Consider the following 57,671-nt stretch of genomic DNA (forward strand, 5'->3'; position numbering starts at 1 on the left):
TTAATAAGAAATCTCTACGATACGCATAGATACCAATATGTTTTAATGGAGTTCGCACAAAATCATGGCGAGGATAGGGAATTAAAGATCTTGAAAAATACATCGCATCATTGCGATTATTTAAAATGACCTTTACCGCGGACGGTTCATCGTATTCCTCCTCTAATAAAGGAGTGGCTACGGTAGCCATTTGTAAGTTTGGATCCTCTTCAAATAGATGGGCCAAGTCATCAATAAGGTTTGGCTCAATCATAGGCTCATCACCTTGGACATTGATAACTACATCTAAGTCAGTATAATGACTAGCAACCTCTGCTAATCGATCAGTCCCTGTCGGATGATTAGGGTCTGTCATCATAACAGTTCCCCCAAATTGTTGAACTGCAGAATAAACGCGGTCATCATCAGTAGCAACAATAGTACATGCCGTTGTTGTTGCTTGAGACACCCTATCGTAAACACGTTCAATCATCGGCTTTCCTGCAATATCAGCTAATGGTTTACCAGGTAATCTAGTAGAACCATAACGGGCAGGAATGACACATCCAAACTTCACAATAAAACCCCATTTCTGTTATTCATGTATCTTATTATTATACACTAAATCTCTAAATTTTCTATGAATTCTTGTTTTCCAGAAATAAACTCAATCCCTATGGATAGCACTAGAATCGGTATTTTTAAGTCTTCGATTGCATGCAATTGACTTAACTTCACCGCATCCTTTTCTGTAATGCAAATTGCATCAGCTTGATGAGCAAACGCTTCTTTCCAAATATCTACTACATCATCATTAGTGAAGTCGTGGTGATCACCAAACGGTAAAGTATGAACCACATTATAGCCTACATCAGTCAAAGTTTGCGTAAAGGAGTGTGGATTACCTATACCACTAACTGCCATAATACGCTGTTCCTTATAGGAGTCTACAGGAGCACCAGCAGTACCATTAGCCCACTCATCCAAGGTATACATAAATTGAGGCTTATGTGTAGTTTCATAGACAGGTATATTGGAAACCAGCTGAGATAAGCGCTTACGAATACCCGACACAATACCTGGTGCCACTTGATCTACCTTCGTAAGGACAATGATATGAGCCCGTTGTAAACCACTAAGTGGTTCACGCAATAAACCACGTGGTAATACATGGTCATAGCCAAACGGATTAGACGCATCGATAAGCACGATGTCAATATCTCTAGCTAATGCGCGATGTTGAAATCCATCATCCATTACAAGACAATCAGCTCCAAGTTCATTAATAGCAATCTCTGCTGATTTTGACCGTTCACGTCCGATAATAACATTAGATTTTTGCAAAACCTTTGCAAGTAGCCAAGCTTCATCACCACTAATAGTTGGTTCTACAAGCATTGTGCCATCTTTAGAAATAATGATATTCTTCTTGTTATCTTCTGCTCGATAACCACGACTAAGCACCGTAGGATGAAGGCCCTTTTGGGTGAGTACATCACAGATAAATCGTACCATCGGTGTTTTACCAGTACCACCAGCCGTAATATTACCAACACTGATAACAGGTACTGTAACTTTTGTAACTCCTTTGCCTTCATCAAACTTAGCATTGCGCATGGATACAGCCTTCTCATAACCTTTACTTAAAAAGCCTAAGCTAGAACGAGCTATATCACCTAATATGGATTGATTTTCACCACTAACTATGGATTTGAATAATGCTTCCCCACTCATAGGTGACCCCTCCGATTATGTAATATGATAGAGTAATGAAACGAATTATATAGTCTTACGGAATAATTCGATGTTTTTCAAATAGCAAACGTAATTCTTGTGTATTACGTTGTGTAGCACCACGGTTTTCTTGAATGATCTCAAGACAATGGCGGCCCATTTCTTCCGCTAGTGCCTTATCTTTACATAGGCGTAAGACCATAGTTGTTAAGGCCTTACCATTTTTCACTTGTTCACAAGCTCCGCGGGAATTTAACAGTGTGAAGATTTCTTTAAAGTTAAACATATGTGGGCCAACTAAAATTGGCTTACCATGTGCAGCAGGTTCCAAAATATTATGGCCCCCAGTCTTCACAAGAGACCCCCCTACAAAGATGATATCCCCTAGACTATAAAGACGACCGAGCTCACCAATGGTATCCAAGATAACAACAGGAATCCCTTCATGCACAGGTTCTTTCATATCACTACGACAAATTGCACTCAGTTCATAACGTTTGGCAAGATTTTGTATGTCATGGCCGCGATAGATTTCACGAGGTGCAATTAATAATCGAGCTTGTGGATATTCTTTTAAAACTTGTATGAAAGTTTCAAAAATAGTCTCTTCTTCCCCCTTATGTGTACTGCCTGCAATGATGATTGGATGATTGTTACCAAAGCCAAATTCATCAAGAAGAGCTTGTTTCTCTACATCTGATACAGTGGCATAAGTTTGATCGTACTTCATATTGCCTGTTACTGTAATATCTGGTGTATGAGCACCTAAACATTCAATATGAGCCGCATCAAATTTAGACTGCATGCAAAAACGCTCGATGGAACGCAACATTTCGCGAGTGAAAGCGCTAATATACTTGTAGCGTTTCATACTGCGGTCAGAAATACGACCGTTAACCATCATAACCGGAATATTTTCCGATTGAGCAATACGCAAGAAGTTAGGCCAGATTTCAGTTTCTACAAGCAAAATAGTAATTGGCTTGATAATGTGCAAAATTTTACGAGTTAAATATGGCAAATCTAAAGGGAAGAAAATAATCCCTTCTGCCTCAGGAATGATACGATGTGCCATAGCATGACCTGTTGCAGTAACAACAGACACAACTACGACAGCTTCAGGAAATTCCTTTTTAACCTCTTTTACCAATGGACTAGTAGCCACAATTTCCCCTACAGAAGCAGCGTGAATCCAAATGGCACGGCGTCCTTCAATTTTCTTTAATAGTGAGGCTGGCATATAGCCTGCACTCTGTTTAATACGCTCATAGAAACCTTCTTCAAAGGCGAGTCGGTATAAAATAACCGGTATCAAGCCAATCCAATAGATTATGAGCAATACATTATATATCCAGTACATGGTTATCCTTTGTGGGAGAATTGAACGGAGTAGAGATGGTTGTACAATCCGCCGTCAACAGCTAATAGCTCTTGGTGAGTCCCCTGCTCTACCAAGCGACCTTGATTAAGTACAACAATTTGATGAGCATTTTGAACAGTGCTCAATCGATGGGCAATAACAAATGCTGTACGCCCTTTCATGAGGCGATCGAGTGCCTCTTGTACAAGTTTTTCACTCTCTGTATCTAATGCAGATGTAGCTTCATCTAAAATTAGAATACGAGGATCTTTTAAAATAGCCCGTGCAATAGCAACGCGTTGACGCTGACCACCAGATAAGGAGCTGCCTCGTTCGCCTACGATAGTATCGAGGCCTTCAGGCATCTTTTCAACGAATTCAAGCACATTAGCAGCCTTAGCCGCCTCATATACCTCTTCATCAGTAGCGTCCAAACGACCATACAAGATATTCTCTTTAATAGTAGCGTTGAACAATACAGTTTCTTGTGGTACAAGGCCGATTTGCTCGCGCAAGGACTTAAAAGTAACATCCTTAATATCGTAACCATCAATAGTAATTGAGCCACCTGTAACATCATAGAAACGAGGTAATAAGTTTGCCAAAGTAGTCTTGCCTGCACCAGAAGGACCTACAAGAGCAACACTTTCACCAGCCTTAACAGACAAGGTAAAGTTTTCTAGCGCCATTTTTTCCCCGTCATAGGAGAAGGACACATCTTTGAACTCCACATCACCTTTAATATGAGGCAATGTAATAGCATCAGCTTTTTCTACCACATCCGTCTTAGTATCTAAAATTTCAAAAACACGGTCCGCAGCAGCCAAGGCCTTTTGAATATTACCATATACTTGACTCAATCGTTTTACAGGATTAGACAAGTTAATAGCATAAATCAAGAATGCAATTAAAGAACCAGCCGTAATTGTGCCAGTTACTACGGAATAACCACCGTACCAAAGAATGACTGCTACAGCAATAGCTGCAGAGAACTCAACCATTGGGCTTAGTAAGCTAGTCAATTTGGTAGCCTTAATAACAGCTCTAAAGTTACGATCGTTTTCATCTTCGAAACGCTTTCGCTCAAAATCTTCACGAGCAAAGGATTTCACAACTCGAACTGCACTAATAACCTCTTGTAAAAGGGCTGTAATATCAGCCACACGACCTTGTACGTCATGACCTGCTACGCGAAGCTTTTTACCAAACACATTAATAATCACCAATACCACTGGTACTGTAATAAAGGTAACGAGGGTCAATTTCCAGTCGATGAGAAGCATAGACACCAAGGAACCGATAAGTGTGACAGACTCAGTAATAAAGGAAATCAAATTATCAACTACAGCAGTTTGTAATGCTGCCACGTCATTCGTAAGATTACTCATGATAACGCCAGTCTTACGGCGGTCAAAATAAGATAAACTTAATTTTTGCAAGTGATTAAAAATAGCCTCACGGACATCGATGATGACACGTTGTCCAATGTAGGACATATTATAGGTTTGACCATAGGTAGCAAAGCCACGAATTAAGAATATAAGAATGATAGCCCCTACAATGAGGTTCAACATAAACATATTTTTATCATCTAATACTTGGTCTACTACATTTTTAATTAGCCAAGGAACTACCAAGTAGGCCGCAGCCGCAACAATCATGCAAAATACTGCAAAGATCATGCGTTTATAATAAGGCTTTACAAAATATAAGAGCCTAGAGTAACTATTCATTACATTTCTCCTTACCGAGATTATATACTAATTCCGCTACACGCTTTACGGCGCCTGGTTTACCTAATTTATGATGTACTTCACGCAATTCACTGCGCATAGCTTTATTTTTCTCAACATCAGTTAGAAGAGGTTCCACTAAGGATACAATAGCCTGTGGTGTAACAGAATCTTGTAATAATTCAGGAATTACCTCTTTACCGGCCACAATATTAGGCAATCCTACATGTGATACATTTACTACCATTTTCCCAATACCATAAGTAATTGGGGATACACGATACAGTAACACTGTCGGTAATTCCATCATTGCCGTTTCCAACGTAGCAGTTCCTGATGCGGCAAGACATACATCACAAATCTGCATCAAGTCATATGTATGGTCTTCTGTAATCGTAACAGGCACATTATGAGCATCGATAAAGGTTTCCAGTTCACTACGATCGATTGTATGTGCCCGAGGCAAGAAGAATTGAATATCCTCATGGTTAGACATCAATTGTTCACCACTTTTTAACATCGTGTCAAGTAAAGATAAAACCTCTTGCTTGCGACTACCAGGCATGAGCAATACCTTTTTTGCGTCTTTACGAGCCCCAAAGTATTCTTCTGCCTCCTCTCTAGTCATCGTAGGATGTACGATATCTAATAAGGGATGGCCCACGAACTCTACATCGCATTTATATTTGCGATACGCTTCAGCTTCAAAGGGAAATATGGATGCAACCTTTGTTACATACTTGCGAATCGTATTACCACGACTGCTGTGCCAGGCCCAAATTGTGGGAGCAATATAATAAAGAACGGGAATACCCAATTCATGTGCTACAGCAGCAAGTTTCATATTAAACCCAGGATAATCTACACAAACGAGGATATCCGGTTTTTCCTTCATCATGACGCGTTTTAAGTACGTCCGTAACTTAAAAAATTTTGGTAGGGATTTTACAATTTCAACAATACCAATGACGCCAAGGTTTTTAATGTCATATACAATGCGAACACCAGCGCGTTCCATCAAGGTGCCGCCCATACCAAACATGTCTACAGAAGGATCAATTTCTCTCAATGCATTGGCAACACTTGCCGCATGAGTATCGCCGGATGCTTCACCGGCAGAAAACATGACTTTCATTATGCATCCTTTCTGGAATTTACAAATTCTTGGTCTACAGCACAAATAACAATACCGTGACGGTTGGCCATATCAAGAACATCTTGTTGTTGTACAAAAATAGTCTTTTCAGCTTCAACAGCGAGCACTTTACAGCCGCTATCAATCATAGACATCAATGTCTTTATACCCACTGCAGGCACATCAAAGCGCACATCTTGATTTGGTTTTTCTGTTTTTACTACAACAGCTTCACCACGGCCAAGCTCACCACCGCGCAAAATACACTTATCAGTACCTTCGATGGCTTCAATGGCCATCGCCGCTTTGTGTTTAACAACAACAGTTTGCCCAATATCAAGGCCGCCCATTTGTTTCGCTAATTCAAAGCCAAAGCATATATCAGCCCATTGTTCTTCTGTTGGCTGTGCTTTTGAAAATACACCGACCTTAGGCATAAATGGTTTTAAGTATACTGTCTGATCTAATACTTTAAAGCCTTCTCTTTCAATTTCATCAACGATGGCAAGCATGATCGTATCATCCTTGCGATTTTTTAACCGTTTAAGAACACCTAGTGTTTTCAAATCGGGGAAGCTAAGTCCCTTAAAGAGTATTTCCTTAGTTACTTTGCCTAACATAGTTAACTCAACAACACCTTCATTTTTTAAGGTCTTGAAGATTTTACCTAGTTTAGCAACACTAATATCATAGAAAGCATCGGCCTCAGCTTTCAAAGCTGGGTCAATATCAGGTACCACACCGATAACAACCACTTCGTGGCCTAATACATGAGCGGCGCGCATGAATTCTACAGGCAAAGCACCAATGCCCGCAATTAATCCTACCTTTGCCAAGACTTTACCTCCTAGATGGCTCTATGGCCTATATATCAATTAGTAATCTCAAATTTATAATGATTTGACTAGAAAAAGACATAATCATATACAATATATTGTACTATAAATAGCCACTTTTTACCATTAAAACACCACGTTTTATGCCCTTTTCTTCATCATTTTATCAGATATTTTTAGCCCACAAAAAAGACCTCGTACATAATACGAGGTCCTTAAATTTAGTCGCGACGTGTACGCATAATACCACGATCGGCATTGCGCAAGAAGCGTAATAAGTTTTCAATTTCTACGGAAGAATCAAGTTGCATTTCCATTTCTTCAATAGCTTTGGACAAACTAAATCCAGAGCGATAAATAATACGGAAAGCTTGTTTCAAATCTCGGCGTACGTCTTCAGAAATACCTGCACGAGACAAACCAACAGAATTAAGACCGATAACACGTGCTGGTTGACCATCAGCGATAACATAAGGTGGAATATCTTGTACTACCTTAGCCATCCCGCCAACCATTGCATTGCGACCGATTTTAACAAATTGATGAATGCCAGCAAGACCACCAATTACCACGCGATCTTCAACGATAGCGTGACCAGCAAGACCTGCACAGTTACTCATAATGACATTATTGCCAACGATACAGTTATGAGCCACATGTGTACATGCTTGAAGCAAGCAGTTATTGCCTACTCGCGTCTCTTCACCTTCTCCAGTAGCGCGGCTAATAGTTACAAATTCACGAATAACCGTTTCATCACCAATATTACAATAGCTTTTTTCGCCTTTAAATTTTAAATCTTGAGGTTCCAATCCAATAGATGCGTTTGGATAAATTTCACAACGCTTGCCAATGGTTGTCCAACCACCAATTACAACATTTGCACCAATTTTTGTGCCGTCGCCAATTTCGACATTCTCGCCGATTACAGCTCCGGGGCCTACGATTACATCTTTGCCCAATTTAGCATTTGGATGGACTATGGCTGTACTATGGATGTTGGATTCTGCATTTTCCATGCCTACAACTATCACTACAATCACTCCTCATTCTATTATACAAGGGCAAACATGTATTCACCACTAGCGCACAATTTATCGCCTACATAGGCACGGCCTTCAACCTTGCCCATCTTACCTTTAATTTTTACGATTTCAACTTCCATGCGCACTTGGTCACCAGGTTTTACTGGATGACGGAAACGTACTTTATCAATACCTGTAAACATCGGAGTAAGACCACGGTTTTCTTCTGGGTACAATAAAGCAATACCGCCAACTTGAGCAATTGCTTCTGTAAGCAATACACCTGGCATTACTGGGTTACCTGGGAAGTGACCTTGGAAGAACAATTCATTGAATGTAGCATTCTTAATGCCCACAGCACGTTTCATAGGTTCTAACTCAACAATTCGATCTACCAAAAGCATTGGGTAACGATGAGGTAAAATTTCTAAAATATCTTCGTGATTAAGAATCATGGCTGTGTCTCCCTTATTTCTTCCATTATACTGCGAGCCAATCTAGAATTTAATTCATGGCTCGATTTCAAAGCAATTACATGACCTTCTATTGGTCCTAATAAGAATAAGTCACCTATAACGTCTAGCGCCTTATGACGAACTAATTCATCATCAAAGCGTGGTACAGATAAACATTTCTCATCATCATAAACTAATGCATTATCAAGGCTGCCGCCTTTAGCAAGGCCCATGGCCTGTAATTGTTCTAACTCTTTCATAAATCCGATAGTCCTAGCAGATCCAATATGCTCTTTAAAATATTCAGGGGATACTTCAAAGTCACATTGTTGTGTGCCAAGTAACGGATGACTATTAATAGATGTGAATGTCATACGATAGCCATCATACGGCAAAATCAAAACAAAACGGTCTCCATCATAAATAGCATGGGATCGAGTCACTTTATATGTATGACGCGGCGCTGCTTGTTCTACAATTCCCGCCTCTTCAATAAGATTGATAAAAACAGCACTACTGCCATCACCTACCGCAGGCTCTGGAGAGTCCATTTCTATATAACAATTATCAATATTCATAGCACTGAACGCTGCCATCAAATGCTCTACAGTGAATACCTTTGCCTCACCATTTTCCAATGTGGTAGCGCGCATAGTGTTCGTCACATTATCAATGTGTGCTCGCACAGAAGGCTGACCTTCAATGTCCGTGCGGACAAACACAATTCCTGTATCTTCAGGTGCAGGTCTGAAAACCATATGTACTGGTTCACCGCTATGAAGGCCAATCCCTTGATATGAAACAGCCTTTTCTATTGTTTGTTGGGGCTTACTCATAAGAATGTCCTTTCATAATCTGAATTCACGTTTACTATACACCACTATGTATTATACCCTATTTGCATAGGTGTTACAAGAAATTTACCACATATTACACTATTTTGAAAGCCTATTCTTATTCTTTAAAATTATAATAGCTTATTTTTAAATACTGCGTAATAATTCCCAAAATAAAAAGAGATTTCATCTATGTAGTAGGAATCAGTTCTATCTAGAATATTCCTACTTTTACATAAATAAAATCTCTTTATAATTATTTATTATTGGTATACATCTGGTGGCGTTTCTATTTGTTCACCGTAGAAACGACGAGTCCACTTCCAACGGTTGTGTAGCCAGAACCAATCTTCAGGATAACGTCTAATATAGTCTTCTATAAACTCATTAAGTAGAGTTGTAGTAACAGCTATATCGCGTTTTTTATCATCTGTACGTTCCACATAAATCGGTGGATGAGCTTCAAGCTCATGTTTTCCAGAGTATGGACTATAATGTATGGTCACAAAGATAATAGGTACATCTTGCATACGAGCCAACACAGCGGGCCCAGCAGCTGTTAATGTTTCATAACCAAAGAATGGCACAAGAACACCATCATCACCTGGATCTTGATCCATGATAAGCCCTAAAAAAGCACCCTTTTTAAGTTCATTAATCATTTCACGTACACCAGTTTTATACGTTACATGTTGGTTCATAATACGACGATATTCATTGATAAACTTGTCTGCATCACCATTTTGTTTCATGGCTACAGAAATCAATGGATAGCCTTCAGACGCCAGTACACCTCCCAGCAATTCCCAGTTACCACTATGAACAGCTGCTAAGATAGCTCCTCGTCCGTTTTCCAAAGCATCATCTAAGTACTCACGATTAATAAACTCTACCATATCTTTGTATGCGCCATCCTTAATTTCAGGATATCGCAATACATCAATAATCATACGGCCAAAGCGAGTTGTACTAGCTTTAGCAATACGACGAGCTTCTTTAGGATCATCCGTAATATTACAGAATAGAATTTGGCCTATTGCCAGACGCTTGCGTTTTGGCGGTACCGCTAGCCACGCAATTTCACCAAGCAATGTGCCAATAGCATATTGCAAACCTTTAGGTAATAAGCAAATAAAGGCACTAAAGATTTTCATAAACCTATACATGGATTATTAGCTCTCCTTAAGCTGCGCTTTCAAAGCATCAATTTCTTTTTGTAATTGTTTTACAGTTTTCACCATATCTGGCAAACGATTTTCATAGGCCGCCAATTTTAACCACTCTTTATGCGGTCTCATTGGATAACCAGCCATGATGGAATTAGATGGTACATTACCAGTGATACCGGTTTTACCAGCAAATTGTACATTATCACCAATTGTAATATGACCGGTACAACCTGTTTGACCTGCAAAGATTACATGATTACCACATTTTGTACTACCAGCAATACCAACTTGAGCAATCAAGAAGCAATCTTCACCGATTTCAACATTATGTCCAAGATGCACAAGATTGTCAATTTTTGTTCCACGACGAACTAATGTAGATCCCATTGTAGCATTATCAATAGTAGTACAGGAGCCAATTTCTACGTCATCCTCAAGAATAACATTGCCTACTTGAGGAATGTGAGTATGAACACCATTTTCCGTAGCAAAACCAAAACCTTCGCCACCAATAACTGCTTTAGCGCGCAATACAACGCGTTTACCTAAAATACAGTTTTCATGAACAATAGCACCGGCATAAATATCGGCATCTTCACCGATACGCACATTATGACCAATATATACATAAGGGCGAATCGTTACATTATCACCGATAACAGCATTATCATTAATAACACAATAGGCACCAATAGATACATTGTTACCAAGAGTTACATTATCGCCAATAATTGCCGTACTATGTACTTCACGTGGCACTACAACAGGTGGATGGAAGAGCTCTAACACTTGTGCAAATGCTGCTTTTGCATTATCAACTACGATTTGTGCCATCGGTGCATCTTTAACTTCAGATTCAACGATAACAGCACCCGCTTGGCATAATGCGATATGTTCAACATATTCACCAATAGCAAAAGTGATGGATTGTTTAACAGCTTGTTCAAAGCCACGTGTCTCAGTAATGACAATAGACTCATCGCCTACAACGCGACCGCCTACCAATGTTGCGAGTTCCTGTAAAGTTTTTTCCAAGGTAAACTCCTCCCCCTGTGATAATCCTTAATTATTGTGCGCTTTCAGTAGTAGCTGCTGCTGCAGCTTGACCTGCTTGTTGAGCGTTTTGTTGAGCTTCTTGTTGCTCTTCAGCTTTCGCAGCTTCTTCAGCTTCTTTAATTTGAGCTTCAGATGCTTTACCCATTTTGGTGATCAAGTCTTCAGTCACATCAGCGCCACCGCCTACAACAGCACCTTTTTCAATAATAACATCAAGTTTTTTCTCTTTTACAAGCTCATTGATTTTTTGCTCTTGGTATTGACGGTATTCTTGTGCTTTTGCATTTGTAAAAGCAGTTAACTCTTGAGATGCTTGGTTATATACGTTTTGTTTGGAAGCATCATCAGCAGCTTCAATTTTCTTATTCAACTCAGCTTTTTTAGCGTTAATTTCTTTAGTAATCTCGATACCTTTTTCAGTGCTGTTAGCTACTTTCATTGTATCAACATAACCGATATTATTGGAACCACAGCCACCTAAAATCGCCATAGAAGCCACTAAAGTTGCACTCAATACTAAAGATTTAATACGTTTATTCATTATATAACTCCTTATTGAACTCGATAAGATGCCTTTACTGCATCTGTAATATCAAGCCCTTTAATATTACCACCGTCATCAATGATGACTAAATCTAAATGTTGTTCTTTTGCAATTACAGCTACGCGCATGCGTACATCTTCCAAAATAGCTTCATGAATAGCGCTCACTTCTGCCTCTTTATCAGAAAGCTTTTTCGCCCATGTATCATTCCACTCTTGCGCTACAGGAAGGTTGTTATTAGCAATGATAGCTTGTGCTTGTTGTTGCACCATAGAATCTCGTTTTTCTGCTAACTCCTTCTGTAGAGATGCTGCATATTGGTTGAGTTCCTCTTGTCCTTTTTGTTGCATTGGGGCAAGCTCAGCCTGTACCTTTGCTTTTATAGAATCCACATCGAGATTCGATGGTTTTCGTTTAGCTAATAATTCTTTTAATCGCTCTTCTTTCTTGGCTTTTTCATCCATAGCGGCTGCCTTTTGTGCATCGTCAATATATACACGAGCATCATAGGCATATAAATCTAATTGAAGGTTTACGATTTCTAGATCATATTCATTAGTACTTACTTTTAACTCAGCTAAATATTTTTGAGTCAATTCGTTACGCTTAGCATTTAATTGCTGATTTAGTTCATTTTCTTTTGTTGCAATACGAGTTTGCAATTCCACCGTAAGAGCATCTGACAAGGTTGAATCCAGTGCAAGTGTTTTCAACTGTTCATCTTGTGTCTCCGACTTGGCATTTAAGGCTTGTTGCTCAAGTTCATATTGACGTTGTAAAAGATCTAGCTCATTTTTAGCTTGCTTATAATCCTCATAAGATGGATTAAACTCTAATACATCATCAATACGCACAACACCTATGGATACCCCATTTGGCCCCTGTTGGCGATTTGTTACAAACCCATAGGCCCAAACCATAGCACTTATTGCAGCAACGAGAAATATGACTAATCCTATATATCGTTTTTTCCCGTCCATTGTCGTTCTCCCTTACATAGAACTACAGCTTATTTTTTTGCATCGCTAGCTAATTTTTTCAACACTTGATCTGTAATATCTACGCCACCGTATAATACAGTATCTTTAGACATAACAACGCTTAAACCTTTACCATCACCAACAGCTTTTGCTGCTTCCATAGCTTTATCTTGAATAGATTTAGCAATTTCTTGGTCTTTTTTAGCCAAGTTTTGACGCATTTCTTCTACCAACTTTTGTTTCGTCGCATCATCTTGTGCTGCATCAATTTTAGCTTGAGTTTCTTGTTGTAATTGACTTTGATAACTCATGAACTCTTGTGCGGCAGACACAAATAATGGATTATCTTGAGACATCATACGAGATGTATCGATAACACCAATTGTACTAGCCCCACCATTACCACTAGGCGTAGCCATTTGAGTGTATGCTAACGCACCAATACCGATAATAAATACGGTAGCAATGACGATGGAAAAAATCTTCACATTCGCCTTATTATTCATCATTCGCATCATAATAGAGTGCCCTCATTTCTATAAATCTTTCTGTAAATTATTGCATCAAAGGATGCCATATAGAGATATTGGTGAAAGCCTCTTCGAAAAGAGGCCTCCACCATATACTTTTACTATATTAGAATTGTGTACCGAAGCTGAAGTGGAATTTATTTTTGTGTTTACCCACGCCATAGTCAAGTTTAACAGGACCGATAGGTGTTGTAACACGAACACCAGCACCAACGCCATAGTTAAAGGTTTTCTTGCTGTTGTACCATGTAACATTTGGAGCATCCCATGCATCGCCGATATCAGTGAACAATACGCCACTAACCTTTTTAACGATTGGGAAGCGGAATTCCAATGTAGCATTATACATATACTTACCACGGAATTGATCATCTTCATAACCACGTAAGGAGTCAGCACCACCCAATGTGAATAATTGGCTATAAGGTGCATCACCTTGGATAAAGCCACCACGTGCGCGGAATGCCAATACATTCTTAGCACCTAGTTTTTTATACATACGTGCTTCAGCTGTGAATTTGTAGAAGTCGAAGTCACCGCCTAAGCCATGACCAGCCCATTGTGCTGTATAGGAAATACGACGACCACGTGTTGGATCATAGATATTGTCACGGGAATCGTATACTTTTTGCCATGTAATGGAGTTAATGCGTCCAAAGTTATTTTTCACATAGTTATTAGACGCAAAGTTCCAACTTTGGTTCGTGCCAGGTTTTCTATTATCCCAATCATTGCCACTACCGGTTGTATTGGAAATAGCATCAGTATCATAACGATAACCAGAGCTATCATCACTATCCCATTTATAGGAATCTTTACGGGATTCTAATGTCAAGTAATCACGTGTATATTCCCCAGTTTGACGACCGAAGGAAATATTGAAACCACGAGATTTCTTATTGTATTCTGCTACTTCATTACCATCTTCATTGTAGTCTGTGTATTCATCTTCACGGTTGAAGAAGGAGAAGCCAAGGGATGTACCTTTGCTATCGATCCAAGGTTTTAAGTAAGAAATTTGGTAGTTTTTGTATTTTTTCTTACCACCGATTTCCCAGTGAACTTTAAATTTATCACCAGTACCGCGGAAGTTTTCTTCACCAAACTCAATGATACCCATCAAACCGTCAGATTCGGAGTAGCCAGCACCTAATGTAATAGTACCAGTTTTATGTTCCAATACATCGATTTCAATGATTACATTGTTAGGATCTTGTTCGCCAGGTAACATACGAACGTTTACATCGTCAAAGAAGCCTAAGTTGTATACGCGCTCTACAGAACGACGTACCAAGAATTTGTTGAAAGGTTTACCTTTCTTTTGAACAAATTCACGAGTAATAACTTTATCGCGAGTCTTCTTATTACCAGCAGGAATGATATCCTCTACAATGCCTTCTACGATATGTACATGAAGCATGCCTTGGTCATCTACACGGATGCCATCAACGTGAGCTAACATGTAGCCATCACGAGCGTATGCAGCGTTGATACCTTGAATTTTTTGACCAACGTATACAGAGTTAAGAACTTGACCCGGTTGGATATCCATGAACTTAGTCAATACTTCGGATGTGTAAACAGTATTACCTTCGAAGGATACGCCTGTAGTAATTGGATTTACTGTAACAGCAAAGTCCAATTTAACGCCTTCAGGTACTGTTGTGAACACAGGGTTAACTTCAGAGAAATAACCTGTATTGCCAAGGTTAGTTACGTCTCTAAATACGCCATCAACGGATACAGCATCGCCCACTCGTTCAGTCAAAATAGGCAATAAATCCGCTTGTTGCTGAGCCGTAACACCAGAGATCGATAAACCAGTAATCAACTTACCTACATATGGATTCACAGTTTCTGCACTAGCAGAAGAAACATATTGTGCCTCTACTGTTGTAACAGCTTGAGTTTGGCCATTTTCGGCAGCCTTATCAAGGTCAGTACCACCAGTAGTTTTAGATACCATTTTTACTTGTTTATCATCAGTTTTTAAAGCTGCATTATTGACTGTAACAGTGCCGTCAGAACCTTTTACTACAGTACCATCGCTAGATACAGTTGTATCACCACGAGCAGCTAAAATCGCCGCATCAGTTTCATCTTGCGTAGTTGTAGTAGTTGCATCAGCATTGTAAACAGCTTGAGTAGTAGCTGCATCATTAGCAGTGGCAGCACTAGTTGTTGTTGTGCTATTTAAATCTGGAGTATAGCCAGCTTGTACCTCAGCAGCAAATACACTGCCTGTCCCCATGACAGCCGTCAACACGGACGCTGCAAGCATACTTTTATAGGCTTTTGGTTTAAACATAAATTCCTCCTAGAACTTATCCCCATAAAGAGTTTACATCTTGTTTTATAAAGACTAATAAATCTTTATTATTATAGCATAAATTACGTGGAATGAGTACTACTATAAACAAATTTTATGAAATTAATATGACTAGAATGTGCATACCTATAGGGTTTACACATTCTAGCCACACACTTAGAAGCTTCGTGTCCAACGACCACCTATATAATTGTTTCCTTCAGATGTACGCCATGCAGTAAACTTGAGGTTTCGTTTAACAGAATACTCTATACCATATTTTTTTTGCTTGTTATTTATACCTTGTGAATAGGTCAACATAACTTTCGGTAATACATACTTACCAATTTCAATATTATAGTTACCCGCGGTTTCCTTATTCGTCGGCTCATCAGGATCAATGGAACCTGTAGTAATATTAATACGATCCAAGCCTAATGTATTTTGTAATGCATCTTGTACATAACCAAAGGCAAACATTTGTAACCCTGCTGTAGCAACAGCATTTACATCATCATTTGTCAATGTACTGCTATTTGAATCTGCCCCACGGCCAAAGGTTAACATAGAGATAATTTGCTTTTGAGACAAATTAGGGTTTGATGACAGTGTTAAGTCCATATGATCAACAGTCCCTTTTACACTGAGCATGATATTATAATTGCTTACATTAGTTTCAGCCTCTAATTGTAAGTTAGGCAAATAAGAACCACCTACAAAATGAGCTTTCCCTTTTGTAATGTTAAATACATGGCTCAAGTATTTGAACGTACCATTTCTTACATCGAATTGACCACTAGCTGTTGGATTTTGCAAGGTGCCACCAAAGTGAACATCTCCACTGATAAACATGTTATACAACGTACGATCATACAAGCGTACACCTTTACCTGCATGAACAGTGACATCGACGCCCATATTTCTAGTACTTTCACTAGATTCCATGGAAAGAGGGATTTTGAATTGAACCTTTTCAAGATTCAAATTACCTATCAATGTAGGCAAGCCATCTCTATCCGCGATATAAAGTTCACCATTTAATGGTCCTCGTACATATTCACTACGCACCTCTAAGCCATCCAGCTGAACCGCAGCTTTGTAATTAGTAAGGCTATGACCAGACCAATTTACTTTAGCAGCTAAACCTGCAGAACCTTTACCCATATTAATACGAGATTGGAAATCACCTTGTTGACCAGAGAAAATCAAATCTCCATCAATGCCTGTGATTTCATTTTCCACACTAGTTAGCTTCATCGTACCATTTCGAACTGAAACTGTACCATATGCTTCAGGTTGATCGATAGTACCAGTAAGTCTAATAACACCTTTTAACGGACCAGTCGCATTTTTAACACTCGTCGTTACAAGAGGAATAACCGCCATATCAGCTTCGTTAAAGTCAATTGTTACATCCATAGACTTACTGTCATTTGCTGGAATATAGCCAGACGTGTAGATAGCCGCTAACGGAACCTTACCGTAGATGCTTAGCTTGTAACCACTTTTAGCACCTTGAATTCGTTGAATTTGGATGACATGATCTTGCATAGTAGCCAATACAAAGCCTTCATCAATGCCAATACCATTAAACGAACCTGACTCTACAGAACTAGATAACTCAACCTTAGGATTTTTAGTTTCGCCTGTAACATTTATAACACCAGTTATCCAACCTGTAGCTTGAATATCCTTACCTACTAACGGCAAGAACGGTACAATATCAACATCCTTTAATGCAACCTGTAAATCTGCTTGTCCATCAAGATCTAATGTCCCACCCATCGCAATGAGCCCTTCATCAACAGGCAATTTTAAGGTTGTAATTTTGAACTTACGGTTCGCAAGACTAGCATTGAGAGTTGCGTCACCTACAACCTTGTCATCAATACTTACATCGCTAATCTTACCTACTACATTGACACTCGGATTATCCTTTGTGCCTCCAATTTCTACAGAGCCATTTAACTTGCCATCAAGATGTTCATTAGGGCGATCTAGTAAGGTTAATAAATTCTTTACGCTACCATTAGTAACATCTAATACGCCAAATAATTGTTTACTATCGTCAAGCTTCATGCCGCCTTTAGCAACATATCGGCCTCCATCTTTTTCAGCAAAGGTAAGGTCTTGTACATTCACTACCGTTTTATCTGCATACACATGACCATGAATATCATTTAATAATTCCCCATTAATCGATAGTGCATCAGATAATATGTATCCATTAAATTGAGGGTTATCCATAGAACCTGTGATAATCCCGCGCCCCGATAATAAACCGTCAACTTTGTAGTCTGTATTGATGAGCAATCTGCCCATATCAATTTTCTTACCTTCAAAGTCAACATTAATGGCGTCTTTAGAGATTGTACCTCCTCCAGTGATAGTTGCACCATAACCTTCGATATCAAAGCGATACAGCTCTAAAATATCATTTTTATAGTTGTATTTTGCAAAGGCATTAGTTACGAGCTTGCCATACGCAGAACCATCCCATAAATGAGCACGACCTTCTATAATAGGATTCGCCGCAGTACCTGTTATATGGTTATCTGTTTCAAACCAGCCTGTAATTGGAATATCTGTAACTGTACGGATTAGATTTTCAATACGTACTGCACGAGCTCGAGCATTTAAGTCTAATGCATCAGTATTAATGTTATACCAGCCCGTTACATCATATCCACCACTTGCATCTCCAACATGTCCATTTGTGATGGTGAGAACATGATTATCCAACTGAATATCCCCATGGATATTATCAAATCGAGCCCCTTTATAGTGAACCTCTTGCCCCCATACAGTGCCGGTCACATTTGGATTATCCAGAACACCTTTTATTGTAATAGACGTATTCAACGTACCATCTACATCTTGTCCGATAATAGGGCTTAATGACGTCAATGGTAAGGCATTACCAGAAATAGTAGCATCTACATTGCCATTTTGGATATAGCCATATCCGCTAAACGCACCATCCCCCATATTGCCTACTAGGGTTAGATTAGTTCGATTATCACTATGGGTAAAATTAGCTTTCGCCGCATCAGCTACTACACCACGAATCCCAATTTGACGCCCTTCAACTGCGCCCACTACATCCGTAACTTGATTATTTTTACCTAAGATACGAACCTCACCATCTACATTACCTGTAATAGGGGTGGACATATCTTTTGTAAAAGTATCCAAAGGTAAATTTTGAGCCTTTACTGTAGCATCAAAGTCGCCTGTATCAACTACATATTGACCATTAACCTTTGCATTACCTTCCCCAATTGACAAGCGAGTATTTTCAAGGCGAACTAATCCATCATCATAGACAATATCACCTTGTACACGATCAACATAATATCCTTTATAAGAAATACCATCACTGCTAATCGTAGCATCTACACGAGGAGCTACCGTTGTACCACCGATATGTGCACGGCCACCTACAACACCAGTTATGCCTACATCGGTAAGCGCTTCTAAAGCAACCTTATCGGCCACAACATTGAGGTTTAGATACTCTTCCTCTTTACCTAACGTAACAAGACCATTAACCTTGGCTACTTGATCATTAACACGCCAAGAGCTGCGACTAATAACGATTTGGTCATGATTTAGCATAATGCGACCTATACCATCGGTAATATTATATATAGTATTACCACGCTTATAAGTGCCTGTTAAGCCCTTAAAACCGACATTACCACTCATAATGTAATTGCCATCTTCACTTTTAACATTGAGATGTAAATCTTGTAATTTCCCACCCGTTACAGATAAATCTTGACGAAGTGGTACAAAACTCATGAAACCTGCCGTATCAATTTCATCTGCTTGTACAAAAAGATCGAAATTAGATACATGGTCCATATCAATGGTGCCATTTAATACAACAGAAGAGCCATCAACATCAGCAGTAAATGCCCCTTTAGACATACCACCCATATTAAGTGCCATAGTCCCATCGAGACTTTCTACATTTCTCTTTAGTCCATCTTTGGTTCGTACAGCTACGCGACCATCATGAATTGTAATAGAACCATCAAAGCTACCCGACTTATTAGGGTCAGATGGTTTTACTAACTTTTCTACACTCCACGATTCATCAGCTAGCTGCCAGATATGAAGATCCGGCGCCTCTACAATCACACTTGAAATAGCCGTTGCCCCTGATGTATTACTTGTAATAATACTAGGCAAAGCAGATAGCTTAACCCCTACTGCTACCTCTCGTGCAGTCCCTACTAAATGATCATCTCTATCTTTAATAGTAACGTCCGTTAGAACTACATCACCATTCCAGTTAATACGTAGAGAATCATAGTTTACAGATCCGTTTATGGCATTATTTACTTGTTCTTTAACCATTGGTGCTACATACGTTTGAGCGATAGGATTGATACTGGCACTAATACCAGATAAACCTAAAATCGCTGCACCTATAAGACACCACTTTTTACGGGTCATAATGATACTCCCATACACATTATGAATAATATAAATATATATACTATATCTTACCACAGACACAGTAATAACTATAGTGTTTTAGGGGTAAATTTTATAAAACTAATATAATTTCACACTAATCAATTTCTGCTATAAGTACACTGCTAATACAATTGCTCTAATATAAGTACATTGAGTTATACGACTATACATATATGGGAAATTAATTGCTTTTTTACGATAACATACTTAATCTAAACCAATATGAAATATACATATAAAATACGAAAGTAAATACTGAAGTAGAAAAAAAGACGACCGTAGTCGTCTTTTTAGGTTACATATTATATTATTGATTGCTACCAAGTTTTGCTAATTGTTCAAGGGCACCACTATTTGTAATAACCTCAGCACCTTGGCCAATTGGAGTATTCAATGGAACACCTGTTAATTGCTCAAGCGCTGCAATGCTAATATTGTAGTTATAAAGAGCTTGTACATAATTGTTACGAGCTGTTGTCAATTTAGTTTCTGCATCAAGAACGTCAAGGTTAGTACCAACGCCTGCACGATAACGAAGTGTAGCGATACGGAAGCTTTCTTGACCTTGAGCTACTGCAGTTTGTGTACTTTGAATCGTTTGTTCCGCAGAACGCAAATTCAAATATGCTTTTTGTACTGCTAATAAAACAGCATCTACAGTTGCTAAGTTAGCTTCTTTAGCTTGTTCAAGTTGTGCATTTGCTTTTTTAATCGCATTTTGTGTAGCACCGCCATCCCATAAACTCCAAGATGCACTAGCACCTACGCTCCAGGATTTTGTGCTTGTCCCAAAGTAACCATCTGGATCAATATAACCACGACCCGCTTTTACCGCTACAGTCGGTAAGTAGCCAGCTTTAGCAGATCTTACAGCTTCTTCAGCAGATTTCACATCAAGGGCAGATTTTACAAGCGCGGAACGATGAAGCATAGCATACGCTTTAGCTTGCTCTAATGTTACATTGTATGGCTTGTATTGTAAATCATGTTCTGCCGTAGTAATAGATGTTTGTACAGGATATGCAATGACTTGATTTAAGCTTGCTTCTGCCAAATTTGCAGTGTTTTGCGCTTTTACAAGAGATGTTTCAGAATCAGCAAGATTTGTTTTAGCTGCCAATACATCAGAGCTTGCTACTAAGCCTACATTATATTGTGCTTCTACATTTGTTACATGACCTTGATAGTCTTTAACAGCTTGTTGAGCTACATCAACGAGATTACGATTCATAATCAATGTATAGTAGCCGCTAATAGCGTCGTATTTTGCTTGTTGAAGTGCTTCTTCATAACTAGCACCAGTACCTTCACGAGTATAGCGTGCAGAATCAATGCTTGCATCAAGTTGAGGATAGAATACAGGCGCACTAATAGAGAAATTATGGCTACCAGACTTGCCACTACCAGTATCGCCTCCGGTTCTCTGTGCATTCCAAGCATAACTTACACTTGGATTTTTCCCAGCAGCTACTTGACTCACAGCAGATTTTGCGGCCTCATACCCCCACTTAGTTTGTTTTGCAGTACGGTTATTCGCCAATGCTAAATCAATAGTACGAGTCTCATTAAGAGCAAGTGCATGCTCATAAGTCTTGCTATCTTGAACTGCTTTATTAGCCAATAGCTTTTGTGTTAACTGAATAGCCTCTTTCTGATATTTAGTGAGTTGATCACCATTATTAACAGATGTAGTTACACTATCGGCAGCCATTACACCAGTAGTAGCTAAGGAGAGCATTACGCCTAAGGATAATACCTTTTTATTCATAATATGTACCTCCATACTCATAAAGAGTAAATGTATTAGTCATTAGAATACTTGTTTAATACCGAAATAGGTACCTCCATTCGTAGAGCTGAATGGTCTGGTCATTTGAATAACGCCATAGGTATCTTTATGTAAACGTATATCACTGCGAATACGATATTTACGATGATTAAGATCATACATAGCAGCAGACAAGGATACAGGGCCACGTAAATTATAATCTACGCCCACGCCCAATTCACTTTCAAAAATACCACCACGCACTAACCATTTAGAACTGATAAATTTACCTGCATTTAAATCAAATTTTGAATCATCCCCAATATTGGATAAGCCAATTTCAGCCATTCCTTTATCGTTAAATGCACGAAGTCGACCATTGATGCGGAATTCATTATCTGTTGTGTTATACAACATATCTACAGATGGTTCAACCTTAGAGGAGGACTTTTTTTCAGTAGTACCAACCTCTACAACATTTCCATTTGCATCAGTTCGATATGCTTTACCACCCATCAATTTATTGATACGAGCAGAGATTTGCGCCGTATTATGTAACGTCTCCTGAATATTTGCTTGCGCTTTAGGATCTGTTACAGTAGATTCCATGGAACGAGCCATATTATCTACACGATCCGTAGTTTGTTTTAAATTAGTTAAAATAGCACGCATATCATTGCCTGCATTACCATCAGCGTTAAATTGCTGAGCAGCTTGATTTAACTGGGCAGTTACATTTGCCATATTTTCAGTAATGGCTACTGCATTATCAGCCATCACCGCTGTAGATTGCAAGGAATGCTTGAGAGCATTTTGAGTTGCTGGATCACCAATGATATTATTGATAGACTGCAACATTTTTTCGGTGCCATCCATTAATTTCTGAGCACTTTGCATGGCTTTTTCCATAGCATCAACGCCTTCCCCTTTAACAGAGTCACCATCTTGTAAATATACTTTAGATTGGCCCGGTGAAATTTGAATATATTTATCCCCTAAGAAACCATCAGAGCCTAATGTGAAAATAGAATCACTTGGAATCTGAGTTTTTTCATCAAGCTTCATCTTAACTACAACGCCACGCGGTGTAATTTCAATATCAGAAACTGACCCGATGGCTACGCCAGAAAACTTAACTTGGTTGCCATTTTTCAAACCATTTACTTGGGCAAAATCACCAGTAATTGTCATTTGTGGTTTAGCCCATATATCAATGCGTCCTACAAACAGTATGCCCGCAATAAATAAAGCTATACCTATTATTGTGAAAGCCCCTACCTTGGCCTCCGTCGTCCACTTCATTATATATCTCCCATCGCAGATACGTTAATCGGTTCTGCTTCGCCATTAATAAACTGTTGTACCTTTTTATTTGTAGAATTCTTAAATTCTATTGTATCAGAAATCTCTACAAAACGCCCCTTATCAAGTAAAGCTATGCGATCGGCTACATAAAATGCAGATTGCATATCATGTGTTACTACGATAGAGGTACAACCAAGCCGATTTTGCATCCCTTTTATCAGCATACTAATTGTACCTGATGTAATTGGATCCAAACCAGACGATGGCTCATCATAAAGAATTAAACTCGGATCTAGTGCAATAGCACGAGCCAAGCTAACACGCTTCTTCATACCACCAGATAATTCATTTGGCATATAGGATTCATATCCTTTAAGACCAACCCAGTCGAGTCGCTCTGCCACAATGCGTTTAATCTCGTCTTCCCCTAACTTCGTATGTTGACGTAGACCAAAGGCTACGTTTTCCCCCACCGACATAGAGTCAAAAAGAGCAGAGTATTGGAACACCATGCCCATTTTTCTTCGTACTGTATTAAATTCATCTTCAGATAATGTTGTAATATCTGTGCCATCTACGATAATCTGCCCCGATGTAGGACGTTGTAAGCCAATCAGCAAGCGAAGTAATGTACTTTTACCACTACCACTACCACCTAATATAACTAATGTTTCCCCATCATTAATAGTGAGATTAACGGAGTCTAAAATCACACGCGACTCATAGGCAACTACAACATTGCGTAGTTCTATCATAAATCCCTCTAAAACTTCTACTAATATAACAAAGTAGATAAAAAGTAATTTAATACAAATACTAAAATGATACTAGTTACTACAGAACTAGTTGTGGAGAAGCCTACTGCTTCTGCGCCCATTTTAGTTTCCATCCCCTTATATGCACCTACCAACGCAATGACCGCGCCGAATACACTAGATTTAATTAAACCTAATGTAAAATCAGAAATAGTAGAGAACATTTGAATGGAATCTAAATATGTACTTGGAGCCAACCCTTTAATAGCAGTAGCTACAAAGTAACCACCGGCAATACCAATTACCACACCGTAAAAGGCCAAGATTGGAACCATTACCATACAAGCCACAACACGAGGAACTACGAGGTAACCTACTGGATCAACAGCCATAACTCGAAGAGCATCAATTTGCTCTGTTACCTTCATAGTACCAATTTCTGCAGTAATGGCAGCACCTACGCGGCCAGCTAGCACGACACCTACTAAAATAGGACCTAATTCACGTCCCATAGCTACCGCCATAAGACCACCAACTGTGCTTTGTGCGCCATATGTAATTAATACATCTGTGATCTGCAAAGTCATAACCGCACCTGCGAAGAGCAACGTCAAACTTATAATCGGCAATGAGTCCACCCCTAGGTGAGCCATCTGCTGAAATACATGCCACAGATTAATCATTTTTAGTTGTTTTATAGTGTGCCACACTAATAATGTAGCACTACCCATCTGCGATAGGCCGTTTATTACGGTTCTACCTATCGATTCAAGCCAATTCAACAGATTCACCCATTCCCCTTACAGTCTTAACTTACTCAGCTGAATTAGTACCATCAACCTTAGACTCGCCTTTTTTATCAGCCTCTTTGGACTCCTTTTTAGGGGAATCTTTTACATCCTTTTTATCGGATTTTTTAGCTTCTTTTTTATCAGCTTTGTCTTTCTTTGCTTGGTCTTCCAACTCTAATTTATGTTCCATCTTGATCTGATTTTTAACTTCTTTCACGCGTTTAGCTAATTCTTTATCACGATCAGCTGGCTTCATAACATGAATCGTAAATTGACCATCGCCTTGTACGATGTACTCAGTATCAACTGCAGTCTTTTCGATTTTTTTATCATCATCTTTGCCAGAGCTCAAGTCTTCTTGACCTGTTTTCTTTTGTACATCCCCTGGCATAGGTTTTGATTCAACATCTTTGATTTTAGCTTTTTTAACAGATTTAGAACCATCTTCATCAACTAGACTAATGCCATCTTCCAAAAATTCTACGACGATTTGATTATTTGTATCTGTTTTTTGAATTTCATCGTAAAGCTCATTAAAGTCTTTATGAATTTTTAAACGACGCAAAATTTCATCTGTTAAATTATATTTTTGTTTTTCTAAAACATATGGCAATGGAATTTCCCCACCACCACGTACTTCTAAGGTATATTTGCCAATTGCTTGATCTTCAGGAACCTTAAAGAAGATTTGTTTAACAACCTTTTCGCCGCGGAACGGTTCTAAAGTAACATCTACAACAATTGTATCCCCAGGAGAAACAACAGTAGATGATGCAGACGCATCAATGAGCTTCGCTGTTTTCTTATCTTGAGTTACTTCCGTCTCAACTGTAATGTCCGCAATTTCATAGTTTATGAATCGATTATTCATTAGAACATCGATGACATTATAGAACTCATCAACGGCTTTCTCAGAAATAGAATCAGCGCTATAGAACATATTTGTCCGCGTTAACGGCTTGTGCTCTTTTCCTTTAGGCGTAATAGTATAGGAAATTGTCGCTGTACCAGAGCCACTACGATCCAATGTTTTATTCAACATATTATACAAAGATGTAGCTGCTAAGGTTGGTGTCATTTCACTATCTTCTACTACCTTAACAGAGCTAGTTTTATCACGGCCCATATCGCGATCTTTTAGATGGAATCGCAATGGAATGCCATGAGCAATTAAACCAGATACACCAGCGATGCCGGCCCCTCTATCCTCCGTAACAGAACCTACTTCTTGTCCCATAGAGCCAAGTTTAAATGCTGCATTATAACTTTTAACTACGGTAAAAATACTCGCATTATGCATGAAGTAGTTTGAAGATCCATGCTTCAAGAACGGATGTCCAAAGGCTACGATTTTTTCACCATCTACATAAGTAACAGTACCGATAGCCCCTAATTTAAGATCTCCATCAACTAATAATGCTGCTACAGATCCACCAGCCTCTAATGGTTTTGCAATTTCATCACCACTAGCACTAGCAGTATCATAAGTTTCATATTTATATTGTGGCAGCTTGGATTTAAAGTAATCCATGGACGCCGCGTCAAAGCCATAAGCCATCAGTGGAGTTCCTAGAGGAATCAACTGCGTGTCATCCCAAGGTTTAGATAAATTCTTCTCATATGGAATATTCCATAGTTTTACCATATCCTCGATAGGAGTAATCATCCCAATTGTGCCGTCTGCAAACCCCCATCCATAGGCAACAGCGCCAACGAGCTTACCATTTATATATACAGGGCTACCACTCATACCATGAGCAATACCACCGGTTTGTTCCATAACGGAACCGGAGAATTTTGCCAAAATAAGATGACCAGATGGTCCCTTATCCTTCATGACACCAAGCACCTTTACATCAAAGGTGGAGATAGTATCCCCTACGATTACAGTTTTTGCAATACCTTCCATACCTGTAGTTACATCATTGACAGGCATGAAATCGACAGCCTGTGTAGCTGTAAGTGAAGTACAGAAGAAAAGCGCCAGTATCGCTTTTCTATACCGACGCCAAGAATGAGAAAACTTCATTCCTTCTCTCCTTTATTTACTTTCTACGGTGACAACGATTTGATCACGAGAAACGTCTGAACCCACTGTAACATTAACCGCCGATACAGTACCAGTTACAGTAGATTTAGCAGCAGCCATAGGGCCAGCTAATGTTTCGACAGTCACCAATGTTTGACCTTCTGTTACAGAAGCGCCAACAGAAACTGTAGAGGCAACTTTACCTGTTAATACACTTTGGTATGATACAGGGGCCGCCATTACAGAGCTAACACTTAAAATGCCTAGTGCAGCTAAAGCCAACACTACTCTTTTCATAACGATCCCTCCTTTTACAAAATTAGTTATGTACCTATAGTATACTAAATTATTAGCAATTTTTCAAACAAATTTGTATGCAACGAATTCATTTTATGATTATTATATCCTCATAGCTTGTAGGTGAAGAAGTTGACTTATGCACATACTCATCTTTCACAACTAAGTCAACACTACCTTGGTTAGATAACTCAGCGCCATCTACTACGCCAAGCTTAGATAATAACTTTGCCCCTTCTTTTTGAGTGACCCCCACAGATTGAAGTCCTACTTTATCAACAGCTAATACTACCAAATTATTGTCCTTTGTAGTACCTATAAAGCTACGCGCTTTATTATTAGATGAATCGGCCCCTACATAGCGACCATTTTTCATCACCATCGTCCCCGCTTGTAGACTAGCACCCCCTGTTGTGCTCACTTGAGCAAGCTCCGGTCTATTTTGTATCGAAATAGGTGTACCTACCTTTAACTTACGTAAAGCCTCGCGAGCCTCACCGTGACCTGATAATACATATTGGTTTTCCCCTAACTTAGAGTTACCATTTTGTCCACTAATAACCTTACCATTGGCTACAGTCACTTCATAGCCATAGTCATTGGTCTTCGTGGAGGGACCATAAGCATTCGTATACAATGTTAAAGCATTCTCTTTGCGCGGTGCATTTACAGCAGTAATCATAAAGCTTTCTTTTTGTGTTTTAGCTTGTAATAAGGGCTTTTTCTCTTCTATGAAATAACCGCGATTCGGAGTATACCGCAAAGTACCACGATTAGAGATACGCTCTAAATCAATAGTGCCATCGCTAGCTACAGAATAAGGACGTTCAAAACTACCACCTTTTACCTTCGCTCCAATCAAAGCAGTATGGGCCTGACTGACAGCCGCCAAGGTTTTGCCTTCCGGAACATGAGCTACTACCATAGGCGAATCATTATCTACAGTTAAAGCATAGGCTTGAATTTTACCTTCAGGCACGGTGTTATTAATCTTACTGTACGCCACAGATTTATTTACATCTTTTGTAGTCTGTTGGGCATAGCTTGAAAATAGATCTACAACGATACGTGCCGGCTTTTCCAAGGTGAACTCATGATGTTGTACATCTTTATTTGCCGTTAAAGTTACTTGTAAACTTCCATTTACTGGCTGTAAACCAATACCTTTTAGAACACCTGTCTTTGTATCATTTTGACTAATAGGCCCTGTCAGACCATTTGTAGTCCCTCCTAAGTTGAGTGTCAGAGCATGAGTTGCTTCATTATAGGATCGAGCCCACGACACAGGCATTTCAGATACATCCAAAACTATGCGGCTAGTGCCTTCATGATTAGATACGCGCACCCCAGTTAAATTACCTGCTTCAGCATAAGGAACAGTGCTGCCTAAGAAACCTAAAACAGCAAAAGTCATGTATAGATATCGTTTCATATATAATTCCTCTACAACGATAAACCATATCAATGGTCATATATTTTATATCAATTTTATACAATATACTTTTACTATAGTATACATCATAAAGATGAAAAATTCAAAAATATAAACTAAAAAACGAAGTTACTAGCTATAGAAAAATCATTAGATAATAATCAATTCATAGTTAGTAACTTCGTTACTTTTAACTTATATTAAAGTCGTATATCATTGTAACTCATCTAGTGTGTCACGGAGTTGTGACATTTCATCAAGAGCCTTCGCAACGCCCTTAATAACCGCATATCGCGGAGATTCTACTAAATATGCCGCAATACCAACAGAACGGGTAATAACGCGATCCAAACCATCGATAAGAGCACCCCCACCCGTTAGGATGATACCGTGATCATTAATGGCAGCCACAAGTTCAGGCGGTGTTTTTTCTAAAATAGATTTAATGCCCTCTAAAATATTCATGACTTGTGCCTCTAAAGCACGCTGAATTTCTAAAGAGTTCACCGCTACCATCTTTGGTAAACCAGAGCTCGCATCACGTCCACGTACCTCTATAGTACGTTCCTTAGCACGGCGATCCACGGTGCCTACAGAAATTTTAATCTTTTCTGCTGTTAATGGCCCAATGACAAGACGCTTCTTTCGGCGAATATAACGAATAATAGATTCGTTAAAAGAATCTCCACCTATACGGAGAGATTCACTTACAACGACACCTGTATCGCAAAGAACGGCAATATCCGTGGTACCACCACCAACATCAACAACCATAGCACCTACTTGCTTAGCATCGTTGAGACCAGTCCCCATAGCAGCAGCCAGTGGCTCTTCAATGAGAACAGTCTTTTTAGCACCGGTTCTAAGCAAAGCCTCTAAAATGGCGCGCTTCTCCACAGGTGTAATACCTGATGGAACACATACGATAATCCGTGTTTTCATCAATCGAGAAGCAGGTACAACGGAGCGAATAAAGTACTTTAACATGAATTCTGTCATATCATAGTCTGCAATAACACCAGCTTGAACAGGTCGGATGACAGATATTCCCTTTGGCGTACGACCTACCATGGAACGGGCCGCCTCGCCTAAAGCAAGAATATCCCCCGTTTTATCATCTCGAGCGATATAAGACGGTTCATCAAGCACCAAGCCCTTTCCCTTAGCAAAAATGAGAATGCTGGCAGTCCCTAAATCGATACCTAAATCAAAGTTCAAGGATCGATTCAAGCGTCCCATCAAATCTCCAACTTGCTCAGGACGAACTAAGCGCTTTAATGTCATGGCAGGCGTAGTTTTAGCAATGGCTACGGTTTCACGACTACGGCGCTCTGCACGGCGCATTTTTGTGACCTTAACCATGGCCTCGCGCATATTAGAGGCTAAGTGATTCGCTTGTTTTGCAACACCTTCTGAAAGTTTCGTAGACTTGCGCTTTGTTCTACGCAAGGGCTTACGAGTCGCGCTCGCCTTAGAGTTTTCAACCTTTGCAGCACCTAGGTTTTGTTGCTCGTTGTATAAAGCCGGCCCTTTAGAGCGCCGGCTTCTTTTCTTATTATTCTGTTTTGGCTCTGTACTCTTATTCGTCAACCCGAACAATATCAGCACCTAACCTTTGCAATTTACCTACAAAATCATCATAGCCACGGTCGATATGATGTAGACGACCTACCTCAGTTCTACCTTCTGCAGTCAACGCAGCACAAACAAGAGCTGCACCAGCACGCAAGTCAGTAGCATTTACTACGGCACCGTGCAAGCGAGGCATACCTTCTACAATCGCTTGGCGATTATCGATATCGATATGAGCACCCATCTTACGAAGTTCAGCTACGTGCATGAAGCGGTTCTCAAATACCGTTTCTGTTACTGTACTTGTACCTTCTGCAATCGTAGTGAGCGCCATAAATTGAGCTTGCATATCTGTTGGGAAGCCAGGATATGGTAATGTTTTAATATCAACAGCTTTAATGCCTTTACCAGTGCTGATAACGCGAATACCGTCGATTTCTTCCTCTACAGTAACGCCAGCTTCTTTTAATTTAGCTACTACAGGCTTCAAATGTTCTGGTAACGCATTTTCTACGAATACATCACCGCCAGCCATAGCCGCTGCAATCAAGTATGTACCAGCTTCAATACGGTCAGGAATAACCGTATGAATAGCACCATGCAATTGAGGTACACCTTCAATACGGATTACGTTTGTACCAGCACCGCGGATATTGGCGCCCATAGCGTTCAAGAATGTTGCTAAATCAACGATTTCAGGCTCTTCTGCAGCATTTTCAATAACAGTTTTACCTTCTGCCATAGAAGCGGCCATAATTACGTTTTCTGTAGCCCCTACACTTGGGAAGTCCAAGTAAATTTGAGTACCTTTAAGGCCTTCAGGAGCATGAGCATATACATAATCTTCAGTAATTTCAATTTTAGCACCTAAAGCTTCAAAAGCTTTTAAGTGAAGATCGATAGGACGCGCGCCGATAGCACAGCCACCAGGCATGGAGATTTTAGCCTCCCCTTTACGCGCCAAAAGAGGCCCCATTACAAGGAAGGATGCACGCATTTTACGTACAAGTTCATAAGGAGCTTCAGTAGCAGTCAATGTAGACGCATCAAAAATGATTTCATCATCTGCTTCATTACGAGTAATTTTAACCCCCAAAGACTCGATAACTTGGCAAATCGTACCTACATCTTCCAAATTTGGAATTTCAAGTAATTTACTAGGCGTTGATGCTAGCAAAGTACCGGCAATAATAGGGAGTACCGCATTTTTAGCACTACTAACACGTACACGGCCTTCCAAGCGATTGCCACCTTGAATGATTAGCTTTTCCAACAGAATTCCTCCTACACTTTATATCGATCATCTTGTATAAACTACAAGACGTTGTATTTATAACGTCATATACTAAATGTTATTATACTATTTTTCGATATATCTCATCAAGAGAATGTGAGAAAATACTGAGAAAAAAGCCCCTCTTTTTTTGAATCGTTTCACCCAAAAATATTGTTAAATTTTTAGGTCCCATTCATGTAGAGGGGCTTCTTATTATTTTGCTTTTAAGGATTTCAATTTGTCATCCATGTGTACAGTATCAAGGAAGCGTACAGTACCAGTTTTAGAGCGCATTACGATAGTATGTGTACGCGCACCACCTGGGAAGTATTGAATTGGGTTCAATAGATTACCACGTGTAATGGCTGTAGCCGCAAAGATAACATCATCAGTGCGAACTAGATCATCCAAAGTAAGAACTTGGTTTACATCGGTAATACCCATTTCATGGCAACGACGAATTTCTTCATCAGTTTCTGGTTTTAAGCGAGCTTGCATATCACCGCCTACACATTTTAATGCAGCAGCAGCCAATACACCTTCTGGTGCACCACCAGTACCAACAACCATGTGTACACCAGAACCTTCGATACAACATTCCATAGCTGGGTTAACATCACCGTCGGAGATGAGCATAATACGAGCACCTACTTCGCGCGCTTCTTTCATCAAACCTTGATGACGCTCACGATCGAGCATAACCAACGTAATTTCCTCTACAGTACGTTCCATTTTAGCAGCTACATTTTTAATGTTTTCAGTCAAAGATTTTGTAATATCGATAGCACCTGCACCGCGAGGACCAACACAAAGTTTCTCCATGTACATATCTGGTGCATGTAATAAACCACCTTTTTCAGCAATTGCCATAACTGCAATAGCACCGTTTTGACCTTTCGCAATTAAGTTTGTACCTTCAATAGGGTCAACTGCGATATCTACTTCTGGACCACCTGCACCTACATGTTCACCAATGTAAAGCATAGGAGCTTCGTCAATTTCACCTTCACCGATAACTACAGTACCAGAAATACGAACAGAGTCAAAAGCTTGACGCATAGCGTCTACAGCTAGACCATCAGCTGCGTCTTTTTGACCGCGACCAAGCAAACGACCACTGCGCAAAGCGGCTGCTTCAACGACACGAGCAAATTCCAAAGATAATGTACGATCCATAATGGGCCTCCTTATAAGTCCTCTATGTTTTGATATGACTCCTACCCAGAGTCTTTACTTAACTTATTGATTAGCTTGTTTCCAATCTTCCATAAACTTCGCAAGGCCTGCATCAGTCAACGGATGTTTCATAGCTTGCATAAGCACTTTAAATGGAACGGTTGCAATATGAGCACCCGCTTTAGCACATTGAATGATGTGCAACGGCGTTCTCACACTAGCAGCAATGATTTCAGTTTCAATTTCATGAATAGCAAAGATGTCTGCAATATCTTGAATCAATGTAAGGCCATCCATGCTGATGTCATCAATGCGACCAACAAAGGGACTAACATAAGTAGCACCTGCACGAGCCGCCAACAACGCTTGGTTAGCAGAGAAGATTAAAGTTACATTTGTTTTAATGCCTTCTTTGCTTAAAACTGCAACGGCTTTAAGACCTTCAGGAGTCATAGGTACTTTAATAACTACATTAGAGCCTAATTTTACAAGATCATGTGCTTCTCTTACCATTCCTTCAGCATCAGTGGAAATAACCTCTGCACTAACAGGACCTTCTACAAGACTTGCAATTTCAGAAATAACTTGCTTTAAGTCCCGTTTGGCTTTCACGATAAGAGATGGATTTGTCGTAACACCATCAATAAAACCAAAGGCATAGGCCTCTTTAATCTCATCAAATTCTGCTGTATCAATAAAGAATTTCATAGAATTCCCCCTCTTATTTCGCAGGTGTAATGACTTCAACGCCACCCATATAAGGTACCAAAACCTTTGGAATCACTACGGAACCATCAGCTTGTTGGCAATTTTCTAAAATAGCTGCCACTGTACGGCCCACCGCAAGACCAGAACCATTTAATGTATGAACAAATTCAGGTTTGCCTTTAGGACCACGACGGAATTTAATATTAGCACGACGAGCTTGGAAGTCTGTCATATTGGAGCAAGAAGAAATTTCTCTGTACTTGCCTTGAGCTGGCATCCATACCTCTACGTCATATGTTTTAGCAGAACCAAAGCCCATATCACCTGTACAAAGAGTGATAACACGGAATGGTAATTCTAATAAACGTAATACTTCTTCTGCATTATCTGTCAAAGTTTCTAATTCTTTGAAAGAGTCTTCAGGTTTAGCTAATTTTACCATTTCAACTTTGTTGAATTGATGTTGACGAATAAGACCACGAGTATCGCGACCTGCAGAACCTGCTTCAGCACGGAAACATGCAGTGAATGCAGTGTAGTATTTAGGTAATTCCTCTTCGCTCAAGATTTCACCACCATGGTAGTTAGTCAATGTAACCTCAGCAGTAGGAATCAAGAAATATTCTGTATCCGCTACATGGTACATATCTTCAGCAAATTTAGGTAATTGACCAGTACCAGTCAATGTTTCACGAGTTACCATATATGGAGTCATCATTTCAGTATAGCCGTGTTTGTCTACATGAAGATCAACCATGAAATTGATCAAGGCACGTTCTAAACGAGCACCTAAACCTTTATATACAGTGAAACGGGCACCACTCATTTTGCCAGCGCGGTTAAAATCTAGAATATCAAGACTTTCACCTAAATCCCAATGAGCTTGCACTTCAAAATCAAATTGACGTGGTTCACCCCATTTGCGTTGCTCTACGTTCTCCTCTTCATCAGCACCAACTGGAACAGATGGATCACACATATTTGGCAACATCAATGCCGCATCACGCAAATTAGTTTCTACTTCGCGAATACGGTTATCAAGCTCAGCAATTTCGTCGCCTACTTTTTTCATTTCTGCGATTTTATCATCTGCATTTTCTTTATTGCGTTTTAATTGGCTAATTTCTTCAGTTACGGAATTGCGAAGCGCTTTTAATTCTTCTACCTTACCAATCAACTGACGACGTTCATCATAAGCGGATACAAAGGTTTCCAAATCGCCTGTTGTGTGACGGTTATCTAAGTTTTGTTGCACTAAATCAATATTTTCTCGGACAAATTTTAAATCTAACATGCTATAAACCTCATTTTCCAACTATGCTACGTACAATATATTCAATACGTTTAAGTATACCATATATTGGTGTATTTATCATTAAATTATACGTTATATACTAATCGTTTCATCAACATTTTATACTACTCATCATCGTCTTCGTCTAGCAAATAATCTTTTGCCATCCATTTGCGAGTGCCTGTGAAAGATATGGTAACCCACTTCTCTGTGGAATTACCGCCGATTTCTTGGTCAATTTCGTTGCGAATTGCATCAATCTCAGCAATTGTCTGATATGGGAAATTCTTGCGAACTAAAATATCAATCTCGATGATACGGGTATTGCCATATACTTGCACACTCGTTACATAATCTTTGAAATTATATTTCTCCATAAAACGATCCATAATTTCTTGTACTTCATTATGTAATGAAGACGGTGCCCACCCCAAGATTTGCTTCATAGATGGCACAATAATATGAATCGCAGACGGTAACATCTGTACGGCTAATACAATTAATACGATAGGGTCAATATAAGCTGCCCATTCAGCGTATGCCGTTCCTTCTAGCATGGTAGCTACCACAAAGCTAATCAAAATAGCCGCCTCTAACAAGGCATCTACATACCAACTTACATTATCAAACTTAATCAAGTTAGACTGTAAACTTTTATTAATACGACGTACATATAAATAATACGCAGTATCTGCAACAGTAAAGAATATAGCATAATAAATAGCTGGTCCAAAGTCTACATGACGACCACCAGATAAAAGGTCTGTAATACCACTCGATAAAGCATAAATGACAATAAGTAAAATAAAGAAACCTTCTACAGCTAACACAAGCGGTTCAAATTGCCAGAAGCCAAACTGGAATCGCTTACTTGTTTCTCTCGCTACAAGCTTAGCAGTCATAAGCATCATAATCTTAATAACTACGTCCACGAAGGAAAATACACCATCTAATAAGACGGCACTAGACCCTGTAACAATCCCCATTATAGTACCACTAACGGCCACAAGTGCCATCAAGGCAACAGACTGCATTAATAACTTTTGTTCAATAGAGCGCCTTGCGCCTAATATATCCATTAAGTTCCCCACTTTCTTAATTTTTACATCCTTTTATTATACACCAAGTACATTGATACGCAAAAAGCAGCTGATTTGAATGTGTTTCAAATCAGCTGCTTGTAATGTATCAATATTCTTTTTCTATAAGGAGTAAATTTTCAATCTTTGGAATCCTTTTAATCCTTATTTAGTTCGTAGGCTCTGGAGCTACTTTACCAGCTACATAGCGCTCTACGATGTGTCGATCATCGCCTACGTACAACCAACGTTCCAATCGCTCTTCTAAGGAGCGTTCATTAGGGTCAAACAACGTCGTATCGTCGATAACAAGAGCATCAAGTTCACAACCTTTTTCAAAGCTGCCCACCTTGCCAAAGAACTTACCGCCGCCCTTTGTAGCCATATAGAAGGCTTCACTCAATGTAAGTGGCGCATACGTTTGATCCACTTCCACCCATTTCATCTTGGATAGTCCAATGGCTTCGGTAAGAACCTTCGCCATGGATACAATATGTCCACCAGAAATATCGGAACCTAAGCCAATAGGTATTTTCCGTTCAAACAATTTACGAATCGGTGCAATGCCACTAGATAAATTTACATTTGAATACGGGCAATGAGACACCATAGTTTGTGTTTCTGCCATGCGGTCCATTTCTACGTCACTTAAATGAATGCAATGAGCCATCACTGTCTGCACCTTCCCCATGAGATGATGTTCATAGTATACATCTGTATAATTAGCTGCCTCAGGATGTAGGGCTGCTACCCATTCAATTTCACCATGATTTTCTGACAAGTGAGATTGAACCGGCACATTATACGCTTCTGCCAAGTTACCTAAACCACTCATTAACTCGCTTGTACAAGATGGAACAAAACGAGGCGTAATAATTGGTTTTACTAAAGGACCAAATTGAGCTGATGCTTCTAACCACTCTTTAGTATCAGCTAAGGATTGTTGTGTGTCTTCAATTAAAAATTCTGGACTATTGCGGTCCATATTGACCTTGCCTACATAGGCAGATAAACCTGCTTTTTGTAAAAGCTCCATCAATACTAATGTACTATCTTTATGAATCGTACCAAACAAGATGCTTCGCGTCGTGCCATTTCGCCATAAGTCGTGTACAAAGGCGCCATATACTAAACGAGCATATTCTTGATCACTAAACTTTGCTTCCTCTGGGAAGGTATAGGTTTCAAGCCAAGGTAAGAGTTCCTTATCCATACCTAAACCGCGATTGCAATATTGCGGTGCATGTGCATGAGTATCCACAAAACCGGGGATGATGAGATGATCACCATAATCTGTAATCGGATGTTCTCCATACGCTGGTGGTATACTTTCACCACAATGAACAACTACACCATCGACGGCAATAACATAACCTTGTTGAATAGCTACAAACTCTGATGGACGTGGTGTATATAAAATATTTCCTTTTAAAATGATTGTTGAATTCATATAACCTCCTCGCATGTTCATGATTATAGATGAGTCGCTCTATACCACATGCTAGATTAATTTTCAATCAATATACAATGCTATATGATTCATAGTATAGACATTTTAGATGGCAAAGTGAATAATAAATGCCAATGTCATGATATACATAATAGGATGAATTTCATGACGACGACCTGTAGTCAATTTAATCAATGTATAAGAGATAAAACCAAAAGATAAACCTTGAGCAATACTGAATGTTAAAGGCATAAGAAGAATTGTTAAGAATGCTGGCAATGCTTCTGTAAAGTCAGTGAAGTCGATATGTGTTACTTCACTCATCATAAATACGCCAATTGTGATAAGTACCGGTGCTGTCGCTTGTGGTGGTACCAATAAGAACAATGGTGCAAAGAACAAGGCTACCAAGTATAAAAGACCTGTTACAACTGCTGTAAGACCCGTACGACCCCCGTCGGCAACGGCTGCCGCACTTTCAATGTAAGAAGTAACTGTAGAAGTACCTACAACGGCACCTGCTGCAGCACCAATAGAAGTACATAGCAAGGCTTTGTCTAACCCTTCGAACTTACCATCTTCATTTATCAAATTTGCTTTTCTCGTTACACCGATCAATGTGCCGATATTATCAAACATATCTACAATAGTGATGGAGAAAATAATAGAGAAAATACCATATTTAATAGCCCCCATTATATCTAGTTGACCGAATGTATCAACTGGAACTGGTGGCACCAAGTTAAAGATATCTGCACTTGTAGCAGGTATCTTAGTTAAACCTAAAGCCATTGCTGCAATTGTAGTAAACGCCATGCCGATTAGCAAGCCGCCTTTAACTTGTTTTGCCAGCAAAATACTAGTAATAAATAAGCCTAATAAAGTCAATAATACCGCTGGATCTTGCATATTACCTAGGGTTACAAAGGTTGCATTATTAGGTACGATAATATGAGCATTTTTAAAACCGATGAAAGCAACGAATAAACCAATACCTACACCAATCGATGTTTTCAGTACTTGTGGAATACCATCTACAATTTTGTTAAGAACTTTAGTAACCGTTAAAATAACAAATACTGTACCGGAAATAAAAACGGCCCCCAATGCAGTTTGCCAACTAAGACCCATGGCACCACAAATAGTGTACGAGAAGAACGCACTGAGACCAAGTCCTGGTGCTACGATAACAGGAACATTAGCCACTAAACCGATAAGCATGGTCGCAAAAGCTGTTGTTAACACAACCGCTGCCACTGCACTAGCATGCGGCATGCCTGATACAGATAATAAGTTTGGTATTACTGCCAGAATATATACTGACGCAATAAACATCGTAATACCTGCAAAAAACTCAGTTTTCACTGATGTGCCATGTTGGGTTAACTTGAAAAAGCGATCAAGAAAACCATTTGCTTCATTTGTTCTTTCGTACTCCATTGAACTCATCTCATATTCCTCCAAACTTTTAGAAAAAAATAAAATGGATAAATAAAAAACGACTACAAGAGCATCATAAAGATGCTCTTGTAGTCGTAAATCTCGGTTTACGCTAGAGACCCTTGACCCATCCCGTCAAGGTTATACAAGATTAGTAATATGTCTATACAGTTAATCCTTATCTGCTATTTACTATTGATAAGGCTAAATAAGAAATTTTTATTTTATGAATTTTTCTCATATCTGTTATGCCAATAACACAATCTATGCACCTAGTATAAAGTTATTTTTATGCATTGTCAATAACTATTTATGATTTACATTTCATATTCTTTTTTCAAGACATAACCGTATGCTTTTTTAGAGCCATCAGGTTGTTCAATAAGGTATACGCCTTGTATTTCTGGAGCAAATCCAGGCAATTGATTAATTCCTTCTTCTAAAGCAAGGAAGTAATCACAAGCAGTCCGAGACCATCGTTCTCCAGGCTGTACGCATAATACACCTGGTGGGTACGGCAAAGCCCCTTCAAGTGCAATTCGACCTTCCACCTCATCTAAAGGCACAAGCTCTCCCTTATTGCGTTGAAACTCAAAGTTTGCCTCTTGTGGATTCATTACATATTCTGGGAAGTACGCCTTGGAGAATAAGCGTTGTTGTAGAGTACTCACGTTTCTAGCTTTATAAAAATCATGCATTTCTTGACAGAGTTGGCGAATATGATAACCTTTATATTTATCTATATGGCTATAGTAAATCGACGGTAACACTTCTTCCATAGGGGCATTGCGGTCTATAAGCTCTTCAAAACGCACAAGCTGATTGACTAATGCATCCATTTTCTTTTTAGATTCTGCAGGAGTCATAAGGAATAGAATCGTATTGAGATCACACTTTTCTGGAATAATTCTATTTTCCCGCAAGTAATTGGCCAATATATTGGCATGAATACCAAAGTCTTCATACGCCCCTGTTTCAACATTAATACCAGGCGTAATCAACTGGAATTTACAAGGATCGATAAAGTACTGCCCTTCACCATAGCCTTTAAAGGAATGCCATTTTGCATTTGGTTCAAAGGCAAAATAACTCACATCATTAGCCATCTCTTGTGTATTGCCTTCTTCCCACTTCTTACCATGTACTATAGGTGCTACCAAAGGTCTCAGATATTTGCAGTGGCTTAATACCGACTTACGGGCATCAATTCCTACTTCAATACATTCACGCCACAACTGTTTTCCCAATTCACCTTCATGCATTTTGGCATTTACATCGAGAGATGCAAAGAGTGGATAAAAAGGGGATGTGGAAGCATGCATCATAAAGGAGTTATTAAAACGCTTATGATCTACATAACGGTCTTGTCCTTTGATATGTTTATCTTTCTTATGGATTTGAGACGCTTGAGAGAAGCCCGCTTGTTGCTTATGTACAGATTGAGTCACTAAAATTCCAGGATCATTAGGACCTAGCTCTAATAATAAAGGACTACAATCTTTCATCATAGGAATAAACTGTTCATACCCAACCCAGGCAGAGTCAAAGAAAATATAGTCGCACAAGTGACCTATTTTATCTACTACTTGGCGCGCATTATAAATCGTACCATCATAGGTACCTAATTGAATAACGGCTAGCCGAATTGGACGGTCTGCTTTGGCTTTATTAGGATCCTTCTCACCGATTAAATTTCGAATATAGCTTTCATCAAAACAACGTTCTAAAATACCGCCAATAGAACCAAACGGATTCCGTGCGGTCTCTAAATATATCGGTGTGGCACCGGACATAACGAGACCGCCATGGCAAATAGATTTATGATTATTGCGATCATATAAAATAATATCGCCTGGCGTTAAAAGAGCATTGAGTACTACTTTGTTGGCAGAAGATGTGCCGTTTAATACAAAATATGTTTTATCCGCATTATACACTGCAGCTGCATGAGCCTGCGCATCATGAGCATAACCTTCGTGGATTAAAAGATCACCAAGCTTTACATCGGCATTACAAAGGTCTGCACGGAAAATATGATCTCCAAAGAAATCAAAAAAGGCACGTCCCGTAGGATGCTTAGCAAAAAACTGTCCCCCTTGATGTCCTGGGCAGTCAAATTGAGCATTGTTATCTCCTACATAATCAGATAAGGCCTTAAAGAAAGGGGGCAAAATCAAAGCTTCATAGCTTGCTACAATCTGCTCTATCGTCCCTTTATAGTCATTTATGCTAGTAGATGTAACATCTATTACCGCCCCAATTCGCTCCATATCAAAAGATATAGTATGGGATGGATCTACTACCATTACAATAGCAGGTATTCCAAACGAACGGATTTGCTCATTATCGAGTACATCCATTTCAGAGGCGCTCACCACAACGGCACCTATGTTGGTAAAATCCGTTTCATTAATAGGTATGCATGTACGGTCCTCGATAGAACTAATCCAAGGTTTTACACTATCGGTAAAAGCAATTTTTAAATGTTTCACCATAGCCTCCTCTCTTCATGTCAATACTTTATATGCTTATAGTATTTAACGTAGTACATTATGGTCATGTAAAAAAGCTCCCTACTCAAAGAATAGGGAGCCTTTATATGTTAGATTATTCAGCTGCTTCTTCTTCAGCTTCAATATGCTTAGGAGCTTCTGGTTTCATCAATGGGAACAACAATACATCGCGGATGGATGCAGAGTCTGTTAAGAACATAACGAGACGGTCGATACCAACACCTAAACCTGCTGTTGGAGGTAAACCGTATTCAAGAGCTGTAACGAAGTCTTCATCCATACGGTGAGCTTCATCATCGCCAGCTTCGCGTTCTTTCAATTGATCCAAGAAACGTTGTTTTTGGTCGATCGGGTCATTTAACTCGGAGAAGCCGTTGGCCAATTCACGACCATAAATGAACGCTTCAAAACGTTCTGTAGCCAATGGATTTTCACGACTTGCTTTTGCAAGTGGAGAAATTTCTTTTGGATGACCATATACGATAGTTGGTTGAATCAAGTTTTCTTCTACATAATCTTCGAAGCAAGCATTTAAGATTTTACCAATACCATCATTTTCTGTGTATTCTACATTTAAACGATCTGCAATAGCACGAGCTTCTTCAACAGTAGTTACTGCATCAAAGTCTTCACCAGTGTATTTTTTTACACCTTCTGCCATTGTGATACGGTTCCAAGGTGGAGTCAAATTGATTTCAGTACCTTGGTATGTGATTTCTTGTGTACCTAGAACCTCTTGTGCACAGTAGGACACAAGGTTTTCTGTTAAGCGAATAGCATCCTCAACATCGCCATACGCTTGGTAAGATTCGATAGTAGTGAATTCTGGATTATGACGGTTGTCGATACCTTCGTTACGGAAACAACGGTTCATTTCGAATACGCGGTCCATACCACCAACGATCAAGCGTTTGAGGTACAATTCTGGTGCAATACGCATGTAAATATCGATATCAAGCGCATTGTGGTGAGTGATGAATGGACGAGCTGCAGCACCACCAGGGATAGCATGCATCATTGGTGTTTCTACTTCCATGAAACCATCACGCATCATGTATTCGCGAATTTTAGCAACGATTTGGGAACGTTTTACAAATGTATCACGAACTTCAGGATTTACGATCAAATCAACATAACGTTGACGGTAACGAAGTTCTGTATCCTTTAAACCATGCCATTTTTCTGGCAATGGACGTAAAGATTTAGATAACAAAGTTAATTTGTTAACTTTAATTGTAACTTCACCTGTATGAGTTTTAAATACATGACCTTCTACACCGATGATATCACCGATATCAAGCATTTTTACGTATTTATAAGCCTCTTCGCCCAATACATCTTTACGGAAATATACTTGAATATCCCCAGATTTATCACGAACATTAGCAAATGCCGTTTTACCATGGGAACGGATTGTCATCAAGCGCCCTGCAATAACTACAGGTTGACCATCATATTTCAAGAAGAACTCATCTTTAATTTCTTTTGCATTATCTTTTACAACAAAACGTTGACCAAATGGATAGATGCCATCTGCTTCGTATTCAGCCAATTTGTCGCGGCGAATTTGCATTTGCTCATTCAGCTCTTCTTGTACATTTTTAATTTCTTCACTCATGTTATCGCCTCTTCGTCAGTAAATGTAAATTATTGGATTGCTAACACTTTGAATGTTACAGGACCATCTGGTGTGGAAACCTCTACTTCATCACCTTTGCGTTTGCCCAAAATAGCTTTACCTACAGGAGATTCGTTAGAGATACGATTGTTAAATGGATCCGCTTCAGAGGAACCAACGATAACATATTCCAATTCATCATTGTACATCGTATCAAGTACAACAACTTTACTACCTACAGATACAACATCGCCCTTTACGGACTCGTCAATGATTTTCGCCGTGTTAATTTTATTTTCTAACTCTACAATATGACCTTCGATGAAAGCTTGTTCATTTTTTGCATCATCATATTCAGAGTTTTCACTGATATCGCCATATTCAATAGCTGTCTTAATACGTTCAGATACTTCAATACGACGTACAGATTTATAGTACGCTAATTCTTCTTCTAATTTCTTTAAACCGTCGGCGGTAAGTAATGTTTCTTTTACGTCTGCCATGGGTACCCCACTCTTTCTACATATAAATAATAAGAAAAAGTGCCATAGTAAGATGACACCTTGTCTTTTGTTTCTAAATTATCTCAACCATTATATAAAAATACTATTCATTTGTCAATCTCACTACATTGCAGCCAGTATTTTACGGTATGATTCCAGCTCATCGTGAAAGCTTGTTACAGTATGAATTGTATTCACACGATTGCGCCAATAGGCAGATTCAGGAAGTCCCTTCATATACCACCCTGCATGAGTTCGTATTTCCTTAACGGCCATACTTTCACCCTTATATTGGCATAACAAATCAAAATGTTTTAATAGCATATCGAGACGCTCAATATCGGTAGGTGCCGGTAATATTTCACCAGTCGCCAAATAATGGTGAATACGACCAAAGATCCAAGGATTCCCCTGAGCACCACGGCCTACCATTACCGCATCACAACCCGTTTCATCAAGCATTTGCTTTGCATCTTCAGGCTCTACTATATCGCCATTACCAATAACCGGTACAGATACAGCCTCTTTTACAGCCTTAATATAAGACCAATCAGCATGCCCACTGTACATTTGCTCCTTAGTACGGCCATGTACTGCAATAGCCGCCACACCTGTAGATTCGATGCGCTTAGCAAAGTCCACAACATTGATGGAATCACTATCCCAACCGATTCGCATTTTTACGGTTACAGGCACATCGACGGCCTTAACCGCAGCCTCTGCTACACGAGCTGCTAAATCTGGATTTTTCATAAGCGCAGAACCATCACCAGAGGTTACTACCTTTTTCACAGGACAACCCATATTAATATCTACAATATCAGCACCTGCATCAGCTACTACTTTTGCACCTAACGCAATTGCTTCTGGATTGGAACCAAAGATTTGCATAGATACAGGGCGTTCTACCTCTTCAATACGCAACAATTCATGAGTGCGCTCATTTTTATATTTAATGCCCATGGCGCTGACCATTTCGGTGCAAACCATGGCGGCGCCATGCTCTTTAGCAAGTAAGCGATAGGCAATATCGCTTACCCCTGCCATAGGCGCTAATATGGCTTGACCATCAATTTTGACGGACCCTATTTGCCACTGTTTATGATTCATATAATTCTATATCCCCTAACAAAAAAGGTACAGCATAAGCTGTACCCGAATGTACACTACTTCGTTACATATACGTAACTATATTATAGTAGCATTATTTATTTCTTTCGTAAATAAGGCGTAAACCTTCTAGTGTAAGCATAGGCTCTACATGGTCAATGCAGTCTGTAGCACTGCTGATAAGCTGTGCCAAACCACCTGTAGCCACTACAGTTACGTGGTCGCCCATTTCTGCTTTCATGCGCGTTACGAGACCCTCTACTTGGCCTACATAGCCGTAGAACATACCAGATTGCATAGAAGATACGGTATTCCGGCAAATGACTTGCCCTGGATCTCTTACTTCAATACGTGGCAATTTAGCAGCCCGTTGGAAGAGAGCCTCCGCAGAAATTGTTACACCTGGAGTAATAACACCGCCCATATAATCGCCATTACCTTGTACTGCACAATAAGTAGTTGCTGTACCAAAGTCAATAATAATCAAGTCACCCTTGTATTTTTCATGAGCCGCTACAGCATTTACGATGCGGTCCGCACCAACTTCACGCGGATTATCATACTTAATAGCAATACCTGTTTTAGTACCAGGACCTACGATAAGAGGATTCACATTGAAATAACGTAAACATACACGTTCTAAGGTAGGCATCATTGGAGGTACAACAGAAGAAATGATAATATCTTTAATATCTTTCACATCAACCTTGCGATCGTGGAAGAACAAGTTCATCATCAACATGCCATATTCATCAGTGGTACGAACCCGATCCGTGGAAATACGCCAGTGACCTACAAGCTCTGCCTTGTCGTATACACCTAGAACAATGTTGGTGTTCCCCACATCAATTACTAATAACATGAATGCCTCCTATTTACGCGGACGAATTGACACGTCCCCTGCCATAACACGTTTAACAGTCCCATCCGGGATTCTTACTAATAAATTACCATCTTCATCAATATCGGTGGCTACCCCTTCATAGGTATTACCAGGAGCGCGAACCTCGATTTCTTCACCGAGAGTCACCGATAATTGACGCCATTCATTGAGAGTTTCCTCAAAGCCGCTATCAAGAACATCATAATATTGATGCTCTAAGGCTTCTAATATAATTCTAAATGCTTCCGTCCGCTCAATATCGATCCCTTCCATCGCGAGGGATGTAGCAATTAATTTTAATTCTTCTGGTAGTTCTTCTTGTTTTGTTTTAACATTAACACCAATGCCCATCACAATATGAGAGATTTCCTCCATAGAGCCGGACATTTCTGTTAAGATACCTACCAATTTACGGCCATTCACTAAAATATCATTAGGCCACTTAATACCCGCATCAGTGAGCCCCATTTTATGGAATGCCTTTGTTAATGCCACTGCGGCCATCAAAGTACACTTTGGTGCTTCTACAGGCGCAAAATCAGGGCGCAAGATAAGACTAAACCATAGACCTTTACCAAATGGAGAATACCAGCCACGAGATAAGCGACCACGACCAGCTGCTTGCTCTTCTGTAACGACAACAGTACCTTCTTCAGCACCTTGTTGAGCTAATCGACGAGCCTCTAGGTTTGTAGACTCTGTAACATCCATATAAACATATCGTTTGCCAAACACATCGGTCTTTAAGATTTGCTTCATGGCCAATGGACTTAACAAATCAGGTTCCTCCAATAATCGATACCCCCTCTTGGTATAAGATTCTATTTTGTAGCCTTTTTGACGTAACGCCTTGATATGTTTCCAAATAGCTGTGCGCGAAACATGGCATGCTTCGGACATATCTTGTCCCGATACGAAACTACCTTGGTTTTGTCTCAAGAATTCTAGCACTTCATCACGCATAGTTTAGAGCCCCTTTCTTTGTCAACCTAGGTTTACAATTCGATTGTACAAGTGTCCCCTATAAAAAGCAAGGATTATTTATAGTAATTAATGATATAATACATATAGTATTAAGTTATACCGTATGTAAAAGATAACAATAGTATAATCTATCATTATCTGGGGAGATATATGAAACAATTTACATTAGAAGAAAAAAATGAAGTTCTTGAGAACCCGTTTATTCATATTCATAGAAAGCTCGATGTTCTATTAAACATAGGCAAACTACTCATGGAATGTGGTGCCGATACAAATCGAATCATTGAAGAAATGCTTAAAGCCGCCACATTTATGGGTATTCCTCATGATTATTTAAATATACATATTTCCTATACTACGATTATGATCAATTTACTGCATAAAGAACGATCTATTACCGTATTTAGAAAAACACCTGTCCATGTACCCAATATGGCCATGATTAATGCAGTATCTAAACTAACTTGGCGAGCCTTTGAACGACATTATTCACTTACAACTTATGAACATTTAATTTCAAAATTAGATTCCACTATTCCAGTATATCCTGATTGGATAAAGGGTATTGCTTGTGCCCTCGGATCAGCAGGCCTTGCCTTTTTATATAGTGGCGATATGATAGCTTTTATTGTAACTGTTATTTGTTCTCTAATCGGTTATTTTGGTCGTACCTTATCGGTACGCTTTGGTTGCAATGAATATGTAGGCATTACAATTGGCGGCTTTGCTGCCATGGTTTCTGCCTATGGTTTCTATTCACATATTGAACAAGATTCGTTAGTTTACGTTCTTGTTTGTTGTACCTTATTTATGATACCTGGTGTACCGCTTATAAACTCCGTTATCGATACCATCAACAACCATATTTTATCGGGAATTACAAGAGCTATTAGAACGATCCTTATCGTTGGTAGCATGACCTTAGGCATGGCAATGGCTCTATACTTTAGCCCTATGCCGGCCTTTAGCTTTGTAGATATTAAGCCTCATGTATTATCGATTGAGCAAATTATAGGGTCTTTTACAGCTGCTGCTTCCTTTGCAGTACTCTTTAACGCTCCTGTCCGATTACTAGTATCCATTGGCATTGGCGGTGTATTATGCGTATTTATCCGCAATTTATTAGCTGTTGAATTTGGCTTTTCCATTCCAGGTGCTACCTTTGTAGGCGCTGCTGTAATGAGCGTAATTTATGTAAAAGTTTCTACGTGGCTTAAAACATCTAGCACAATCATCATCGTCCCATCTGCCATAGCCTTAATGCCTGGCATTTTATATTACAGATTCCTCTTTGATATTCTTCATATCGATGCACTATCAGAATCTGGTTTACTTCATATGGTTCAAAACGGTGTAACAGGCATCCTCACTATTGTAAGTATTGCGGTTGGTGTAGCCATACCAAATGTACTGGCTCAAAAATATTTGAAAGCCCGAAAAGAGCGTAGAATTCAACAGCACTTGGCAACACGTCATATTAATGATGGCCAATAGCTAATCCTCACCAACTACATTACGAGCTTCACTATATAGATAGAATACTAAGTACTATAGCTAGTAATAGGTAATTATAATCAAAAGAACACATATAAAAAGAGCTGGCCCTCAACGAGGCCAGCTCTTTTATTTAGATATCTCATTATTTGATTTCATTAGAAGGTGTTTCACTAGGAGCATCCACTGTAGCAGTGTTTTCTTTAGCTTCAACCACCTCTGGTACTACAATACCTGCCGCTTCTAGAGCTTCTTTAGGCTCCTCAACTTCAGGAGCTTTCGTTGTACCATATTTATAAAGATTATCTACAGCTTTAGAATCGATTGTTTCTTCTTCTAACAAAGCATTTGCCATGTCATGTAAGAATTTTTCATTTTCGCTGAGAAGTTTTGTTACATCTTTGTACGCTTCTTCTACAATACGATGAATTTCAGAGTCGATTTTTGCTGCAATCTCTTCGCTATAGTTGCGTTCGTGTCCAAGGTTTTTACCCAAGAATACTTGTTCTTGTTGTTCACCAAATACGATAGGACCAAGCTCATCGCTCATCCCCCAACGCGTTACCATCGCACGAGCTGTATTCGTTACGCTTTGAAGGTCACCAGAAGCACCTGTACTGATTTCATCTAGGATTAAGGCCTCTGCAATTCGACCGCCAAGAGCTACGCGAATATCTGCCAATAATTGAGATTTTGTTTTGTAATTTTGTTCCTCTGTAGGAAGCATCATAGTGTAACCACCTGCTGCGCCACGAGGAATGATCGTTACCTTATGAACAGGATCTGCATGAGGCAACAAATGTGCCACAATAGCATGACCAGATTCATGGTACGCTGTTAACTTGCGGTCTTTCTCGCTCACAATATGACTGCGGCGTTCAGGACCCATGCTAACCTTTTCACTAGCTTCTTCCACTTCAGCCATAGTGATAACTTTTTTGTTAAGGCGAGCAGCCAATAAAGCCGCCTCATTTAACAAGTTGTTCAAGTCAGCACCAGTAAAGCCTGGAGTTTTCTTAGCAATTGTTTTCAAGTCTACATCGTCAGCTAATGGCTTGTTACGAGCATGTACTTTTAAGATTGCTTCACGACCGCGTAAGTCTGGACGACCTACGATAACTTGACGGTCAAAACGACCTGGGCGCAATAGCGCTGGGTCAAGAATATCTGGGCGGTTTGTAGCAGCAATAGTAATAATACCTTCATTGGCACCGAAGCCATCCATTTCAACGAGCAATTGGTTCAATGTTTGTTCACGTTCATCGTGACCACCACCAAGACCTGCACCACGTTGGCGACCAACCGCATCAATTTCATCGATGAAGATGATACATGGAGCATTCTTTTTCGCTTGTGTGAAAAGATCACGCACACGAGATGCACCAACACCTACGAACATTTCTACGAAATCTGAACCGGAAATCGTAAAGAATGGTACCCCTGCTTCACCAGCAACAGCTTTAGCAAGCAATGTTTTACCTGTACCTGGAGGTCCAGCGAGCAATACACCTTTCGGAATTTTAGCACCGATAGTTGTAAATTTGCCTGGATCTTTCAAGAATTCTACTACTTCTTCCAATTCTTGTTTAGCTTCTTCAGCACCTGCTACATCTTTGAAGCTAACCTTTACATTACCTTCACCCATCAATTTAGCACGGCTTTTACCGAAGTTCATCACTCGGCCACCGCCACCTTGTGTTTGTTGCATGATAAAGAAGAACAATACGACCAAGATGATAATAGGAATAGCAGAACCTAACAGGCTCATCCACCAAGCTGGTTGCTCAGGTGGAGCTGCTGTGATTTCTACGCCATTATCTTGTAATGTTTTAATTAATGTTTCATCACTAGGCGCATAAGAATTGAACTCTGTTCCATTTTTTAGTTTACCTTTAATACCGTGATCATTGGTAATCGTTACGGACTCAACCTTTTTCTGTTGTACTTGTTGAATAAATCCTGTGTAACTAAGTTCAGATTTATTCGCACTTTGACCAGAGAAAGCGTCAATGGCGATAACGAAAGCGGCAATGATAAGTAAATAAAGGACGATATTTTTAGTAAATCGACCCAAAATATTACCCCTTTCAATAGTAATTTAGTTGTATAAACGAATTGAGTACATCTCATTGAGAGATGCACTCATATATTATATCATATTTTTAATTTTGATACATTTCTTCCTTTAAAATACCAATATAAGGCAAGTGACGATATTTTTCCGCGTAGTCTAAACCATAACCGATAACAAAGTAGTCAGGAATGATAAAGCCTACATAGTCAACCTCTACGTCCATTTTACGGCGCTCAGGTTTATTTAATAACGCTGCAAGACGTACGCTTTTAGCGCCACGAGCATGTAAATTTTCTAGCAAGTAATGTAATGTTGTACCAGTATCAACGATATCCTCTACAACGAGTACATGTTTACCCTCTACAGAGCGATCCAAATCTTTTAAAATTCGAACTACCCCTGTACTAGTTGTACCACTGCCATAACTAGAACAAGAGATGAAATCAAAACTTACATCTACGCTGTCATCAATAGCGCGTGCTAAATCTGTAAAGAATACGATAGCACCCTTTAATACCCCTACAAGCACAACGGATTCATTTTGGTAATCTTTACTAATCTCTTTACCTAGTTCCGCTACACGTGCTTTTAATTGTTCCTCTGTATATAAAATATCTTTTGCATCTTGATGCATCTATATGACCTCCACGATTCATATTAATGTTTGCAATATACCTTTATTGTATCACATTGAGCGGTTACTTTTATACTTTTTATAGTGAAAGTTTTCGCTTCTCCTGTGTTAACAATATCTAGTAATTGCTCTTGATGAGCTGTAGTAAGCGTTATATCAGAGTCAATAGAACTCATCAAACGCTGCCACAAACGACGTTGTATGGCTACTGGTTCCTTTCGTAAGGCCTTACGAGATAAACGCATTTCATTTTTATCAATAGTCACTAATCGCTCAAAAGCTTGTACCGTCAAATTAGAAATTACTACTAAATCTTCACTTACAGAACTTCCTAATCTAGCGATAGCATCTACTACATTAGGGTTAATCGATTCTAACTCCGGTATAATGCGATGCCGAATTCTATTTCTCTGATATCGAATATCATCATTTGTAGAATCAATACAATACGTAAGCTTTCTATCGACTAAATAAGCTAATAATTCCGCTTTTGTAACATCTAATAAGGGTCTAATCACAGGAATGTCATAGTCATTGCTGACTACAGCCATACCTGTTAGCCCATTTAATCCTGTACCTCTAATGAGATGCGCTAGAATCGACTCAGCTTGATCGTCCTTATGATGAGCTACTGCAATATAATCATACCCCTCAGACTGGGCTATTTCATTTAGCCATTGATAGCGAACTCGTCTACCAACGGTCTCCTCAGATAGCTTTAGGTCTTTACTCAAGGTAGGCACATCAAAGGCAGTTGTATAAAACGACAACCCTAATGCATCTACCTGATTTCGAAGCCATAGAACCTCATCTTTACTTTCAGGGCGAATAGAGTGGTCTACGATAGCAATACCAAGCTTATATTTTGTATGGCGATGCGCAGCAATGTCTTGTAATAAATGTAATAAAGCCATCGAATCTGGACCACCAGAACAAGCTATCAATATACGGCTATGTTCAGGAAATAGCTTATGTAATTTTAAAGTGTGATTAACGCTTCGAATGAGTGCTTTCACATTCACGGGCCATCGCCTCCATACCATCTTGGTCACTCACAAATACATGAGGCACCTCATAAGCGTCCATAAAGGACGTTAAAATCTCCGCACCGGCTACGATAATATCGGCACGACCGGCAGGTAATCCTTTGACTTGCAATCGCTCTTCACGGCTCATGTAACGCAATCTCATAATGATGCCTTCCACAGTCTCACGGCTCAATTTATGTCCTTGCACCTTAGTGCCATCATAATCTTCTAACTTTAAATCGATAGCCGCCAAGGTCGTTAACGTACCCCCGATACCAATGAATTCACCAAACTCCCCTTCAATCATCATCGGCTCCCACAAGAATTGAGTTTCTTCCCACACACGTTGAGGACCTTCGTCAGACATAGATTGAAGGCGTACAGCCCCTACAGGATAAGATCGGCTCCAATAAACGCCGTCCTTATTGCCTAATGCTAGCTCTGTACTACCGCCACCGATATCGATAGTTGTATAGTGACGGCCATCATTCAACTGATCCCCTAAGGCGCCATTAAAGCCATAAATAGCCTCTTCATCGCCCGAGAGAATACGCCATTCCATCGGACAATATTCGCTAATGCGCTCCATAAATTCAAGGCCATTAGCTGCTTCACGAACAGCGCTCGTTGCAAAACCAAAGCAGTATTCCGCTCCGTATTGGTCGGCTAATTTCTTAATATCCCTGAAAGCTTGATATGATGCTTCCATCGATTCAGCACGTAATGTACCATCTGTATTTCGCTCTCCAAGACGAGTAGTCCACAACTGTTTTGGCTCGTAATGCCAAATTTTATTTTCATAAGTAGCTAATAATAAGCGTACTGAATTAGATCCAATATCGATAATTGCTAACTTCATAATCGCTCCTTGCATACAGTAGTATCAACCTAATACTACTGCCCCTTACTATTTTATACATAAGTAAAGAGATGGCAGAAAGCCATCTCTCACTATTAATCTCGACGACCGCCTCGGCCTCCGCGTTTACCTTCTGTATTGCGTTTTAAATCGTGCAGGCGTTCATTGCTATCGCGCAAAAATGATTTCATCTTCGCTTCGAAAGCCTCTGCACTTTGTTTAGATTGAACTCGACGAGGACGTCTTTCTTCACTTACCACTTCTTTAGATTGTGTTTGACGAATAGAAAGACCAATTTTATTGCCGTCAATGGATAAAACCTTTACCTTTACAGGATCCTCAACCTTTAATACGGTATTAATATCTTCGACATACCCATGAGCTACTTCAGAAATATGAACTAACCCTGTTTGTTTCTCTCCTAAATCAACAAATACGCCGAATTTTGTAATACCAGATACGGTACCATCTACAATGTTACCAACTTCGATTGCCATGCAACCTCCTAATTAATGCGGAAACCTCAAACTACACAATAAAGCGAATCAAAAATTAAATTCTTACCTATTTTACATATGGTACTTCACCAGGCTTAACTAGGCCTAATTCCTCACGAGCCACCCCTTCAATGGTCTTCGGATCTTGTAACTTAGCCTTTTCCTGCTCTAATTCTTCATTTCGCTGTTTTAATTCTTGCAATTGTTGCTCTATATGTTGTTTTTCTTGATATACAGCCACCAAGCGATAGGCCTGCCCTAACAATAGCAGCACCATAATCCCTATGCCAATTCGCTTGATCCACATGAGGATAATACGCTGATCCTGCGCTTTGCGATTAGGGCGAACCCGTTTGCGCGGCCTTTTTGGACGTTGTACTTCCATAGTGTCCTGAGTCATAATGTCCCCCAAAAATATTCATCATCTGTATATTGTCATTCCTAAATTATACCACATAACATAGCTTGGGACTAAATAATATTATAGATATTTCTCTAGAAAAACAGAGTGCAATTGTATATATGTATACAAAGGCACAGTTATGTATACATCTAACGATAAGCTATATTTACATACTTTCTGCCTTAGTAGCATGTTCACGAATAATAGCACAGGAAGCTTTAAATAAAGTTAACTCTTCAACAGTAAGTTGTAGTTCTAAAATATCTTCAATACCACCTTTACCAATAACAGCAGGAGTGGACGCAAAAATTCCGCTTTCTCCGTATTGACCATCCAAGTAACAAGAACAAGGAAGTACCTTCTTTTCATCGTGGAATACAGTGCGAATTAGTTCAGTAGTAGCGCTAGCAATGCCAAATTCTGTAGAGCCTTTACCGGCTAATACATGGTAACCACCAATCTTTACATCATCTAATACTTGTTGATGATCAAGTGTAGGGAATCTATGAGGTAATTCCTGTTGTAACTGCTCCAAGGGCTTACCTTGAACGCATACGTGAGACCACGGCACCATAGCACTACCACCATGCTCACCTAAACAATAAGCCGTAATAGAGCGATTACTAATGTTGAAAATATGAGCTAATTCTTTTTGGAGTCGAGCAGAATCTAATGCTGTACCTGTAGAGATAATGCGCTTAGGATTCCAATTTAAATGTTTACATAAGTAAGTGGCCACCACATCTGCAGGATTTGAGATTGAAATAATAAACCCATCAAACCCAGATTGTTTAATACGAGGAATAACGTCCTTTAATACCTCTACCGTGTCACCAAGACTTTCTAAACGATCTTGATACAAATTTGGCAAAGGTCCTGCACTAAACACGAGAATATCACAATCTCCACAGCCCTCAATAGGGCCTGCAGTAGCTATTACTTTATGGGGAATATAGCTAACCGCATCATTAATATCCATAGCTTGGGCTTTCGCCTTTTTCTCATCAATATCCATCATATATAGCTCATCAACTTCACCTTGCAACGCAAGAGAAAAAGCTACATGAGAACCTACGTGACCAGTACCAATAATACCTACTTTACGCAATTTCATAAGAGCCTCCAATTATTAGCGAGTAAATGATAAAACCTTAACCAATACTAATGTATCGAAATCAAATACTCAATATCTAAATACTTTATATCAAAATTCCATATGTTCTATTCAAATTATAGAAAATCATATGATTTAAAGAATACATAATTATTATATACCCATTTTTAGAAAATCTATTAAAAGTACTGAAAAAGACTGTTATATAAAATGTACCCCAAAATTATGTCCAAATTTTAGGGTACATTTCATATAACAGTCTCTCTATATTTAGTTGTATCTAGTAAAGAAACTGACCACAACAAAATCGCACTTATAAAGCCATATCTTCAAGGTTAAGAGGGAATAAGTCTTTATCCTCCATCACTTGTGGTGATTTTTCTAAATATTGTTTACGCATAGTCCATAAAATTTCTAAATCCTTAGGATCTAGTTTAGATAGCGCATATATCATAGTGAAGTCTCCGCCATAATGGCCACGTAAGCTATCTGGTACGCCTTTAGGCCCTTCACCGCCAAGGCGATTATTAAAGAACCCCTGCAAGCGACGATTATCTAAATCAATAATAATAAAGCCTGACGCATCATATACATATAATGTGTGGTTTATACGTTTTAAGGCACGTACCGTATTCGTAATAAAATACTGGTCCTTCATATCGATAAGAGATGATTCATAACCAGAATGGTAAAAGTCACCATAATAATGAGCCCCTCTATCAGTAGACTCTAATAAGCCTTTTAATTCGTTCTGCTCTTGAGTCGTAAAATCAGATAAAGTTTTTACCGACTTAATATCGCGTAACCCCCGTTGGTAATCATCAGTCTTAGGTGGTTCTATATGCTGACCTCTAAAGGTAATTGGCATAAGGCGAAGCGTATTATCAGCTAGGTTATAAATCCCAAAACCTTCGTAACCCAAGAAATAAACTTGTGAATCAATGGATTTCATCGCTAATATTCGTTTTGAAATAATGGCATCACTAGAGTTGACTAATGTATGCGCTTCCGGATCTATACGCACTGTTTTGGTATCGTAGTTGACTCCTACCGCAAGCCAATAGGATATCCCCACTACAATCAAAGCCAGCACACATAAACCGATACGTTTTATATTCATTTACACTCCCTATGAATCCCCAATCATAAAACGTAAACTCATGTACAATATGTATCGTATTTACTAGTTCATTAATCTTAGTATTTACTAGTTCATTAATCTAAGTATTTACTGGTTCACTAATCTTAACACATAGATCGCTCTTTTATTCATGTAATTGAGCTAATCGCTCATTAATTGTCATATCTTTATAGGTAAAAGTTGGCAACAACTCATATAGTGGTTCTAATACAAAGGAGCGATCCCAAAAATGTGGATGTGGCACAACGAGTGTTGCATCATTTAAAGAAAGCATAGCACCTTGTGAGTCGTAAGCTAAAATAATATCTAAATCTAGCGTGCGAGGCCCCCAATGAATCAAACGTTTACGGCCTGCCCCTTTTTCAAGACATTGAATTAGACCGAGCATTTGATGAGGATCTAAAGTACTTTCACAAAACCACATGCCATTAACAAATGTATCTTGCTCCGTATATCCCCACGGCTCAGTTTCAATAAGCGTAGAACTAATTACCTTAGAAATAGCCTCATGTTGCTGCAATGACTGAAAGGCAGAATGAATGTAGCCTTTCTTGTCCCCCATATTGGAGCCTACACTGATGTAATAGGTATACATCAAACTTGTCCCCTTGTAGCTACAACCTCAACATAATCTAAAATTCCTGCAATTGGTACAGATGGCTTCCGCACCGTTACAGATAAACCTACGATACCTTGGTAATGTTGATACAATGAATCCGCAATAAGCGCCCCCAAGCGCTCCAATAGATTACGTTTCTCACCAGTCATAACAGATTCTACAATTTCATATACTTCTACATAATTGATAGAGTCCTCTAGCAGATCACTTTGACCAGCCTTGGTAAGATCTGTTGTAATTTCCACATCTACAAAAAATCGTTGACCTTGTGCTTGTTCAGATTCCAAGTTCCCATGGTATCCATAGAAGGCCATATTTTTCAAAACGATTTTATCCATTATTCACCTCGTAATAGGCCATCCGCGACTGCTAAAGCACGCTTATGCATCTTCACGTTGTGAACACGCACCATATCAACGCCTTGGAATACACCTGTAATACAAGCGGCTACAGTGCCTTCATCGCGTTCTTCTGGTGGCAAACCGCCCAACATAGACCCGATAAAACCCTTACGGCTAGGTGCCAACAAAATTGGATATTCATGAGCTGTTAACTCACCTAATCGCTGCATAACTTCAATATTTTGTTCTTCTGTTTTACCGAAGAAGCCAATACCTGGGTCGAGCCAGATTTGTTGAGGTGTAACCCCCTCTTTTAACGCTTTATCGATAGCGCAGAAGAAGAATGCTTTCATATCCTCAATAATATCGCCATAGTTTGTATCATTACTATTGTGCATGATAATAACAGGCACCTTGAAGTTAGCTGCTACCGCCGCCATATCAGGATCATAATGTAGTCCCCATACGTCATTTAAAATATGCGCCCCTTTAGAGAATGCATATTCAGCTGTTTTAGCGTGATATGTATCGATAGATACAGGAACTGTAGATGCATGTAATACAGGGTCAATTAATAGAGACAAACGCTCAATTTCTTCATCTGCCGTCAATGGTGTAGAACCTGGTCGTGTAGATTCAACGCCTAAGTCAATAAGGTCCGCACCATCTTCAATCATTTGCTTTACATGTGCTGCTGCTGTCTCTGGCGTGTTAAATAAACCGCCATCAGAGAAGGAGTCAGGTGTACCATTGAGTATGCCCATAATAAGGGTACGATCGCACAAAGATAAACTTTTGCCATCATTCCATGTATAATTTCTACGTTTAAACATTTACCTGTCCTCCACCTAACATTGCTAACGCTTCGTCTCTTAATGTGCCTTTTTCGGCTAACACGCCTCGGCTTTCTAAGGTAATAACCTTTGAATCTTGCTGCATGGTACCTTTGATGAGCATACACAACTGAGTCGATGTAATGCGTACAAATACGCCATGAGCGGATAAATCATTCATAATAGCATCTGCTAATTCAGATGCCAACCGCTCTTGTAATTGCGGTCTACGGCTAAGAATATTAACGATATCTTGGAACTTGCTAAGCCCTGCAACACACCCATCCTTAGGTTGGTACACAATATCTACAGTACCAAAGAAAGGTAATAAATGATGCTCGCACATGGAATAAAATGGAATCCCTGTAACCGCCACAAGACCTTTATAGTCTGTGCTAAAGGTTTCTCCCCATGCAGATTTTGTATCTAATCCTACGCCACTGAATAATTCACTATATAATTCTGTTACACGACTTGGTGTCT

50 protein-coding genes and 1 riboswitch (2 of these 51 cut by a window edge) are annotated in these 57,671 nt (G+C 39.4%); of the genes, 1 reads left to right on the forward strand and 49 read right to left on the reverse strand.

Annotated features, from left to right (window positions below):
- The 37 genes from kdsB to KH364_RS04725 all read right to left on the reverse strand — a co-directional run.
- A protein-coding gene (gene kdsB, locus KH364_RS04545) for a 3-deoxy-manno-octulosonate cytidylyltransferase (protein ID WP_273298766.1) crosses the window boundary here: on the reverse strand, nt 1-556 show its 5' portion. It extends 176 nt beyond the left edge of the window; 556 of the gene's 732 nt are visible here — the first part of the coding sequence; the start codon lies at nt 554-556; the stop codon falls past the left edge of the window.
- A 44-nt stretch (nt 557-600) separates the two neighbouring features.
- A complete protein-coding gene (lpxK, locus tag KH364_RS04550; protein ID WP_273298767.1) occupies nt 601-1,713 on the reverse strand; it encodes a tetraacyldisaccharide 4'-kinase in 1,113 nt (370 codons plus the stop codon).
- A 55-nt stretch (nt 1,714-1,768) separates the two neighbouring features.
- Nucleotides 1,769-3,073 (reverse strand): 3-deoxy-D-manno-octulosonic acid transferase, encoded by a 1,305-nt coding sequence (locus KH364_RS04555; protein ID WP_273298768.1) that lies wholly within the window; start codon nt 3,071-3,073, stop codon nt 1,769-1,771.
- 2 nt (nt 3,074-3,075) lie between these two features.
- Nucleotides 3,076-4,806 (reverse strand): lipid A export permease/ATP-binding protein MsbA, encoded by a 1,731-nt coding sequence (gene msbA, locus KH364_RS04560; RefSeq protein ID WP_273298769.1) that lies wholly within the window; start codon nt 4,804-4,806, stop codon nt 3,076-3,078.
- A complete protein-coding gene (lpxB, locus tag KH364_RS04565; RefSeq protein ID WP_273298770.1) occupies nt 4,799-5,941 on the reverse strand; it encodes a lipid-A-disaccharide synthase in 1,143 nt (380 codons plus the stop codon). The genes msbA and lpxB overlap by 8 nt, the downstream gene beginning before the upstream one ends.
- Nucleotides 5,941-6,777, reverse strand: a complete 837-nt coding sequence (lpxI, locus tag KH364_RS04570) for a UDP-2,3-diacylglucosamine diphosphatase LpxI (protein WP_009352639.1) — start codon at nt 6,775-6,777, stop codon at nt 5,941-5,943. The genes lpxB and lpxI overlap by 1 nt, the downstream gene beginning before the upstream one ends.
- A gap of 221 nt (nt 6,778-6,998) precedes the next feature.
- Entirely contained in the window at nt 6,999-7,811 is an 813-nt protein-coding gene (lpxA, locus tag KH364_RS04575; protein WP_105081425.1) for an acyl-ACP--UDP-N-acetylglucosamine O-acyltransferase, read from the reverse strand.
- Nucleotides 7,812-7,831: 20 nt separating this feature from the next.
- Entirely contained in the window at nt 7,832-8,257 is a 426-nt protein-coding gene (gene fabZ / locus KH364_RS04580; protein ID WP_009352668.1) for a 3-hydroxyacyl-ACP dehydratase FabZ, read from the reverse strand.
- A complete protein-coding gene (gene lpxC / locus KH364_RS04585) occupies nt 8,254-9,093 on the reverse strand; it encodes a UDP-3-O-acyl-N-acetylglucosamine deacetylase (protein ID WP_273298771.1) in 840 nt (279 codons plus the stop codon). The genes fabZ and lpxC overlap by 4 nt, the downstream gene beginning before the upstream one ends.
- 263 nt (nt 9,094-9,356) lie before the next feature.
- Entirely contained in the window at nt 9,357-10,259 is a 903-nt protein-coding gene (locus KH364_RS04590; RefSeq protein ID WP_009352643.1) for a lysophospholipid acyltransferase family protein, read from the reverse strand.
- A gap of 6 nt (nt 10,260-10,265) precedes the next feature.
- Nucleotides 10,266-11,297 (reverse strand): UDP-3-O-(3-hydroxymyristoyl)glucosamine N-acyltransferase, encoded by a 1,032-nt coding sequence (gene lpxD / locus KH364_RS04595; RefSeq protein WP_054747793.1) that lies wholly within the window; start codon nt 11,295-11,297, stop codon nt 10,266-10,268.
- 31 nt (nt 11,298-11,328) lie between these two features.
- Nucleotides 11,329-11,859 carry an OmpH family outer membrane protein gene (locus tag KH364_RS04600; RefSeq protein ID WP_054747791.1) on the reverse strand — a complete coding sequence of 177 codons (531 nt, stop codon included), beginning with the start codon at nt 11,857-11,859 and terminating at the stop codon, nt 11,329-11,331.
- Nucleotides 11,860-11,870: 11 nt separating this feature from the next.
- On the reverse strand, nt 11,871-12,842 hold the full coding sequence (locus tag KH364_RS04605) for a hypothetical protein (RefSeq protein ID WP_273298772.1): 972 nt from the start codon (nt 12,840-12,842) through the stop codon (nt 11,871-11,873).
- Nucleotides 12,843-12,871: 29 nt separating this feature from the next.
- Nucleotides 12,872-13,360, reverse strand: a complete 489-nt coding sequence (locus tag KH364_RS04610) for an OmpH family outer membrane protein (RefSeq protein WP_265137606.1) — start codon at nt 13,358-13,360, stop codon at nt 12,872-12,874.
- 118 nt (nt 13,361-13,478) lie between these two features.
- On the reverse strand, nt 13,479-15,680 hold the full coding sequence (locus tag KH364_RS04615) for a BamA/TamA family outer membrane protein (protein ID WP_273298773.1): 2,202 nt from the start codon (nt 15,678-15,680) through the stop codon (nt 13,479-13,481).
- A 177-nt stretch (nt 15,681-15,857) separates the two neighbouring features.
- Nucleotides 15,858-20,144, reverse strand: coding sequence for a translocation/assembly module TamB domain-containing protein (locus KH364_RS04620; protein WP_273298774.1), 4,287 nt, complete (start codon nt 20,142-20,144; stop codon nt 15,858-15,860).
- Between the two features lie 331 nt (nt 20,145-20,475).
- Nucleotides 20,476-21,936, reverse strand: a complete 1,461-nt coding sequence (locus tag KH364_RS04625; protein ID WP_273298775.1) for a TolC family protein — start codon at nt 21,934-21,936, stop codon at nt 20,476-20,478.
- A 42-nt stretch (nt 21,937-21,978) separates the two neighbouring features.
- Entirely contained in the window at nt 21,979-23,238 is a 1,260-nt protein-coding gene (locus KH364_RS04630) for an MlaD family protein (protein ID WP_273298776.1), read from the reverse strand.
- Complete coding sequence (locus tag KH364_RS04635; RefSeq protein WP_273298777.1) at nt 23,238-23,996, reverse strand: ABC transporter ATP-binding protein; 759 nt, start codon at nt 23,994-23,996, stop codon at nt 23,238-23,240. Before KH364_RS04635 ends, KH364_RS04630 begins: the two co-directional genes overlap by 1 nt.
- A 20-nt stretch (nt 23,997-24,016) precedes the next feature.
- Nucleotides 24,017-24,778, reverse strand: a complete 762-nt coding sequence (locus KH364_RS04640; protein WP_071587059.1) for an ABC transporter permease — start codon at nt 24,776-24,778, stop codon at nt 24,017-24,019.
- A gap of 31 nt (nt 24,779-24,809) precedes the next feature.
- On the reverse strand, nt 24,810-26,816 hold the full coding sequence (locus KH364_RS04645; protein ID WP_273298778.1) for a SpoIVB peptidase S55 domain-containing protein: 2,007 nt from the start codon (nt 26,814-26,816) through the stop codon (nt 24,810-24,812).
- A 12-nt stretch (nt 26,817-26,828) separates the two neighbouring features.
- Nucleotides 26,829-27,113 (reverse strand): biotin/lipoyl-containing protein, encoded by a 285-nt coding sequence (locus tag KH364_RS04650; protein WP_009352733.1) that lies wholly within the window; start codon nt 27,111-27,113, stop codon nt 26,829-26,831.
- Between the two features lie 88 nt (nt 27,114-27,201).
- A complete protein-coding gene (locus tag KH364_RS04655) occupies nt 27,202-28,545 on the reverse strand; it encodes a phosphodiester glycosidase family protein (RefSeq protein ID WP_273298779.1) in 1,344 nt (447 codons plus the stop codon).
- 213 nt (nt 28,546-28,758) lie between these two features.
- Nucleotides 28,759-30,144 carry a rod shape-determining protein gene (locus KH364_RS04660; RefSeq protein WP_273298780.1) on the reverse strand — a complete coding sequence of 462 codons (1,386 nt, stop codon included), beginning with the start codon at nt 30,142-30,144 and terminating at the stop codon, nt 28,759-28,761.
- Nucleotides 30,125-31,390 (reverse strand): UDP-N-acetylglucosamine 1-carboxyvinyltransferase, encoded by a 1,266-nt coding sequence (murA, locus tag KH364_RS04665; RefSeq protein WP_273298781.1) that lies wholly within the window; start codon nt 31,388-31,390, stop codon nt 30,125-30,127. Before murA ends, KH364_RS04660 begins: the two co-directional genes overlap by 20 nt.
- Nucleotides 31,391-31,606: 216 nt before the next feature.
- Nucleotides 31,607-32,569 carry a class II fructose-bisphosphatase gene (glpX, locus tag KH364_RS04670; RefSeq protein ID WP_273298782.1) on the reverse strand — a complete coding sequence of 321 codons (963 nt, stop codon included), beginning with the start codon at nt 32,567-32,569 and terminating at the stop codon, nt 31,607-31,609.
- A 63-nt stretch (nt 32,570-32,632) separates the two neighbouring features.
- Complete coding sequence (gene fsa, locus KH364_RS04675) at nt 32,633-33,277, reverse strand: fructose-6-phosphate aldolase (RefSeq protein ID WP_273298783.1); 645 nt, start codon at nt 33,275-33,277, stop codon at nt 32,633-32,635.
- A 13-nt stretch (nt 33,278-33,290) separates the two neighbouring features.
- A complete protein-coding gene (serS, locus tag KH364_RS04680) occupies nt 33,291-34,571 on the reverse strand; it encodes a serine--tRNA ligase (protein ID WP_265137616.1) in 1,281 nt (426 codons plus the stop codon).
- Nucleotides 34,572-34,696: 125 nt separating this feature from the next.
- Nucleotides 34,697-35,650 (reverse strand): cation diffusion facilitator family transporter, encoded by a 954-nt coding sequence (locus KH364_RS04685; protein ID WP_273298784.1) that lies wholly within the window; start codon nt 35,648-35,650, stop codon nt 34,697-34,699.
- 169 nt (nt 35,651-35,819) lie between these two features.
- Nucleotides 35,820-37,100, reverse strand: coding sequence for a guanine deaminase (gene guaD / locus KH364_RS04690; RefSeq protein WP_273298785.1), 1,281 nt, complete (start codon nt 37,098-37,100; stop codon nt 35,820-35,822).
- Nucleotides 37,101-37,205: 105 nt separating this feature from the next.
- Nucleotides 37,206-38,549: an NCS2 family permease gene (locus KH364_RS04695; RefSeq protein WP_273298786.1), complete on the reverse strand. Its 1,344-nt coding sequence runs from the start codon at nt 38,547-38,549 to the stop codon at nt 37,206-37,208.
- A 61-nt stretch (nt 38,550-38,610) separates the two neighbouring features.
- Nucleotides 38,611-38,709, reverse strand: a riboswitch (purine riboswitch).
- A gap of 148 nt (nt 38,710-38,857) precedes the next feature.
- A complete protein-coding gene (gene speC, locus KH364_RS04700; RefSeq protein ID WP_273298807.1) occupies nt 38,858-41,032 on the reverse strand; it encodes an ornithine decarboxylase in 2,175 nt (724 codons plus the stop codon).
- A 115-nt stretch (nt 41,033-41,147) separates the two neighbouring features.
- A complete protein-coding gene (gene lysS, locus KH364_RS04705; RefSeq protein ID WP_273298787.1) occupies nt 41,148-42,671 on the reverse strand; it encodes a lysine--tRNA ligase in 1,524 nt (507 codons plus the stop codon).
- Between the two features lie 29 nt (nt 42,672-42,700).
- The gene (gene greA, locus KH364_RS04710) at nt 42,701-43,174 is read right to left on the reverse strand and encodes a transcription elongation factor GreA (protein ID WP_054747760.1); all 474 of its coding nucleotides are present in this window, start codon (nt 43,172-43,174) and stop codon (nt 42,701-42,703) included.
- Nucleotides 43,175-43,297: 123 nt separating this feature from the next.
- The gene (gene dusB / locus KH364_RS04715) at nt 43,298-44,284 is read right to left on the reverse strand and encodes a tRNA dihydrouridine synthase DusB (RefSeq protein WP_273298788.1); all 987 of its coding nucleotides are present in this window, start codon (nt 44,282-44,284) and stop codon (nt 43,298-43,300) included.
- Nucleotides 44,285-44,378: 94 nt separating this feature from the next.
- Entirely contained in the window at nt 44,379-45,146 is a 768-nt protein-coding gene (locus KH364_RS04720; protein WP_105081409.1) for a type III pantothenate kinase, read from the reverse strand.
- A 9-nt stretch (nt 45,147-45,155) separates the two neighbouring features.
- On the reverse strand, nt 45,156-46,130 hold the full coding sequence (locus KH364_RS04725; RefSeq protein ID WP_105081408.1) for a biotin--[acetyl-CoA-carboxylase] ligase: 975 nt from the start codon (nt 46,128-46,130) through the stop codon (nt 45,156-45,158).
- Nucleotides 46,131-46,301: 171 nt separating this feature from the next.
- On the opposite strand from KH364_RS04725, the gene KH364_RS04730 reads away from it, so the two are divergent.
- A complete protein-coding gene (locus KH364_RS04730) occupies nt 46,302-47,645 on the forward strand; it encodes a threonine/serine exporter family protein (RefSeq protein WP_273298789.1) in 1,344 nt (447 codons plus the stop codon).
- A 145-nt stretch (nt 47,646-47,790) separates the two neighbouring features.
- Here KH364_RS04730 and ftsH read toward each other — a convergent pair whose 3' ends face one another.
- The 12 genes from ftsH to folE all read right to left on the reverse strand — a co-directional run.
- Nucleotides 47,791-49,719, reverse strand: coding sequence for an ATP-dependent zinc metalloprotease FtsH (gene ftsH, locus KH364_RS04735; RefSeq protein ID WP_009352663.1), 1,929 nt, complete (start codon nt 49,717-49,719; stop codon nt 47,791-47,793).
- Between the two features lie 88 nt (nt 49,720-49,807).
- The gene (gene hpt / locus KH364_RS04740; protein WP_009352724.1) at nt 49,808-50,353 is read right to left on the reverse strand and encodes a hypoxanthine phosphoribosyltransferase; all 546 of its coding nucleotides are present in this window, start codon (nt 50,351-50,353) and stop codon (nt 49,808-49,810) included.
- A 23-nt stretch (nt 50,354-50,376) separates the two neighbouring features.
- Nucleotides 50,377-51,375 (reverse strand): tRNA lysidine(34) synthetase TilS, encoded by a 999-nt coding sequence (gene tilS, locus KH364_RS04745; RefSeq protein WP_273298790.1) that lies wholly within the window; start codon nt 51,373-51,375, stop codon nt 50,377-50,379.
- Nucleotides 51,344-52,240 (reverse strand): phosphatase, encoded by an 897-nt coding sequence (locus KH364_RS04750; RefSeq protein WP_273298791.1) that lies wholly within the window; start codon nt 52,238-52,240, stop codon nt 51,344-51,346. Before KH364_RS04750 ends, tilS begins: the two co-directional genes overlap by 32 nt.
- 95 nt (nt 52,241-52,335) lie before the next feature.
- Entirely contained in the window at nt 52,336-52,737 is a 402-nt protein-coding gene (locus tag KH364_RS04755; protein ID WP_054747754.1) for a S1 RNA-binding domain-containing protein, read from the reverse strand.
- A 67-nt stretch (nt 52,738-52,804) separates the two neighbouring features.
- Nucleotides 52,805-53,137 (reverse strand): septum formation initiator family protein, encoded by a 333-nt coding sequence (locus tag KH364_RS04760; RefSeq protein WP_043006286.1) that lies wholly within the window; start codon nt 53,135-53,137, stop codon nt 52,805-52,807.
- 169 nt (nt 53,138-53,306) lie between these two features.
- A complete protein-coding gene (locus KH364_RS04765; protein WP_273298792.1) occupies nt 53,307-54,254 on the reverse strand; it encodes an L-lactate dehydrogenase in 948 nt (315 codons plus the stop codon).
- A 313-nt stretch (nt 54,255-54,567) separates the two neighbouring features.
- The gene (locus tag KH364_RS04770) at nt 54,568-55,374 is read right to left on the reverse strand and encodes a hypothetical protein (RefSeq protein ID WP_273298793.1); all 807 of its coding nucleotides are present in this window, start codon (nt 55,372-55,374) and stop codon (nt 54,568-54,570) included.
- A gap of 145 nt (nt 55,375-55,519) precedes the next feature.
- Nucleotides 55,520-55,990: a 2-amino-4-hydroxy-6-hydroxymethyldihydropteridine diphosphokinase gene (gene folK, locus KH364_RS04775; RefSeq protein WP_273298794.1), complete on the reverse strand. Its 471-nt coding sequence runs from the start codon at nt 55,988-55,990 to the stop codon at nt 55,520-55,522.
- Nucleotides 55,990-56,352, reverse strand: coding sequence for a dihydroneopterin aldolase (gene folB / locus KH364_RS04780; RefSeq protein WP_273298795.1), 363 nt, complete (start codon nt 56,350-56,352; stop codon nt 55,990-55,992). The genes folK and folB overlap by 1 nt, the downstream gene beginning before the upstream one ends.
- On the reverse strand, nt 56,352-57,188 hold the full coding sequence (folP, locus tag KH364_RS04785) for a dihydropteroate synthase (RefSeq protein ID WP_273298796.1): 837 nt from the start codon (nt 57,186-57,188) through the stop codon (nt 56,352-56,354). The genes folB and folP overlap by 1 nt, the downstream gene beginning before the upstream one ends.
- Nucleotides 57,181-57,671: the 3' portion of a GTP cyclohydrolase I gene (gene folE / locus KH364_RS04790; protein WP_213467136.1), read on the reverse strand. The gene runs 79 nt beyond the window's last position; the window shows 491 of its 570 coding nt (coding positions 80-570); the start codon falls outside the window, past its right edge; its stop codon occupies nt 57,181-57,183. The genes folP and folE overlap by 8 nt, the downstream gene beginning before the upstream one ends.

Source organism: Veillonella sp. oral taxon 158 (assembly GCF_018376515.1).
GTDB lineage: Bacteria > Bacillota > Negativicutes > Veillonellales > Veillonellaceae > Veillonella > Veillonella rogosae.

Bases quoted from the DNA above. Each gene is read 5' to 3' on its own strand.
- KH364_RS04730 (WP_273298789.1), top strand. From the start codon at position 46,302: ATGAAACAATTTACATTAGAAGAAAAAAATGAAGTTCTTGAGAACCCG.
- folP (WP_273298796.1), bottom strand. From the start codon at position 57,188: ATGTTTAAACGTAGAAATTATACATGGAATGATGGCAAAAGTTTATCT.
- lpxB (WP_273298770.1), bottom strand. From the start codon at position 5,941: ATGAAAGTCATGTTTTCTGCCGGTGAAGCATCCGGCGATACTCATGCG.
- KH364_RS04645 (WP_273298778.1), bottom strand. From the start codon at position 26,816: ATGAAGTTTTCTCATTCTTGGCGTCGGTATAGAAAAGCGATACTGGCG.
- msbA (WP_273298769.1), bottom strand. From the start codon at position 4,806: ATGAATAGTTACTCTAGGCTCTTATATTTTGTAAAGCCTTATTATAAA.
- greA (WP_054747760.1), bottom strand. From the start codon at position 43,174: ATGGCAGACGTAAAAGAAACATTACTTACCGCCGACGGTTTAAAGAAA.
- KH364_RS04620 (WP_273298774.1), bottom strand. From the start codon at position 20,144: ATGACCCGTAAAAAGTGGTGTCTTATAGGTGCAGCGATTTTAGGTTTA.
- fabZ (WP_009352668.1), bottom strand. From the start codon at position 8,257: ATGATTCTTAATCACGAAGATATTTTAGAAATTTTACCTCATCGTTAC.
- KH364_RS04605 (WP_273298772.1), bottom strand. From the start codon at position 12,842: ATGGACGGGAAAAAACGATATATAGGATTAGTCATATTTCTCGTTGCT.
- KH364_RS04615 (WP_273298773.1), bottom strand. From the start codon at position 15,680: ATGTTTAAACCAAAAGCCTATAAAAGTATGCTTGCAGCGTCCGTGTTG.
- KH364_RS04610 (WP_265137606.1), bottom strand. From the start codon at position 13,360: ATGATGCGAATGATGAATAATAAGGCGAATGTGAAGATTTTTTCCATC.
- KH364_RS04650 (WP_009352733.1), bottom strand. From the start codon at position 27,113: ATGAAAAGAGTAGTGTTGGCTTTAGCTGCACTAGGCATTTTAAGTGTT.
- KH364_RS04655 (WP_273298779.1), bottom strand. From the start codon at position 28,545: ATGAAACGATATCTATACATGACTTTTGCTGTTTTAGGTTTCTTAGGC.
- KH364_RS04750 (WP_273298791.1), bottom strand. From the start codon at position 52,240: ATGAAGTTAGCAATTATCGATATTGGATCTAATTCAGTACGCTTATTA.
- KH364_RS04685 (WP_273298784.1), bottom strand. From the start codon at position 35,650: ATGGATATATTAGGCGCAAGGCGCTCTATTGAACAAAAGTTATTAATG.
- folB (WP_273298795.1), bottom strand. From the start codon at position 56,352: ATGGATAAAATCGTTTTGAAAAATATGGCCTTCTATGGATACCATGGG.
- KH364_RS04765 (WP_273298792.1), bottom strand. From the start codon at position 54,254: ATGAAATTGCGTAAAGTAGGTATTATTGGTACTGGTCACGTAGGTTCT.
- KH364_RS04760 (WP_043006286.1), bottom strand. From the start codon at position 53,137: ATGACTCAGGACACTATGGAAGTACAACGTCCAAAAAGGCCGCGCAAA.
- hpt (WP_009352724.1), bottom strand. From the start codon at position 50,353: ATGCATCAAGATGCAAAAGATATTTTATATACAGAGGAACAATTAAAA.
- KH364_RS04600 (WP_054747791.1), bottom strand. From the start codon at position 11,859: ATGAATAAACGTATTAAATCTTTAGTATTGAGTGCAACTTTAGTGGCT.
- glpX (WP_273298782.1), bottom strand. From the start codon at position 32,569: ATGGATCGTACATTATCTTTGGAATTTGCTCGTGTCGTTGAAGCAGCC.
- serS (WP_265137616.1), bottom strand. From the start codon at position 34,571: ATGTTAGATTTAAAATTTGTCCGAGAAAATATTGATTTAGTGCAACAA.
- KH364_RS04725 (WP_105081408.1), bottom strand. From the start codon at position 46,130: ATGCGTGATGAAGTGCTAGAATTCTTGAGACAAAACCAAGGTAGTTTC.
- KH364_RS04755 (WP_054747754.1), bottom strand. From the start codon at position 52,737: ATGGCAATCGAAGTTGGTAACATTGTAGATGGTACCGTATCTGGTATT.
- KH364_RS04625 (WP_273298775.1), bottom strand. From the start codon at position 21,936: ATGAATAAAAAGGTATTATCCTTAGGCGTAATGCTCTCCTTAGCTACT.
- KH364_RS04695 (WP_273298786.1), bottom strand. From the start codon at position 38,549: ATGAGTTCAATGGAGTACGAAAGAACAAATGAAGCAAATGGTTTTCTT.
- KH364_RS04770 (WP_273298793.1), bottom strand. From the start codon at position 55,374: ATGAATATAAAACGTATCGGTTTATGTGTGCTGGCTTTGATTGTAGTG.
- lpxC (WP_273298771.1), bottom strand. From the start codon at position 9,093: ATGAGTAAGCCCCAACAAACAATAGAAAAGGCTGTTTCATATCAAGGG.
- fsa (WP_273298783.1), bottom strand. From the start codon at position 33,277: ATGAAATTCTTTATTGATACAGCAGAATTTGATGAGATTAAAGAGGCC.
- KH364_RS04555 (WP_273298768.1), bottom strand. From the start codon at position 3,073: ATGTACTGGATATATAATGTATTGCTCATAATCTATTGGATTGGCTTG.
- dusB (WP_273298788.1), bottom strand. From the start codon at position 44,284: ATGAATCATAAACAGTGGCAAATAGGGTCCGTCAAAATTGATGGTCAA.
- KH364_RS04590 (WP_009352643.1), bottom strand. From the start codon at position 10,259: ATGTATAGGTTTATGAAAATCTTTAGTGCCTTTATTTGCTTATTACCT.
- lysS (WP_273298787.1), bottom strand. From the start codon at position 42,671: ATGAGTGAAGAAATTAAAAATGTACAAGAAGAGCTGAATGAGCAAATG.
- lpxK (WP_273298767.1), bottom strand. From the start codon at position 1,713: ATGAGTGGGGAAGCATTATTCAAATCCATAGTTAGTGGTGAAAATCAA.
- KH364_RS04720 (WP_105081409.1), bottom strand. From the start codon at position 45,146: ATGTTATTAGTAATTGATGTGGGGAACACCAACATTGTTCTAGGTGTA.
- KH364_RS04635 (WP_273298777.1), bottom strand. From the start codon at position 23,996: ATGATAGAACTACGCAATGTTGTAGTTGCCTATGAGTCGCGTGTGATT.
- guaD (WP_273298785.1), bottom strand. From the start codon at position 37,100: ATGAATTCAACAATCATTTTAAAAGGAAATATTTTATATACACCACGT.
- folK (WP_273298794.1), bottom strand. From the start codon at position 55,990: ATGTATACCTATTACATCAGTGTAGGCTCCAATATGGGGGACAAGAAA.
- KH364_RS04630 (WP_273298776.1), bottom strand. From the start codon at position 23,238: ATGAAGTGGACGACGGAGGCCAAGGTAGGGGCTTTCACAATAATAGGT.